The organism is Aquimarina ulvae, assembly GCF_053613295.3.
On sequence record NZ_JBSIBP030000016.1, the window covers coordinates 1 to 57,671 of the forward strand.

51 protein-coding genes and 1 tRNA gene (1 of these 52 running past the window's edge) are annotated in these 57,671 nt (G+C 33.5%); 19 read left to right on the forward strand and 33 right to left on the reverse strand.

Annotated elements, in window-relative coordinates; genetic code table 11:
* The coding region (locus ACWGOQ_RS22105; protein ID WP_458202871.1) for a phage tail-like protein at positions 1-884 on the reverse strand (884 nt) is incomplete at its 3' end.
* Positions 885-1,222: 338 nt separating this feature from the next.
* Here ACWGOQ_RS22105 and ACWGOQ_RS22110 point away from each other — a divergent pair.
* Positions 1,223-1,295, forward strand: a tRNA-Gly gene (locus ACWGOQ_RS22110).
* A gap of 544 nt (positions 1,296-1,839) precedes the next feature.
* On the opposite strand, the gene ACWGOQ_RS22115 is transcribed toward ACWGOQ_RS22110, so the two are convergent.
* The 5 genes from ACWGOQ_RS22115 to pepE form a co-directional block, all read right to left on the reverse strand.
* The gene (locus ACWGOQ_RS22115; protein ID WP_452059918.1) at positions 1,840-2,469 is read right to left on the reverse strand and encodes a class I SAM-dependent methyltransferase; all 630 of its coding nucleotides are present in this window, start codon (positions 2,467-2,469) and stop codon (positions 1,840-1,842) included.
* Between the two features lie 27 nt (positions 2,470-2,496).
* Complete coding sequence (locus tag ACWGOQ_RS22120; RefSeq protein ID WP_452059919.1) at positions 2,497-3,600, reverse strand: glycosyltransferase family 2 protein; 1,104 nt, start codon at positions 3,598-3,600, stop codon at positions 2,497-2,499.
* Positions 3,601-3,621: 21 nt separating this feature from the next.
* Complete coding sequence (locus ACWGOQ_RS22125) at positions 3,622-5,586, reverse strand: tetratricopeptide repeat protein (protein WP_452059920.1); 1,965 nt, start codon at positions 5,584-5,586, stop codon at positions 3,622-3,624.
* Between the two features lie 129 nt (positions 5,587-5,715).
* Entirely contained in the window at positions 5,716-6,630 is a 915-nt protein-coding gene (locus ACWGOQ_RS22130) for a glutaminase (protein ID WP_452059921.1), read from the reverse strand.
* A gap of 7 nt (positions 6,631-6,637) precedes the next feature.
* Positions 6,638-7,345, reverse strand: coding sequence for a dipeptidase PepE (gene pepE, locus ACWGOQ_RS22135; protein WP_452059922.1), 708 nt, complete (start codon positions 7,343-7,345; stop codon positions 6,638-6,640).
* A 113-nt stretch (positions 7,346-7,458) separates the two neighbouring features.
* On the opposite strand from pepE, the gene ACWGOQ_RS22140 reads away from it, so the two are divergent.
* The 6 genes from ACWGOQ_RS22140 (at position 7,459) to ACWGOQ_RS22165 (ending at position 14,327) form a co-directional block, all read left to right on the forward strand.
* The gene (locus tag ACWGOQ_RS22140) at positions 7,459-8,247 is read left to right on the forward strand and encodes a BamP family beta-assembly machinery protein (RefSeq protein ID WP_452059923.1); all 789 of its coding nucleotides are present in this window, start codon (positions 7,459-7,461) and stop codon (positions 8,245-8,247) included.
* A gap of 142 nt (positions 8,248-8,389) precedes the next feature.
* Entirely contained in the window at positions 8,390-9,148 is a 759-nt protein-coding gene (locus tag ACWGOQ_RS22145) for a BamP family beta-assembly machinery protein (protein ID WP_452059924.1), read from the forward strand.
* Positions 9,149-9,234: 86 nt separating this feature from the next.
* The gene (locus tag ACWGOQ_RS22150; RefSeq protein WP_452059925.1) at positions 9,235-9,741 is read left to right on the forward strand and encodes a DUF6702 family protein; all 507 of its coding nucleotides are present in this window, start codon (positions 9,235-9,237) and stop codon (positions 9,739-9,741) included.
* A gap of 61 nt (positions 9,742-9,802) precedes the next feature.
* Positions 9,803-12,109: a M1 family metallopeptidase gene (locus ACWGOQ_RS22155; RefSeq protein WP_452059926.1), complete on the forward strand. Its 2,307-nt coding sequence runs from the start codon at positions 9,803-9,805 to the stop codon at positions 12,107-12,109.
* A 90-nt stretch (positions 12,110-12,199) separates the two neighbouring features.
* Entirely contained in the window at positions 12,200-12,493 is a 294-nt protein-coding gene (locus ACWGOQ_RS22160) for a Sec-independent protein translocase subunit TatA/TatB (protein WP_452059927.1), read from the forward strand.
* 340 nt (positions 12,494-12,833) lie between these two features.
* Complete coding sequence (locus ACWGOQ_RS22165) at positions 12,834-14,327, forward strand: S8 family peptidase (RefSeq protein ID WP_452059928.1); 1,494 nt, start codon at positions 12,834-12,836, stop codon at positions 14,325-14,327.
* Positions 14,328-14,394: 67 nt separating this feature from the next.
* On the opposite strand, the gene ACWGOQ_RS22170 is transcribed toward ACWGOQ_RS22165, so the two are convergent.
* A complete protein-coding gene (locus tag ACWGOQ_RS22170) occupies positions 14,395-15,036 on the reverse strand; it encodes an O-methyltransferase (protein ID WP_452059929.1) in 642 nt (213 codons plus the stop codon).
* 1,945 nt (positions 15,037-16,981) lie between these two features.
* Between ACWGOQ_RS22170 and kynU the strand changes: the two genes are divergently transcribed.
* Positions 16,982-18,268, forward strand: coding sequence for a kynureninase (gene kynU / locus ACWGOQ_RS22175; RefSeq protein WP_452059930.1), 1,287 nt, complete (start codon positions 16,982-16,984; stop codon positions 18,266-18,268).
* Positions 18,269-18,272: 4 nt separating this feature from the next.
* Here kynU and ACWGOQ_RS22180 read toward each other — a convergent pair whose 3' ends face one another.
* On the reverse strand, positions 18,273-19,124 hold the full coding sequence (locus ACWGOQ_RS22180; protein WP_452059931.1) for an AraC family transcriptional regulator: 852 nt from the start codon (positions 19,122-19,124) through the stop codon (positions 18,273-18,275).
* 137 nt (positions 19,125-19,261) lie between these two features.
* Between ACWGOQ_RS22180 and ACWGOQ_RS22185 the strand changes: the two genes are divergently transcribed.
* On the forward strand, positions 19,262-20,425 hold the full coding sequence (locus ACWGOQ_RS22185) for an MFS transporter (RefSeq protein ID WP_452059932.1): 1,164 nt from the start codon (positions 19,262-19,264) through the stop codon (positions 20,423-20,425).
* Between the two features lie 20 nt (positions 20,426-20,445).
* Here ACWGOQ_RS22185 and ACWGOQ_RS22190 read toward each other — a convergent pair whose 3' ends face one another.
* From ACWGOQ_RS22190 to ACWGOQ_RS22230, 9 genes are all read right to left on the reverse strand, one after another.
* Positions 20,446-21,162, reverse strand: coding sequence for a hypothetical protein (locus ACWGOQ_RS22190; protein WP_452059933.1), 717 nt, complete (start codon positions 21,160-21,162; stop codon positions 20,446-20,448).
* A 150-nt stretch (positions 21,163-21,312) separates the two neighbouring features.
* A complete protein-coding gene (locus ACWGOQ_RS22195) occupies positions 21,313-21,681 on the reverse strand; it encodes a cupredoxin domain-containing protein (RefSeq protein WP_452059934.1) in 369 nt (122 codons plus the stop codon).
* 110 nt (positions 21,682-21,791) lie between these two features.
* On the reverse strand, positions 21,792-22,340 hold the full coding sequence (locus tag ACWGOQ_RS22200; RefSeq protein WP_452059935.1) for a carboxymuconolactone decarboxylase family protein: 549 nt from the start codon (positions 22,338-22,340) through the stop codon (positions 21,792-21,794).
* 465 nt (positions 22,341-22,805) lie between these two features.
* Entirely contained in the window at positions 22,806-23,177 is a 372-nt protein-coding gene (locus ACWGOQ_RS22205) for a DoxX family membrane protein (RefSeq protein ID WP_452059936.1), read from the reverse strand.
* Positions 23,178-23,193: 16 nt separating this feature from the next.
* Positions 23,194-23,667, reverse strand: coding sequence for a hypothetical protein (locus ACWGOQ_RS22210; RefSeq protein WP_452059937.1), 474 nt, complete (start codon positions 23,665-23,667; stop codon positions 23,194-23,196).
* 382 nt (positions 23,668-24,049) lie between these two features.
* On the reverse strand, positions 24,050-24,340 hold the full coding sequence (locus ACWGOQ_RS22215; protein ID WP_452059938.1) for a UBP-type zinc finger domain-containing protein: 291 nt from the start codon (positions 24,338-24,340) through the stop codon (positions 24,050-24,052).
* 1 nt (position 24,341) lies between these two features.
* Positions 24,342-26,006, reverse strand: coding sequence for an FAD-dependent oxidoreductase (locus ACWGOQ_RS22220; protein WP_452059939.1), 1,665 nt, complete (start codon positions 26,004-26,006; stop codon positions 24,342-24,344).
* Positions 26,007-26,022: 16 nt separating this feature from the next.
* Positions 26,023-26,859 (reverse strand): aldo/keto reductase, encoded by an 837-nt coding sequence (locus ACWGOQ_RS22225; protein WP_452059940.1) that lies wholly within the window; start codon positions 26,857-26,859, stop codon positions 26,023-26,025.
* Between the two features lie 4 nt (positions 26,860-26,863).
* A complete protein-coding gene (locus ACWGOQ_RS22230; RefSeq protein ID WP_452059941.1) occupies positions 26,864-28,255 on the reverse strand; it encodes an ATP-binding protein in 1,392 nt (463 codons plus the stop codon).
* A 185-nt stretch (positions 28,256-28,440) separates the two neighbouring features.
* Here ACWGOQ_RS22230 and ACWGOQ_RS22235 point away from each other — a divergent pair, with 185 nt between their 5' ends.
* Positions 28,441-29,244 carry a methyltransferase domain-containing protein gene (locus ACWGOQ_RS22235; protein ID WP_452059942.1) on the forward strand — a complete coding sequence of 268 codons (804 nt, stop codon included), beginning with the start codon at positions 28,441-28,443 and terminating at the stop codon, positions 29,242-29,244.
* Between the two features lie 151 nt (positions 29,245-29,395).
* Complete coding sequence (locus tag ACWGOQ_RS22240) at positions 29,396-30,769, forward strand: FAD-dependent oxidoreductase (RefSeq protein ID WP_452059943.1); 1,374 nt, start codon at positions 29,396-29,398, stop codon at positions 30,767-30,769.
* Here the strand turns inward: ACWGOQ_RS22240 and ACWGOQ_RS22245 are convergent.
* The 8 genes from ACWGOQ_RS22245 to ACWGOQ_RS22280 form a co-directional block, all read right to left on the reverse strand.
* The gene (locus tag ACWGOQ_RS22245) at positions 30,747-32,123 is read right to left on the reverse strand and encodes an aldehyde dehydrogenase (protein ID WP_452059944.1); all 1,377 of its coding nucleotides are present in this window, start codon (positions 32,121-32,123) and stop codon (positions 30,747-30,749) included. The genes ACWGOQ_RS22240 and ACWGOQ_RS22245 overlap by 23 nt on opposite strands.
* 28 nt (positions 32,124-32,151) lie before the next feature.
* The gene (locus ACWGOQ_RS22250) at positions 32,152-33,090 is read right to left on the reverse strand and encodes a sterol desaturase family protein (RefSeq protein WP_452059945.1); all 939 of its coding nucleotides are present in this window, start codon (positions 33,088-33,090) and stop codon (positions 32,152-32,154) included.
* Between the two features lie 154 nt (positions 33,091-33,244).
* The gene (locus ACWGOQ_RS22255) at positions 33,245-33,670 is read right to left on the reverse strand and encodes a VOC family protein (protein WP_452059946.1); all 426 of its coding nucleotides are present in this window, start codon (positions 33,668-33,670) and stop codon (positions 33,245-33,247) included.
* Positions 33,671-33,719: 49 nt separating this feature from the next.
* Positions 33,720-34,586 (reverse strand): 23S rRNA pseudouridine(2604) synthase RluF, encoded by an 867-nt coding sequence (gene rluF, locus ACWGOQ_RS22260; RefSeq protein WP_452059947.1) that lies wholly within the window; start codon positions 34,584-34,586, stop codon positions 33,720-33,722.
* Between the two features lie 22 nt (positions 34,587-34,608).
* Positions 34,609-35,448 (reverse strand): alpha/beta hydrolase, encoded by an 840-nt coding sequence (locus ACWGOQ_RS22265; RefSeq protein WP_452059948.1) that lies wholly within the window; start codon positions 35,446-35,448, stop codon positions 34,609-34,611.
* Positions 35,445-35,813, reverse strand: a complete 369-nt coding sequence (locus ACWGOQ_RS22270; protein WP_452059949.1) for a cupin domain-containing protein — start codon at positions 35,811-35,813, stop codon at positions 35,445-35,447. Before ACWGOQ_RS22270 ends, ACWGOQ_RS22265 begins: the two co-directional genes overlap by 4 nt.
* A gap of 17 nt (positions 35,814-35,830) precedes the next feature.
* Positions 35,831-36,397 carry a hypothetical protein gene (locus ACWGOQ_RS22275; protein ID WP_452059950.1) on the reverse strand — a complete coding sequence of 189 codons (567 nt, stop codon included), beginning with the start codon at positions 36,395-36,397 and terminating at the stop codon, positions 35,831-35,833.
* A gap of 44 nt (positions 36,398-36,441) precedes the next feature.
* Positions 36,442-37,977, reverse strand: coding sequence for a helicase HerA-like domain-containing protein (locus ACWGOQ_RS22280; protein ID WP_452059951.1), 1,536 nt, complete (start codon positions 37,975-37,977; stop codon positions 36,442-36,444).
* 156 nt (positions 37,978-38,133) lie between these two features.
* On the opposite strand from ACWGOQ_RS22280, the gene ACWGOQ_RS22285 reads away from it, so the two are divergent.
* A complete protein-coding gene (locus ACWGOQ_RS22285) occupies positions 38,134-38,586 on the forward strand; it encodes a RidA family protein (protein ID WP_452059952.1) in 453 nt (150 codons plus the stop codon).
* A 123-nt stretch (positions 38,587-38,709) separates the two neighbouring features.
* The gene (locus ACWGOQ_RS22290) at positions 38,710-39,339 is read left to right on the forward strand and encodes a 7-carboxy-7-deazaguanine synthase QueE (protein ID WP_452059953.1); all 630 of its coding nucleotides are present in this window, start codon (positions 38,710-38,712) and stop codon (positions 39,337-39,339) included.
* Between the two features lie 1,446 nt (positions 39,340-40,785).
* Here the strand turns inward: ACWGOQ_RS22290 and ACWGOQ_RS22295 are convergent.
* Positions 40,786-41,319, reverse strand: a complete 534-nt coding sequence (locus tag ACWGOQ_RS22295; protein ID WP_452059954.1) for a DUF2911 domain-containing protein — start codon at positions 41,317-41,319, stop codon at positions 40,786-40,788.
* Positions 41,320-41,577: 258 nt separating this feature from the next.
* Here ACWGOQ_RS22295 and asnB point away from each other — a divergent pair, with 258 nt between their 5' ends.
* Positions 41,578-43,263: an asparagine synthase B gene (asnB, locus tag ACWGOQ_RS22300; protein WP_452059955.1), complete on the forward strand. Its 1,686-nt coding sequence runs from the start codon at positions 41,578-41,580 to the stop codon at positions 43,261-43,263.
* Between the two features lie 124 nt (positions 43,264-43,387).
* On the opposite strand, the gene ACWGOQ_RS22305 is transcribed toward asnB, so the two are convergent.
* Positions 43,388-44,560: a M12 family metallopeptidase gene (locus ACWGOQ_RS22305; protein WP_452059956.1), complete on the reverse strand. Its 1,173-nt coding sequence runs from the start codon at positions 44,558-44,560 to the stop codon at positions 43,388-43,390.
* 495 nt (positions 44,561-45,055) lie between these two features.
* Between ACWGOQ_RS22305 and gyrB the strand changes: the two genes are divergently transcribed.
* The 5 genes from gyrB to secDF all read left to right on the forward strand — a co-directional run bounded on the left by gyrB (position 45,056) and on the right by secDF (position 53,287).
* Positions 45,056-46,996 (forward strand): DNA topoisomerase (ATP-hydrolyzing) subunit B, encoded by a 1,941-nt coding sequence (gene gyrB / locus ACWGOQ_RS22310; RefSeq protein ID WP_452059957.1) that lies wholly within the window; start codon positions 45,056-45,058, stop codon positions 46,994-46,996.
* 202 nt (positions 46,997-47,198) lie between these two features.
* The gene (locus ACWGOQ_RS22315) at positions 47,199-48,200 is read left to right on the forward strand and encodes a DUF6588 family protein (protein WP_452059958.1); all 1,002 of its coding nucleotides are present in this window, start codon (positions 47,199-47,201) and stop codon (positions 48,198-48,200) included.
* Positions 48,201-48,308: 108 nt separating this feature from the next.
* Positions 48,309-49,235 (forward strand): malate dehydrogenase, encoded by a 927-nt coding sequence (gene mdh, locus ACWGOQ_RS22320; RefSeq protein ID WP_452059959.1) that lies wholly within the window; start codon positions 48,309-48,311, stop codon positions 49,233-49,235.
* 183 nt (positions 49,236-49,418) lie between these two features.
* Positions 49,419-50,036 (forward strand): hypothetical protein, encoded by a 618-nt coding sequence (locus tag ACWGOQ_RS22325; RefSeq protein ID WP_452059960.1) that lies wholly within the window; start codon positions 49,419-49,421, stop codon positions 50,034-50,036.
* A 227-nt stretch (positions 50,037-50,263) separates the two neighbouring features.
* Complete coding sequence (secDF, locus tag ACWGOQ_RS22330; protein WP_452059961.1) at positions 50,264-53,287, forward strand: protein translocase subunit SecDF; 3,024 nt, start codon at positions 50,264-50,266, stop codon at positions 53,285-53,287.
* A 79-nt stretch (positions 53,288-53,366) separates the two neighbouring features.
* Here the strand turns inward: secDF and ACWGOQ_RS22335 are convergent, their stop codons facing one another.
* From ACWGOQ_RS22335 to ACWGOQ_RS22360, 6 genes are all read right to left on the reverse strand, one after another.
* A complete protein-coding gene (locus ACWGOQ_RS22335; protein WP_452059962.1) occupies positions 53,367-54,140 on the reverse strand; it encodes a DUF1206 domain-containing protein in 774 nt (257 codons plus the stop codon).
* Between the two features lie 246 nt (positions 54,141-54,386).
* A complete protein-coding gene (locus tag ACWGOQ_RS22340) occupies positions 54,387-54,881 on the reverse strand; it encodes a DUF192 domain-containing protein (RefSeq protein WP_452059963.1) in 495 nt (164 codons plus the stop codon).
* Between the two features lie 351 nt (positions 54,882-55,232).
* Positions 55,233-56,588, reverse strand: a complete 1,356-nt coding sequence (gene creD, locus ACWGOQ_RS22345) for a cell envelope integrity protein CreD (protein WP_452059964.1) — start codon at positions 56,586-56,588, stop codon at positions 55,233-55,235.
* 27 nt (positions 56,589-56,615) lie between these two features.
* Positions 56,616-57,269 carry a DUF1361 domain-containing protein gene (locus ACWGOQ_RS22350; RefSeq protein WP_452059965.1) on the reverse strand — a complete coding sequence of 218 codons (654 nt, stop codon included), beginning with the start codon at positions 57,267-57,269 and terminating at the stop codon, positions 56,616-56,618.
* A complete protein-coding gene (locus tag ACWGOQ_RS22355; protein ID WP_452059966.1) occupies positions 57,266-57,583 on the reverse strand; it encodes a hypothetical protein in 318 nt (105 codons plus the stop codon). The genes ACWGOQ_RS22350 and ACWGOQ_RS22355 overlap by 4 nt, the downstream gene beginning before the upstream one ends.
* Positions 57,574-57,671: the 3' end of a hypothetical protein gene (locus ACWGOQ_RS22360; RefSeq protein WP_452059967.1), read on the reverse strand. Its footprint extends 370 nt past the window's final position; the window shows 98 of its 468 coding nt (coding positions 371-468); its start codon lies beyond the right edge, outside the window; its stop codon occupies positions 57,574-57,576. Before ACWGOQ_RS22360 ends, ACWGOQ_RS22355 begins: the two co-directional genes overlap by 10 nt.

A 57,671-nucleotide genomic window follows, 5' to 3' on the forward strand; every position in this document is an offset into this window, starting at 1 on the left:
GTAGGTCCTTGTGCTCCAGTAGCTCCCGTTGCACCTGTGTTTCCTGTAGGTCCTTGTGCTCCGGTTGCTCCAGTTGCACCAGTTTGTCCTGTCGGACCTTGTGCTCCGGTTGCTCCCGTAGCTCCCGTTTGTCCTGTCGGTCCTTGTGCTCCGGTTGCTCCCGTAGCTCCTGTTGGTCCTTGTGCTCCGGTTGCTCCAGTTGCTCCCGTAGCTCCAGTTTGTCCTGTTGGTCCTTGTGCTCCAGTTGCTCCCGTTTGTCCTGTCGGCCCTTGTGCTCCGGTTGTTCCCGTAGCTCCCGTTTGTCCTGTCGGTCCTTGTGCTCCGGTTGCTCCGGTTGGTCCTTGTGGTCCAACTGCTCCTATTATGGTTGATGAACCATCTTCCGCGGTATAAGTGAAGGTACCATTTCCATTATCAAGCAATGTAGATATTGTTTCAGTAACACTTCCTCCTCCGTTGGACAGAGTTATTGTATTTCCAGTTTGACTTAATATTTGTATTTCGTTGGTTGGATCAGGATCAGGATCATCAATTAAAGAAGTTAAATCAACTTGACCTCCATCTTGAAGGGTAAGAATATTTGTAGTTGTATCAAAGCTTAATTGTTGATTATCATTTCCAGTACATAAGCTAATCCAATTATTATTACTGTATTGAAAAACACAATTATTATCTAAATTATATACCAATGCTCCATTAAGTGGAATGATAGCATTCATTTGAGAAGTCGTTACTCTTGTAAGTACAAAAGCTTTATCGATACTTTCTAATTCCAGTATAGAGGAACTATTTATCTGATTAGGATTATCTCCAACCTTAACCTGAGCTTGCAGTGAGGTTGCTGATATAAGTATGAATATAATTGAAAGTAATTTTATCTTCATATTAAGTAGGGAATTTCTTTTAATAATGTTTTACCTTAAAACAAATATGGTTTTTCTGTAAAAGATTATTTTTCAATATTAGGGCACTATTAATTATCACAATTAAATTATTTGCTAAGATATTAATATAATGTTAACAACAAAAATATGTATTTTATTCGACAAAACACATTTTTGTTCGATAAAAAACATATTTTAAGTGTTTTTAAGGCATTTTAATTTGGATTGGAAGCATTTTTTTTATTCTTAGATGTGATGGTTTTGTCGGCATAGTAAAAATAATTTTGTTTAATTCTTTTATTTATTTGAAAAAACAGATAATTTTATCCCATAAATTAGCGGGAGTAGCTCAGTTGGTAGAGCGTCAGCCTTCCAAGCTGAATGTCGCCGGTTCGAACCCGGTCTCCCGCTCAAAAGCTTTGTCATAATTGATAAGGCTTTTCGATTCAATCAATAAGCATGTGGTTCCCCAGTTTTTTTACACATCATTGACTATTCAGTTCTAGCGAATGAATAAGCTGTTCTAGTTAATCTTTAAAAACAATTAATTTTGAAGCTATTATTCTAAGCGGCATTAAGACAATTACCGTTAGAGCGGTAGAAATCAAATAGTTTATCTCCAGTTTTAACCCAATATTGTACATAATATTTGCTAATAGGTAGAAGAATAGTATGAAACCAATAAAACGAATCAATTTATACTTATTATGATTCGTCTTGAACAGATATTTTAGTTGGACAACATAAAGGAATATGTAATTAACACCATAAACTATTATGAATGATTTGGTTTTGTTTATTTTAAAAAAATCTACTAAAAGTATTAAACCTGAAAAAACAAAACCATAACTTACTATACTTATAATGATATATCGTATGATTAATTTTCTATTTTCTTTATTTAATATTTTCTCAATCTTAAACATCTAGATGCATAATTCTGAAATATTTTTTGTTAGTTAGATTTTTCTACTAAAACGATGGTCCAGGGTATTGGAGATTCAACAGCGATGACTTTTCCAAATTCCTTTTCGACTAATTTGACAATAGATTTTTTTGACCAATGATTCAAATGTCCCGGAGTGTTTCCGAAATCTTTCAAATATTTAAATCTACACATATTTAAAAAACGCCATAGAGGTTCTCTAGGGACTCCCAGAATCAAATATTTTTTAGATATTCTTTTTATTTCTTCAATCGCAGTTTCAGGATAATCTAAATGTTCTAAGACCTCTAATAAAAAAACCAAATCAATACTAGCCGTATCATATTTTAGTTCATAGACACTTTCTTGAAATATATTTAGATTAGGATTATTACTTTTTGCTTTGACAACCAAACCTTCTACATACTCTGATGCTGTAAGGTTTGAAATCATTTTACTTAATCTTACTGTTGATCTACCTTCTCCACAACCAATCTCGTGGGCAGAATTAACATTGTTAATCTTACCTAGAAGTTTTTGAACTGATTTGAAATAACTATCTACTAAATATTTAGATATGAAATTTTCGTCTTTATATTTACCAGAAAAATCTTCAGTTTCTGGTGTAGCTTTTAACTTTGAATGATCGATCTGTTTCAATTGTTTTCTTTTATGAGAATGCGGTTGTTATTTAGATAAACGTTCATTATCTTGAATATCCATCCACATCGCAAATAAAAATGATTGGAATCCAGATATTGTAAGAAAAATAAAAATAATCAAATAATCAGTTGGTGTTTTTGAGTTTGGGACAAAGAAGTTAAGTAATAAATGATAGAGGAAATAAGAATTAATTATTCCTATAATAATTGCAATCCAATACAATAAAAATAGTGGATGAAAACTTCTATACAAATATTTTATAGTTAGTCTTTTAAAGAAACATCTTATCAGTAAAAATAGAATAGGGAAAGTAACTTTTATCACACTAAGTTTTGATTGTTCGCCTACTCCGTATACTGGTTTTATTTTAACCTCCCTTATAGTGCAAAAAGCTATATTAAGTTTAACCAAGACGTCATTCGGCATTCCGTATCTTTTGTATATTTTGTAAAGTGGAATCGAGTTCAAAGCATTGTTCGACATAGCAGTATATCCACTTTGTGTGTCCGAGATGCCCCAATATCCAGAAACAATTTTAGTAAGTATACTTAGAATTGAATTTCCAAAAAAGCGTATTCTAGGAATAATTACCCAGGCGCTTTTATGAATTAGTCTGTTTCCTTTTACATAATCAATTTCTTCATTAATCACAGGGTTGCAGATAGATTGAAGTTCATTCGGATCCATTTGGCCATCCCCATTCATGACAACAGCACAATCAATATCGTGATCTTTACACCATTTATACCCTGTAGCTACAGATGCCCCAACACCCCCGTTTCTTTTGTGTTTTATTAGGATAATTTTTTCTTCATCGGGATTTTTGTTTAAAATTTCAATTGGAGTGAATTTTTTTACCTCTTCAATATTTTTTTGATGTACTTCTATATCAGCTTGATTATAGATTGTTGGGGTGATATTCTTTTTTAAGTTTGATGTCAATTTTAGCAAAGAAGTATTATCTTTTTTTAAATATTCTAAAACAACATCAACCGTATTATCTTTAGAAACATCATCAATGACTATTATTCGATCTACAAAATCGGGCATACTATCAATTACCATTGATATTTGTGTACCTTCATTATAGCAGGGAATTACTACTGCAATGGTTTTGTTATTTAGCATTTTTCATTCATTTTCTATTGGTTAGTTAATATTATCCAAGGACCACTTTAAATTATTTTTAGCTAATTGATAATTAGGTTTTATTTCTAAAGCTTTTTTACAAGCTTCTGCACCAAGCTTCCATTGTTTTAATTGATTGTATGAAGAGCAAATGTTATTATAAGCTAGGGCATTATTTGGATCTATCTTGAGCAGCTCTTTGCAGGTGTTAATAACTAGAGCATACTTTTGTTGTTCATAATATTTTAAACTTAAATTTAAATAATTTTCTGGGTTTGGGTTTGTTTTTATTCTTTCTGTCAATATTTTTATTTCTTCCTCTGGATTAATCATCTTACCAGAAATTTTTTCAAGCAATTGTTTGGATAATATATGATTTGGACTTTTTGCTAAAGCCTTTCTTAAAAATCTTTCTGATTCTTTGTATTTTCTTTGTCCCGAAAGATAGCGAGCATAGTAATATTCGGGAGATGGAGAGGAAGATTTCAGGGCTATTGCAGATTCAAAATATTGTTTTGCTTTAATATGGTCATTTAGAGCACCATAAAGGATACCAAAATTTATATGTAAAACGACATAATTTGGAACCAACTTAAATGCTTTCTTGAAATATTCTTCAGCAACATTATAATTTCCTTTTGACATTTGAGTTTCCCCGTAATTCATTAACCCTCTTCCGTTTTTAGGACTCTTAATAGTTACGTCTTTCCATAGTGACTCTTTAGAACCCCATACTTCAATGCGTTGATACGTTCCGAAAGCATGTGCGATTAGTAGCATAAGAACTGATAGAGTCACTATATAATGATAATTTTTAATTCTTTTATTTAACCGAAGTCGACTAGAAAGTATGGTAAATGTCCAAGGTACAGCTATAAATAATCCAATAAACGGAAAAAATACTCTGTGATCATTTGCAATCTGAAACAAAGGATTCAAAGTTGTAGGTAATAACGCAATAAAAAACCACGCAATCCCAAAAGAAATAGGCCTTAACTCTTTCTTAAAAGAAGTTTTAACCATGATAAAAACCATAAGAACGATCACCATAAAACCTGTAATAATTCGAATATCATACCAGGGTTTTATAATGCTTATGTCTGGATCGGCACTTAGGTTTATTGGTAAAATAAAATTCCCTAAATAATGCATTATCACAAAGAATTGTGTGCTAATATATTCAAATCTGGTGATGGTGTAGTTTGTAGAAACCGTTGCTTCGGGTGTAAGATAATATTGATTGAAAAGAAATAGGGACACTACAATAATAGCCGTTGGAGCAATTTTTCTAGAAAATCGGAATATTTTTTCTTTGGTGTTGGTTCTAAAATTATCTAGTATTGAATACTCTTCAAAAAGCAAGATATATATAAACAAAATGGGCAAAAACATGACTCCTGTTTGTTTTGTCCAAATACCAATAATTGCAGTAATTAAATACAGATAGAATTTTTTTCCAATAGGATTTCTATATAAAAGTAGTGACCCTACTATACAGAGAGTTGAAAAAGAATCAGATCTCGCACATATATAGTTTATAGTTTCTGCGTTTGCAGTATGAAGAGCAAACCAAACTGCAGAAAATAATGCGATAATAGTAATATAAGAATTTGTTGGTTGGGATAATTGATATAATCGTTTTGAGAGTATAAAGACTAAAACGATTAGTAGTAGGAACCAGAAAAATATATGGTAGTGAAAGATCTTAGCATCTAAACCCCCACCAATTTTGTAATCTATCGCATTCTTTAATGTAACCATAGGTCTATACGATCGATTAGCAGGGAGGGAACTAAAAGTGTCTGCATCGGTAAAAAAAGTAGTCCAATTATCTAAACTTCTAATAGATTCGTTATTGGAAATGGTATGAGTGTCATCAAAAAAAAACGGATTGTCAAAATGATTAAGGTACACCAGTACTGTCAAGACTAGAATTAGTGGTACTCCTAAATATTTTAGTATATAGTTTGTATTTTTTTTTACCATAGTTACTATTGTAGAGACTGAATAATGTTATTCTTTTAGGATTTTTATTATAAATATCAATGATCCAAATATAGTTTTTTTGAATCAAAAATCTTTTTTGTAACTAAAAAACGATGCTCCTGAAAACTGTCAAAATATCGAAAACCCTGTTAATGTAGTCAGACGTTCTAATGCATACATCCCCAACTCCGAATTTCCTTTTGGATTCAGCGGTGGGCTCCATACAGTTACCGCATAATATTCCGGATGAATTGCAGCTATTCCTCCGCCCACGCCACTTTTGCCGGGTAAGCCTACTCTAAAACTAAATTCTCCAGCTTCATCATAAAATCCACAAGTTTGCATAATAGCATTAATACGTTTTGTTTTTCTTGAGGAAATTATTTGAATATTATCGGACAGTGTTTTTCCGGAGTTAGCATATATCATAAAGGCAGTAGCAAGTTCTTGGCAAGACATTTCTATAGAACATTGATAAATGTATACGTCCAATACTTTCTCAATATCATTTTTTATATTACCAAAAGATTTCATCAGATTTAATAAAGAAGCGTTCCTATAGCTTGATTTTTTTTCAGATTCATAAACCTTGGGGTTCATAGCGATGGTAGTGCTACCAGTAATTTTATGTATAAATTCCAAAAGTTTTTGTTTAGGATTTTCCAAAATTGAAACTAATATATCAGCGATCACTAGGGCACCAGCATTTATAAAAGGATTTCTAGGAATTCCATTTTCATATTCTAACTGAATTAAAGAGTTGAAAGGATCTCCTGATGGTTCCACATCCACCCGTTTGAATAATTCTTCGTCCAATAATGACATAGCTAAGGATAAGGAGAAGACTTTAGAAATACTTTGTATTGAAAAGCGTTCTTGTGCATTGCCAAAACCATAATGACCTGAGTTAATACAATATAAGTGCATGCCAAATTTAGTAGGATCAATCTTTGCTAATTCAGGAATATACGTAGCAACTTTTCCGGTACCTGGCCTGTTTAATGTTTCGGCCTTAATGGTATTAAGGATTTTCTGGTAATCCATATATTGTTTATTTTAAGTAAGATAGAGAACTACCTGGTGTTGTTTCATATGGATTTTTGTTTTGTTCAAAAACCCTTGCAGATAAATTGCCCTTTAATATAACACTATTGTGTAGTATTCTTAGCCAACTTCCTTCTCTAAGACCAATTACAGGTTGCGGGTTTAAGGTGTGAAACTCCTTGATACGTGTTTCTCTGGTTTCACCTTTATGTGTAGAATTTGGATCGGGATCGAGGTAATGTGCATTAATGTTAAAAGGAATGATACCTAATGTTTTATAGCTAGGTGGATGGACAATAGGCATATCATTAGTAGTTTGCATAGTAAGTCCACATATATTACTTCCGGCACTGGTTCCCAAATATGGTACTCCAGAGTCTATAGCAGTTTTAAGAGGATTAAGAACCTTGTTTCGGTATAGTTGATCTACCAATAGGAACGTGTTTCCTCCTCCAGTGAAAATTCCTTCAGTATTTTTCAATGCTTCTGTTATATCTGAAAACATATGAATGCCAAGGATCTTTTTATTGATTTTTTTAAATATATTATTAATTCCAATAGTATATGCATCTAAAGAAATTCCTCCTGGGCGGGCGTACGGAATAAATAGTATTTCATTAGCGTCATTATAAAGCTCAATCAATGCGTCAAATAAATATTCTAAAGGATTACTACCATAAATGGTGGAAGTGCTAGCGATTATACAGTTTTGCATGTAAAGTTGTTTTTTTTAGTAAAGGTAGTTTAACGTTTTCTTATAAAGAAATCTTCTTAGCATATTGAAAAAATGTAGTATCTTCAATAAAATCAAATTTAATCGAGCTTGCTATGAAAATAAAATTATCCTTTCTCTTTATATGCTTTATTATTAGTTTTTCTTTCGCGCAGATTACTTCAAGGGTGATGATTGATGGACGTATCAGTGCACCGATTGGTGATGATGTCGAGGGAGTGGTGGTGTATAATCTTACCACTAAAAAAGGAACGATTACAGATAATAAAGGCACTTTTAGAATTAGCGTAGGGATCAATGATAAGCTCGAGGTGATTGCAATGCAATATCAAAAATTTATAGTGTTAATTGATAAAGGAGTGTTGGATAATAAAAGGCTGAATATCTTTTTGAATGAATCTGTCAACCTATTGGAGGAGGTTATCGTTACTCCATATGATTTATTAGGAAATGTCTCTATTGATGTCAAAAAAATTGATGTTTCCAAAAGTGGTATTGATGAAGTAGCACGGCTAACATCAGACAGAATTAATGATACAGATTATGACTGGACACCAGATGAACTTTCTGAGTTAGAAAACAAAGTGTTTTTGGAAGATAGGATGATTTATGGTCTCAATTTTGTCAATCTTTTTAAAGTCGTATTCCAAAATAAAGATGTAAGTAAAAGCAAAACTCCCACTGATATTGATGTAAAGGTGAGAAAAATGTATAATGACGAGTTTTTTAAAACAAATCTAGCGCTGGATATGGATCAAATTAACGATTTCATCTTTTTTGCAGAAGAGAATGGACTTAATAAATCGTATCTAGAAGAGGGAAACGAGTTAAATTTGATAGAATTTCTAGTGATACAAAGTAAAGCCTATAAAAAGCGACAATAATACATCAGTAAAATTTCTTCGCAACACTTTTGGTCAACTTTCGTCTTTTTTCTTGAAACGATATGACAAAGTTGAAGGATATTGTATTACAACGCTAATAAGTTCATTCCTTTTGGTCATAGTCGTAAAACCAATTTAAAATATGGCTAAAGGTTTACCTTTTATATTTTTTCTTTTCGTTTTTGCCAATGGCTTTAGTCAATCTCAAAGATTAAAAGGAAAGATCATCGCTGATTCTTTAGAAGGTTTTGCGATTAATATTGTAAATTATACAAAGAAAATCGGAACCACCAATGATCAAAAAGGTTATTTTGAAATCCCTGCCGCAATTAATGATTCGATCATTTTTTCTTCTGTTCAGTATGAGATAGTTTCCCTAATAGTTTTTGAAGCTGATATTGAAAATAAAAATTTTCAAATTAAATTAACTCCGATCGTTCGAAAATTAGATCAAGTCCGTGTTAGTGATATCAACCTTTCTGGGAATATAGATAAAGATAGTAAGGATATTGAAATTAAACCTTTTGTAAACAATAAAAGTCTAGGACTTCCATTCAGAGACATAAAACAACCTACCCAAATCGAAAGAAAAATTTACACAGCAAAATCCGGAATTATAGATCGGCCTATTAATTACTTGAATGGCACTCTAAAAAAACTAAAGCGAATAAAGGCTATTCAGGACCTTAATACATTAATCCAAAAAGGAGAAAATTCGTTTGATACAATATTTTTTACAAATCATTTAGGATTGCCAGAGAATCTAATTTCTGATTTTATGTACTATTGCGCAGAAGATGACTATTTCGAAAATTTGTTAGAGAACACAAAAAAACTTTCATTATTAGAGTTTTTTCAAGTAAAAGCAAAGTTGTATAAAGCAATTAAAGAAATTGATTAATGATTCTATTTTTATTTAATAAGATACTTTTGGCATAGTTTTTATATCAAAATAGTAAATTTACCATCTTATAAATAATCTACACATTGAAAAAATTACTTATCATTTTATCAGGAGTCTTGATGTTCCTAAGTTCGTTTACAGTACTACATAAATTTTATGTTAGTGTTACCCAAATAGAGTATGTTGAAGAACAGAATTCATTACAGATTATCTCCAGAATATTCATTGACGATATAGAGAAGGTATTGCGACAACGGTATGATCAAAATATAGAGTTGGTTTCAGAAAAAAATGAAGCCAAAATAGATAAGTATTTGCATACGTATTTAAACCAGAAATTAACGATCAAGGTTAATGGAAAACAGGTAGTTTTTAATTTTATTGGTAAGGAATACGATAACGACCTTGTATTGTGTTATCTTGAAGTAGAAAATGTAGGTTCATTAAGTACAATAACCGTTGCTAATCAGACTTTGATGGATTTCTTTGAAGAACAGCAAAATATTATACACGTAAAAAAAGGGAAAAAACGTAAAAGTTTAATTCTAGAAAAAGAAAACGATATGGGCATGTTAAAGTTTAGTGAATAAATCATTAAAATTTTAAAAAACAACTATTTTGCAAATTATTACTTAACACAATTACACTCTAATGAAAAAAACATTTTTTATCCTTTCAATTACTTTTTTTGTTTCTGGGTTGCATGCACAAAACGAAAACCAAAACGAAGAAACTCGTGAGTTAGGGCATACAAATCAAAACAAGTTTAAGCAGATGTACGATGAGTTTGCAACTCCTAATATGTACAGAACTGCTTCTGGAGCTCCAGGAGCTGCCTATTATCAGCAACAGGCAGATTATAAAATGGATATAGAACTTGATGATAAAAACAAAAAGCTTACAGGAAAAGAAACTATTACATATACAAATAACTCTCCTGATAACTTAGAGTTTCTCTGGGTACAATTAGACCAGAATGTGCGCTCCAAAACGTCCAAAACTCCATTGATCCAGCCAACAGGAGTCGATGCAGCAGATCCCCCAAACACATTTGTTGGAAAATATCTTGGAGAACCTTTTGATGGTGGATTTAATATTATGGCAGTAAAAGACGCTGTGGGTAAACCATTACAATACACAATCAATGGAACTATGATGCGTGTGGAAATGCCAAAGCATTTAGCATCTGGAGGGAAATTTGAATTCTCGATAGATTGGTGGTACAATATTAATAATCACGTTAACGGTAGAGGAAGATCTGGTTATGAAGAGTTTGAAGATGGTAACAGAGCCTATGTAATTGCTCAGTTTTACCCAAGAATGGCAGTTTATAATGATGTAGAAGGTTGGCAGAATCATCAATTTTGGGGCCGAGGAGAATTTGCGTTACCTTTTGGAAATTTTGATGTTAATATCACCGTACCAGCAGATCATATTTTGGATGGAACCGGAGTGTTAACGAATAGGAAAGAGGTATTTAGCAAAGAAATGATGAATCGTTATGAAAAGGCTAAAAAATCATATGATACACCAGTCGTTATAGTTACCCAAAAAGAAGCTGAAGCAAAAGAAAAATCATTTTCGGATAGCAAAAAAACCTGGAAATTAAGTGCAAAAAATGTACGAGATTTTGGATTTGCAACTTCAAGAAGGTTTATCTGGGATATGATGGCTGTTAAAATAGGAGGAAAAGACGTAATGGCGGTTTCTATGTATCCAAAAGAAGGAAACCCGTTGTGGGAAGATTGGTCAACTAAAGTTGTGGCAAGTACACTTAAATCCTACAGTAGAATGACTTTTGATTATCCTTATCACAAGGCAATTTCGGTTCATGCAAAAAATCAAGGTATGGAATATCCTATGATTTGTTGGAATTATGGGAGACCAGACAAAAAAGGAAAGTTTAGTGACCGCACAAAATTTGGAATGATGAGTGTTATCATACACGAGGTAGGTCATAACTTTTTTCCTATGATTGTGAATAGTGATGAGCGTCAATGGACTTGGATGGATGAAGGACTTAATACATTTGTTCAATATGTAGCAGAGCAAGATTTTGGAGAATGGTATCCAGATGCTGTTGCTCCATTAAAGGCATATCCTTCCAGAAGAGGACCAGCTGCTAAGATCGTACCCTATATGAGCGGGGATCAAAGTTTTATTTCTCCAATTATGTCACAATCTAATAATATTTATCAGTTTGGCTCTAATGCATATTCCAAACCAGCAACCGGATTAAATATCCTTAGAGAAACTGTTATGGGGAGAGAGCTGTTTGATTATTCGTTTAGAACATATTCTCAACGTTGGATGTTCAAACATCCAACACCTGAAGATTTTTTTAGAACTATGGAGGATGCCTCTGCTTTTGATTTAGATTGGTTTTGGAGAGGATGGTTCTACACTACGGATTATACAGATATCGGTGTAAAGGACGTAAAGAAGTTTGTAGTTTCTAAAGAACCAAATCAAAGAGCTAAAGATTTTGCAGCTGCAAGAGGAGCAAAGGTTGAAGATTTTGGTCCGTTGGTTTTTATGGTAGAAGAAGGTAGTGAGGAGTATGAAACGATTAAGAAGAATGGCAATATAATTGAAGATGCAAAAACTCTGAAAGAATATCTATTGGATAATTTTTCGGTTGAAGAAAGAAGTGTTTTAAAAGAGCCAAAGTATTTCTATGAAGTAACTTTCGAAAAACCCGGAGGACTAGTAATGCCATTGATAGTAGAGTATACCTATGAAGATGGAACTTCAGAAACCGTAACGTATCCCGCAGAGATTTGGAGAAAAAATGATGATGTAGTAAAAAGAGCGATAGCATCAGAAAAAGCAATTACTAAAATTGTAGTGGACCCTAATCAGGAGACAGCGGATATAGATACATCAAATAATAGTTGGCCTCAGAATAACAAACTTGGTAAGTTTGATAAATTTAAAAACAAAGTGAAGGGCCAATAAGTTAAAAAACACCTTAAATTATAAGTTAAAGCCGTTCCTACGTATGAACGGCTTTTTTGTGTACATTATTGTAGTTATATTTGCATCGTTATGACAGCATTACCATTATTCATTAGCGGAACTGAAATTGCCTTTATAGTATTTATACTGGTTATGGTTTTTGGTGCGGATAAAATACCTGAAATCGCAAGAGGATTAGGTAAAGGGATGCGAATCGTAAAGGATGCTACGAATGATATCAAATCAGAAATCACAAAAAGTGCAGAAAAACACGGTATTGATACTGATATACCTTCTTCTATTTCCACAGATATTAAAAAAGAAATAGATCAGGTAAAAGATGATATCGAAGAAATCACCGGTCCTGTAAAACGCAAACTCTAATATACTTTCCATTAATTTTGTGATTTTAACAGAATAAATTTAATTTTTTACTTATTTGTCAAAAAAGCATTCTTTTTTTTGAACTAATTATACTCTGTATTCCTTTTCTGTAAAACCCTTGTAAACATTAGTATTTACGAAGGTTTTTTGCTAAAATTTCAATGTTATGCAAGCATAGCAATGCTATTTTTTTTATGTTTTCCTCAGTTTAATATGCTAATATTTAGATTTTATTTAATAAATTAGTAGAGAAATTATGTAAATGATAATTATTTGATATTTTAAGAAATAGTATTTCTTAAAAATCAAAAACACACAAACTCATTAATCTTATACTAAAATGAAAAAAATTATTCTCTTTTTTTTAGGACTATTTCTTGTCCTTTCCTGTTCTCAAGAAGATCCAACCGAAATTGTCGACGACAGTTCAGTATCCCAAAAAATTCTATCCATAGAAGAAATTAATTCTTTTATAGAAACACAACTAAAGCAAAAAGGAGATTTGGATTGGACTAATGATGCTTCTGCACAGATGTTATACAGTGCTGTGATGCACGGAGGTGAATTATTAACTATCGGTTTTGGTGAAAAAGGAGAAAGTTTTATTGAAGGAACCCAGCGATCGTCGAGATTAAACAACATCATAGAAAGTATATATAGTACAATTCAGAATAGTGAAGGAGTTACACGTTCTAGTGTTCAGGTAGTTGAAGATGAACTTTTAAACGTTTTGGATGTTCGGGTGACGAATATGGAGACTATTATGGAGCTAAAGGCAATGGAAAATATTCGTTATCTAGAACCAAATGGTTATGGGTTTTATTTGCAAGAAAAGGTACAACAAAAATCCGCTGGATGCAGTCAAAGTGGTCAATCTATAAATAGTGGTGATTTTAGTGTGATCTCACCTAATGCGAGATTACCATGGAACTTCAAAAAACATAATATTGATGATGCGTGGAGTCTTAGTACAGGAGCAGGAATTACGGTTGGACTAATTGATACAGGATTATCGGCAAATCAAAATCTTCTAGGAAATGGATTTAATGATGGGGCCTCTAATGGAAGATCTGTACAACGTTACGGCACTTATATCGATTCTCCCTGGTGGTGGTCTAATAACGTAGATGGACCTAATGACAGATGTGGTCACGGTACACAGATGGCATCTGCTATAGCATCACCCCGTAATAATGATTTTATGCCAGTTGGTGTTGCATATAATTCTAATTTAGTTGCGTATAGAGGAACAGCAGATGTGGTATTAAACGATTATCACGAACGTAAGGGAGTAAGTAATGCATTAAAAGCACTAGGAAATAGAAGTGATGTTAAAATCATTTCAATGTCGGTAGGATATCCTTGGTCCATTGGAAATGTAAAGGATGCGGTAAAGTACGCATATGGTAAAGGTAAAATGATTATGGCAGCAGGTGGAACCTCTACTACCTTTACAAATTGGTACGGTGTTATATTTCCGGCAAGTATGAGTGAAACAGTTGCAGTAACTGGGTTGAAAGATAATGGATACAATCGTTGTGATATTTGCCACGATGGTAATAAAATTGATTTTACTATTATTATGCAGCGAGCTAGTAACACCAGTAGAACAGTACCGGTATTAGGATTTAATAATGGTGCACAATCTTATGTTGGTGGATCTTCTGTAGCAACTGCTATGACAGCAGGTATCGCTGCTTTAGTATGGTCGCGTAACCCAAATATGTCTAGAGCTCAAGTATTAGATAAGTTAAAAAGAGCTGGAGAATTTTATCCGAATCGCAACAGCAAGTTTGGTTATGGGAATATCGATGCGCTCAAAGCTGTACAATAATAAATGAATTAGCAATTGTAGTTACTAATACATGTAAGAAGTGGAATCGATTAAGATTCCACTTTTTTTATAAAACTCTGCTAATAGTTAATCCATCTCTAATCGGTAATAAAACGGTTTCAACCCGACTGTCTTCTACTAGTAGTTTATTATAGGTTAGCAGTGCTTTAGTAGAAAGATCATCTTCAGTAACTTCTTCAATCACTTTTCCGCTCCAGAGAACGTTATCAGATAAAATCACACCTCCAGAATTCATTTTATCAACTACAAGTGTAAAATATCGTGAATAATTTGGCTTGTCCGCATCAATAAAAACCAAATCAAATTTTATCTCCAAATCAGGAATGATTTCAGTAGCATTCCCAATATGCTGGTATATTTGATTACCATAAGTAGAAAGATCAAAATATTTCCGTTGAAAATCTTCTAGTTCCTCATTGATATCTATGGTGTGCAAGACACCATCTTTTTGCATTCCTTCTGCCAGACATAAAGCTGAATATCCAGTATACGTACCTATTTCCAAAATGTTTTTAGGATTGATTAATTTAGACAACATGCTTAAAACGCGACCCTGATAAGGCCCGCTTAGCATACGTGGTTGCAATATCTTTTGATAGGTTTCTCTAGTTAGTCGCTGTAGCAACTCCGGTTCTTTTTCGGTATGATTTACTACGTAGGTATCTAATGCTTCTGGTATGAAGTGCATGGTTTTTTCTTTTTAACAAAGCTACTAGTTTTATTCTTTTTAAGTTAAAAAAGCATCCTTCATCTTTAAAGATAAGGATGCTGTATCATAGAGTATCTGTAACTTTATGTCCAAAAACCTTTAAAATCTAGATTATATCATTACAAGAAATCTATTCTAACAGTCAGTTACGGAAGTATGTATTATTAAGGTAGCATTTTTTAAAAATGTTTTTGAAATATATTTATAAATTTTGAGTAACAGAAAAATAGAAAACTACCTACTAGACAAATCAAATATGACTTTAAAACAATTTATGAAAATCTCTAGATTCCTATTTTTAAATTTACAACTTAACTAGCTTTTTTAAAAATTAGGAGTATTTATTGACAGGTTTGTTGGTTTTTAAAAAATAATAGATTTTTTTGGGTAAAAAAATGATGATTGTTGTCACAGAACAGTGATCATTATTAAATAAAGCGAGAATTACGTGGCATGTTTTATTAAAATAAAACGAAATATCTGTGTCTCGAGTTGCTTTTTTGACCAAAATAGACTCACAAAATTATTTATAAATAGAATTTCATAATAAAAGAGGTAACCGAAAAGCTTATTAAAATATAGTAGGAAATTAAAAAATAAGAGTAAAATGAAGAACAAAACCAAAATTAACCTATCCTTTAAGAAAGATGTAATATCAAAATTAGAGAGCAGTACTATTGATGGAGGGAGCGCACAGTTTTGTTCAGAGGAGGTCACATGCGACAATCGATGCCAAAAGCACTATAAGAGTTGTGTTAATTATATTCATAGGTAATATGAATTTATCTTGGATTGCTCATAAGTAAAAGAGTAATTCTCTGTAGATAGTTAAAATGAATTTGTATACCATTTGTTCATAAAAGAAGGTTCTAAATAAACGGTTTCTATAAGCAATCATTTCATGGAAATAAAAAGATATGGGAATCGAAAATTAGCCGAAACCCTTATCTTTTTTTGATAAAACACTTTAAAAAAGGTATCTATTTCACATATGTAATCAGGATGTTCATTAAGAATATATCTCCAATATTCTATACCTGTGTTCTTAGGGTCAGTGGCATTGCTATTTTCAAAACAAAAGAAAAATTCTCCCCTTTTACCAGCATCAGATCTGAAAACGTAGAATACAAAGAGTTTTTAATTACGCCCTCTGATTCTTATTTACTTTTTCCAAGTAAAAAATAAAATTATATAATACTTCTACCAAGTAAGGGATACGATAGTCGTACAGGAATAGTAGCTGTTCAAATGAACCAAACTCGCAATATCACTTTGCGAATGGTAAACAATTTAACCTGCAAAAAAATGTATTTTTATGTGCATGAGAAAAGTAATAGTATAGGTATGCTTTTGTTCCATATTGAAGGATAGAATTCTATTACCAAAGACCTCTTTTTTATAATAGATTAATCAATAGATCAAGAATCTGAAAAGCATAAAGATGCAGACCCAGAGGATATAATACAAGAAAAATTTATGGTAACGATCTAAATTATTATTTATCAGAATTAGAGAAAGTGCGAAATCGAACGTTAGAAAATCTTAAGAACTATAATGATGATTGGATATTTATGAGAAATCAGCATATACCGTTACTTAACAACTACGATAAAATAAAACATTTTGTAGATGATGAGATTAATCATCAAAGGCACATAAAATGAATTATGAAAAGATTTCTGATATGATCTAAGCTGTAGACGTACTTTTTTTTATAATAATTATAATCGATTATTTTATTTTTAGGCTATCGACAGATCAATTAGCTAACGTATACACTTATTTCTAAAGTTTTTATTATATAATGTAGTTTTATGGGTATATCAAAATTTGTAATTCTATAATTTACAAGATGAAAGCTAAATTTTCTTTAATATATGGATAAGTATTGTACTAATCTGTATTTTTGAATCAAAACTCAAAAATGCAATTCGAAAATAGTAGAGAATTTGCTAAGAAATTAGACGAACAAGACCCTTTAAAATCGTATAGAGATCATTTTATTTTTCCGAAGGTTAACGAGAAGCAGGTCATTTATTTTACAGGAAATTCCTTAGGACTTCAACCCAAAAACACAAAGAAATATGTAGATGACGTAATGAAAGATTGGGCAGAACTTGCTGTAGAAGGACATTTTTATGCTGATAAACCCTGGTGGGATTATCACGAACGGATGGCTAACCCGTTAAGTAAAATAGTGGGTGCTAAGCCTTCAGAAATTACGGTAATGAATACACTAACGGTAAATCTTCACTTGTTAATGATTTCATTCTACAGGCCACAAGGAAAACGATATAAAATAATTTGCGAAGACAAAGCTTTTCCTAGTGATCAATATATGTTACAAAGCCAGGCTAGGTTTCACGGATATGATCCTGCAGATGCTATTGTAGAAGTCAAAAAACGAAAAGGAGAACACAATTTCAGAATAGAAGACATCCTGTCTACGATCCAATCAGTAGGAGAGGAGTGTGCACTAGTTTTAATAGGAGGTGTTAATTATTATACCGGGCAGGTTTTTGATATGAAAACAATCACCAAAGCAGGCCATGATATAGGTGCTTTTGTAGGTTGGGATCTGGCACACGGAGCAGGTAATATTGAATTAAAGCTGCACGATTGGGGTGTAGATTTTGCTTCTTGGTGTAGTTATAAATATATGAATAGCGGTCCAGGAAATGCCTCAGGGTGTTTTGTTCATGAACGATTCCATGACAAAACAGATATTCCTCGTTTCGAAGGATGGTGGGGAACAAAAAAAGCATCTAGATTTTTGATGAAACCAGAGTTCGAGCCCATGCCGAACGCTGATGCCTGGCAATTGAGTAATGCTCCTATTTTATCTTTGGCTCCCTATCTAGCTTCGTTAGAGTTGTTTGATGAGGTAGGAATGGAAGCGTTGATAAAAAAACGAAATCTGATTGTCGCATACCTAGAGTTTGTATTAGAAGAGATTGATGCTGAGGTGGAAAGCACTTTTGAGATTATTACACCATCAAATCAGGCAGAACGCGGAACGCAATTGTCAGTTTTTCTTCATGGAGAAGGAAGAAAACTATTTGATTATTTGATGAAAAACGGAGTGATTACGGATTGGAGAGAACCTAACGTAATTAGATTAGCACCTGCTCCTTTTTATTGTTCTTATCAGGATATGTACGAATTTGGTCAGATTCTAAAAAAAGGAATTTTGGAAAAGAGTACGAACTGATATACTATCTTAATTGCCGTATGTATGTTGATGGTGAAACACCCGTATGTTTTTTAAACTGACGACAAAAATAGGATGGATCGTTAAACCCACATTGGTATAAAACTTCTGATATAGAGTTGTTTTTATTTTCGAAATGCTCCTGAGCTTTTTTAATTCTGAATTCATTTAAAAAGCTAATAAAATTTCTGTTAGTAGAGGATTTAAATATCCTACAAAATGAATTGGTTGTCAACCCTAATCGTTTAGCAATCGTTTTTGATTCAATTTTTTTTGAATAATTCCTGTTTACATAATCAAAAACTTTAGATATTCTTGGCAAAGAGGTTTTATCAATTTCCAGATCCAAGTTTGGTTTTACAATTGGTCTCTTATCCTTCGACAGCGAAAGATGGTGTAGGATATGTATAAAATTTAATAATTTTTCTGTATTATCTTGGTTAGAAAATTTTAGAAAAGAATTGGATAATTTATCCATGGTTATTTTGGAAAATATGCAACCTCTAGAAAACTTTTGAATGAATTCCAGAATAAGCAAAAATTCTGGAAAATGTGTTAGTTTTTCGGTAATAAAATGTTCGTTAAATTGAATAACAACCTCTACATTATCCCGCATATCTTTGTTTCCAAAGGGCATATGTGGCATATTTGGTCCTAAAAAAATGAGGAGGCCATTTTGGTAGTTCTCAATACTTGATTCTACGTGAATGGTGCCATTACCGTTTCTTATGAATACGATCTCATACTCGGGATGTAGATGCCAATTTATTTCATGACACAAAGAATCTTTCGTGTAACTCTCTATTTTTAGTGATTTGGACCGCTCCAAGTAAATATTCTCATAAGATATTTTCATAAAACAAAATATTCATAAATATGAAAGATAATGGATCTGAATGAATAGATTGTTTTATAATTGGAATATTTTGTTTTATTATTAATCTTGTTTTGTAGTTAATTTTGATGTGTACTTAATTGATAAAAAAACACGAATTGAATTCATTATACTTAATTGTTACAAGATTGCGATACTTCGGTCCAGCCTGGGTCTTTGCTTCACTGAATATAATGACGGGTACTTGGGTACTTTATATTCCAAACGTAAAGGAAAGATTGTCAATTGATGATGCGCAATTAGGGATTGCACTTTTTTGTTTTGCATTGGGTACATTAGTCATGATCGCTTTATCTTCTTTGATCATTAGAAGATTTGGAGTAGGAAAGGTAACCATTATTGGTATTACATTATTTTCTTTATTATTTCTTATGCCTATTGTTGCTGCTAGTTATCTGTTGCTTTGTCTGACCCTGTTTATGGTTGGTTTATTAGCTTGTTTAACTGATATAGCGATGAATGCATTGGTATCAGAAATTGAGCAAGACGATGATGTTCATATCATGTCTGCTTCTCATGGTTTTTTTAGTTTAGGAGGTGTTATTGGAGCAGGTATTGGAAGTCTTTTGATTACATATTTTCAGGTACCATTTACACATATGGCATGTGCTACTATATTTGTAATTATCACAAACCTACTAGTTTGTAAGGAATATATTTCTATAAAAGCTAACGAAGAGGAACGTTCTGGTAATTCATTAGATTTGTCACTTATAAAACCACTTTTAGGACTTACTGTTATTGCATTTTTGGTGATGGGAAGCGAGGGTGCTATAGAACACTGGAGTAAACTCTATTTGCAGGATATCGTAAACATAGCTTCAGAAAAGATTTCAGGTTTTGGTTTTGTTACTTTTTCGGTTATGATGACGTTGGGTCGTTTTTTTGGTGATAGTGTGAGCAAATATTTTGGGTCCTTGGTAATAATTATTGGTGGATGTATTGTAAGTGCTTTTGGTTTTTTTGCGGTATTAGGTGCTACATTAATAGTAAGCATAATTGGATTTGGTTTCGTTGGTTTGGGGTTTTCCGTAATTATCCCCGAGTTATTTAGATTGGCGGGAAAAACCAAAGGTGTTTCTTCTGCAGAAGGAATATCATTCGTAGCCGGGTTTGGTTATCTTGGTTTTTTAATAAGCCCTCCAGTTCTGGGGTTGTTGTCCAAAATAGATAGTTTAAAGCTTAGTTTTACGGCTCTATTAGTGGCCACATTAATCGCATTAATAGTTGCTTTCTTGATTTCGAAAAGAACCCCTAAATGATGTTGTGTTTTGGGAGTAAACTATTCGGTACTAACCTCAATATTTGTAAAATAGAGTTTCCAGTTCCCTTCTTTACGTTTATGGGTTTTAGCAATCGTCAACCCATTGAAGTTTTCATAATCTTCCCACGAAGTAATTAAAGAAGGTTCTTTCTTGTTTTTTTCTCTAAAAACCCATTCTTTAATCTTAAAATCACCTTCAAAATAAAAATCGTAGGCATCACCAGGAGTATAACCACCTTCGTTTTTATATACGATAGTTAATTTTTGCATTTCTTTTTCGCTTATTGGGGCAACTGCTATAGCCTGATGTTCGGATGTAAAACTGTCTTCGTCCCATACAAGGTTAAATGGTGCTAATAACCAATACTTGTCATTGACAAACCCTTGATCAGTTTTTAACGAAGTACTGTCTATTTTGGTCCTATCATAAGAAATGGTATCCTCTGCGGTAAGCAGAGTAACTTGTTTTTTTTGGGGTTTCCAAGTCCAGGAACGCTCATAATGACTGCTGTCTCGATCCACATTAAAAGTAAATTTAAGTTCTTTTACGTTTTTCCAATGCTCAAAACCATTGGCATTTGCAATAGCTTCAGCGGTCTTTGGAATTTCACTGTTAGTTTCTTCAATGTCTTTCACTTCTTCTGTATCATCGTCATACTTATATTCTTTTTTTGACTCTTGTTTACAAGCTATGATGAACAAAGAAAATATGGATAGTAGCAGGATGTTTTTCATTTCGAGTTAGTTTTTAGCTAAAATATGGAAAACAAAAACCTTGCTAAATTGAATTAACAAGGTTTTAGGCTTTGATGCTATCTACGTTATATATTACTACAAAAAAGGTTTATCATATCGGGAACCTTATTAGAAAGTACTTAGATATAATTACTCTACAATTAATTTATATTGCGGAGTTTTATTTAATGGACAAAAATAATTATACTCACCTTTTTGTAATGTTACAGTTTTAGAGCTTTCTGTTTTTCCTTCTGCCACAACTTTAGTTACATATGCTTCCTGAATATGATTTTTAGGATTCGAAGCATCTTTTCCTACTGGCACTAATACAAAACCTACATCTGTTCCTGAATTGTTGTTAGATATATTAAAAACATAACTTCCTTCTGATAGAGTTACTTGTTTTTGGGTAAATTCTCCTTTGGTTTGCTCCAAAGAAACGGTTTTAACTTCTTGAGCTGAGGAGCTTAATGTAATTGCAAAAATAAAAGTGAATACTGTGATTAATTTTTTCATGATTTTGATAATTATAATTGTTATTGAAATGATTATTTAAAGTTACATGAGAAGAAAGGTTTATTGATTGTGAATACTTTCTCCTAAGAAATTGTAAATAGTTATTTAGTTTATACCGGTGTAGTTTCTAGTGGTTGTACTAATGGAAAATCAACAGGAATCTGTGTCGTACTATGGATATAATTTGAAATAGTTTTATCTCCTACCAGTACTATAGTATCGATTAAGTTTCCTTTGTCATATCCGGCAGCAAAGAAATTTTCGACTACATCCTGATCCGCATGACCTCTATTTTCTGTGATATGCTTAGCGACTTTAGCCAATGCATCTAGTTTACCATCAAAAGAAGCGTATCCAGCTCTTAATTCTAGGATTTGTTCATCAGTAAAACCATTCATTTTTGCTATAGCAGTGTGTGCTGATAGACAGTAAGTACAGTTATTTACTTGACTAACGGCTAAGTTTACGACTTCTTTTTCTTTAGCTCTTAAAGAAGTTTTGGCATTCGATAAGTTAAGATAGTTTTCCAATGCAGTTTCACTATGAGCATAGGTTGCAAATAAATTAGGCACAAAACCTAGTGCATTGGTAAGGTTATCAAAAATTGCTTGATTTGTAGCATTTACTTCTTCTTTTGTTGGCACGTTAAATGTTGTCATGATTTCTGTATGTGTTATATCCTAAATTTGTTTTAAGGATGGGTTTATATGTTATTTTATTTGTCTTTTAATTTGATAAGGCAAAGATGCGATGGGAATCTTTGTCTTAAAATGTTACTTTTTCCCAAGTGCTTGTCAATTTTTCCCTTTCTTTATTTTTGAGTATTTATGAAGGGCCTTTCTGCATCACAATAAAAATCATGATGACTTCTTTGATCACAGTGTGCTTTTGCATTCAGGTTACGTACGATTTGTCTCTTTCCCTGACTGAAAATTTCTATTAAATTGAATATTGATTTATTATGTAGTGTCATTTTTATATCGTTTTAGATGAACAGTACAAAGATGATTCAATGGTATGATTCTTGGAATGTGTGTTCTTCCCGAAGACTTGTCGATTTTTCCCGGCACATAAAAAAACCTCCATAATAGGAGGTTTTAGCGATTCAGTTTTTGTTTTTCTAGTTAGAAAAACTTGATTTCTTTTCTTTTTAGCCATAATATGATAGCACTTAGTACAAAAGTTACTGAAGCTGTAATAAACAGAATCCCTCCATCATTATTAACTTCGATCCCTAATTTTGTAAGATGCATAAAAATAGCACCACCAATAACTCCGAGAGTTAATGTGGCTCCTATCCAAACTGTTTTAGGAATGAGTAACAAAATACCTGCAATAAGTTCTACTATCCCAACCGCTATTCTTCCATATGGCTCAAGACCAACTGTAGAAAAAATATAAACACTATCGGGATGTGCGGTAAATTTAAATCTGAGGGTTTGTATTAAGATAATGGACACAGCAATTCTTAATACAAGAGATAAGGAATTCTTCATTTTAGTTTGTTAAGCATTATAGAATACTGGGTAAAGCGTCTATTTTACCATTAAAAGTATCTTTTCTAGAAATATAATACAATTCATCAAGATTGTTATCTGTAGAGAACAGAAGACTTAATTGCGGTAAATTGTTTGTTAAAAAAGCCTGAAAATCTTCTGGGTTTCTGCTCCTGTTTGCTGCTTTTCTTATAATTTTTAGATAAGAAGCTGCAATTAATTTTATACTATTCTTATTAGAAACAAATAGTAAAGTGTTGTTTGCTTTATTTAAACTTTTTATTTCTTTTTTGAAATTAATTTTTTTTAAAGCAATCAAGTTGGTGTTGTAATCGCTAAAAGTATTTTTATAAACTACATCAATAGTGTTTTTAAGGTATACTGGTTCCAATTGAGTTTTGTAAAGATTCTTTTGCGTATAACCATTAAAAGCAGAAGCCATCAATACTACTAATAGTATTGTTCTGATGTTGTTGCGTAAAGTTCTCATGCCTATATGTTTTTCGAAAATTTTTTCGTGTTTATAATGATTTTAATTCTACAAAGTGGGGCTAAAATTGCTAGAAAAAAAGTCTGTTTTCCTACTTTATTGTCCATAATTCCTTTCCTCCCAAAATGTAATACACGTTACATACGTAATCAGGAAAAAAATATTTGTACAGTAATATTGTTTAAGTCGTAATGAGTTCTCAGAACTTACTAATAGGAGTTTATTAAAAAGGAGGAAAAGATATATTAGGTGTGTTTATATCTTCTTTATTCTTAAATAAAAACGCTATAAATTAGTGGTTAGTTATTTCAAAGTGTGTTATATAAAATCATTCATTGAATATAACTTTATTTACACATTAAGAAAAGGGCGTAGCATTAATTTATGTGTTTTCGTGTGTTATAAAAGATCTATGTTCGTAACACCACACCCAGTTTCCATTGGGTTCTGCGGATGTTATTACTGGATGTTTGTAATCTGTAAAATGCTTACTCGCGTGTTGATTTGGAGAAGAATCACAGCATAATTTGATTCCACATTCCTGGCACGTTCTAAGATGAACCCAACTATCTCCTGTTTGTATACCTGGTGAGCATTCATAACCATTGCTCTTTTTGATACTTGATATATCAAAATTCTTAAGATGCTCGCGGGATTTGGTTTTAAATTTCATATCAGTTTTCTGCTAAATACTCATGTACAAATTTGATAGCCATAGCACCTTCGCCTACTGCAGAGGCTACTCTATTCATTGCTCCAGCTCTAACATCGCCAGATGCAAAGATACCAGGACTACAGGTTTCTAATAAAAAGGGTTCACGATCTTTTTTCCAAATCTTTTTAAAATTCTCATGTCGATTCAGATCCCTGCCGGTTTCAATAAAGCCTCTTTCGTTTTTAATAATGTCTAGGGCTATCCAATCTGTATATGGTTTTGCACCTATAAAAATAAATAGAGCATCAGCATCCACCTGTTTAATACCTGAAGTATTACTGTCAGTAAGTTCTAAAGAAGTAAGCCTTTCATTTTCCCCAATAGCTTTTGTTACATTAGTGTAGCCTAATAGTGTAATGTTTTTAATGGCATCAATTTGATCAATAAGGTAACTAGACATGCTACTGGTCAGATCTTTTTTACGAACTGTGATATACACGTTTTTTGCAAACTTAGAGAGATAAACTGCGGATTGCCCGGCAGAATTCCCTCCACCTACAATATATACTTCTTTGTTTGCACACGCTTGTGCTTCGGTCATCGAAGAACCATAATAAATACCTGCTCCTGTATAATTTTCTATACCTTCTGCCTCTAATTTTCTGTAGTTTACACCAGTAGTAATGACTACACTTTTTGCACTAATACATTCACCATTGCCGAGTGAAATACTCTTATATCCATCTTTTTCAGTTATAGAGGTAACTTCTTGTGGCGATAAGAACTCTATTCCAAATCGTTTGGCTTGGGTAATCGCTCTATGGGTTAATTCCTGACCGCTTAACCCGTTCGGGAATCCAAGGTAATTCTCTATTCTGGAACTAGTTCCTGCCTGACCGCCGGGAGCGTGTTTTTCAATCAATAAAGTTTTTAGACCCTCAGAGCCCCCATACACAGCAGCAGCTAGTCCTGTTGGACCAGCTCCGATAATGACCACGTCGTATAAATTGTCTTGCGGATGTGCATTTAAACCAAGTGCCGTTGCCAACTCGATAATATCAGGATTTTTAAAACAACTGCCGTCTTGGAACGAAATTACTGGTAGATCAGTAGGTGTTAGCGCATGAAGCGCAATAATCTCTTTAGCTTTTTCGCTGGTTTCAGCATCAAGCCATTGGAATGGGAATAAATTGCCAGATAAAAAATCTTTAATATCGTGCGATTTTGGAGAATATTGATAGCCTATTACTCGAATACCGTCAAATTCTGGCTGGTAAGTTATTTGCCAGGTGCCTAACAAATCATTCAACGTAGGATACAGTTTTTCTTCTGGTGGATTCCAAGGTTTTGTAAGGTAATAATCGAGCTGTACATCATTAATTGCTTTGATTGCTGCATCTGTGTCTGAGTATGCAGTGAGTAAAACTTTTTTTGCTTCAGGAAAAAAAGTGACTGCTTTTTTAAGAAATTCTACCCCCAACATCTCTGGCATTCTCTGATCCACTAAGAATAAAGCGATAATTTCATTTTTCTTTTTTAGATCTTCTAAGGCTTCTAGGGCATCTTTTGCAGATTCTGTGCTCATGATCCGATACTCTTTTTGATACTCGGATTTCAAATCCCGAGTTACAGCACGTAATACCTGTGTGTCATCATCTAGAGCAAATATGATAGGTTTTTTCATTTTAATGTAATACTAACTAAAAATTAAAATTATCAGGATCTGGTCCTGTTCTCTCATTTTTGTCTAGAGTATCTATATAATTGACGTCTTCTTTAGATAACTCAAAGTCAAATAAATCTGAATTGGCAATAATTCTATGTTGTTTTGATGATTTTGGTATGGTGACTACACCTTTTTGTAAATTCCATCTCAACACTATCTGTGCTACTGTCTTATTATACTTTTTTGCTAAATCATCCAGAATGGATAGCTCAAAAATCTTTCCTTGCATCATTGGAGACCAAGCCTCATATTGGATGCTATTCGCAGTGCAGAAATCGATTAAATCTTGTTGAACCAAAAACGGGTGAAACTCCATTTGATTAACCATCGGTTTTATTTCCGAATTATTCATAAGATTTTCCAGATGGTGTTTCATAAAATTGCTAACCCCAATCGCTCTTATTTTTTTTTCTCGATACAGTTTTTCCAGAGCCTTCCAGGTTTCGATATACGTGTCTTTTACAGGCCAATGGATAAGATATAAATCCAAATAATCCATTTGTAATCTTTGAAGACTCTCGTCAAAGGCTTTTAGTGTGGATTCATATCCCTGATCAGAATTCCACACTTTACTAACTACAAAAATATCTTCTCTGGGTATGCTGCTATGATGGATAGCCTTACCGACACCCTCTTCGTTTTTATATATGCTAGCGGTGTCTATATGGCGATATCCTGCATCCAGTGCCCATTGGATAGCATCAACCACCTCTCGACCATTTTTGGATAAGTATACTCCCAATCCAAAATATGGCATTTCCACACCATTATGTAATGTAAATGTTCCTTTTATATCAGTAATTTTTTTCATTGATTTATGATGTTGTAGGTAAATATACGGTGAATATTGTTTCTCCTTTTTTAGACTTTACTGTAATTTTACCAGTATGTTGATTAATAATTCTTTGAACCACCTCTAATCCCATACCAGTTCCTTCTCCAATTGCTTTTGTAGTAAAAAAGGGATCAAAAATAGCATCAATTTGTTCTTCTGGAATCCCTTCTCCATTATCAATGATTGCTACTTTTATGAATTTTTGATCCGCGGAAGTCTTTATTTTCAAAATTCCAGAATGACTCATAGCATCAATTGCATTATCAATCAGGTTGGTCCATACCTGATTAATTTCACTTACAAAAACGTAAGCCTTAGGAAGCTGCTTTTCAAAATCCTTTTCCAAGGATATATTCTTCTTTTTTAATTTATGAGCAAGCATGGTAAGTGTGCTTTTTAAACCTACATGGATATTGGTAGCGGTTTTTTCGGGAGCACGATCCATGTGTGTATAACTTTTAATGGAGCTTACCAAGTTGGATATTCTGTCTGATGCTTCACTGATTTCATCAACCATTTTCTCTGTTGTCAAAACGTTTTCGATCCATTCGATAGCATGAGGAAAATTTTTCTGACCCGTTGCTTCTCGAATTTCTTCCATTGCAGGGATACCCATACAAAAATCTAGCAACGTTTCGGTAAATTCATATGCGTTATCCACATTGTGCTCTTCTAACCACGCTTCTAATTCATCTTCTTTCTCGTTACGCTCTGTTAACTTCATGGTGTTTTCTGGTGGGTTATTTAACTTATCAAATAGAATGTTATTAATTACATCTATTTCCTGATCTGTAGCCCGAATAGAAACTACTCTTTTAAATTTTTCTGGAACATTGGCTAAGTGTTTTTTTAGTGCTTTGGCACTACGAACTATTGCCGAAGCCGGATTGTTTAATTCGTGAGCTAATCCAGCAGATAATTTTCCTAGAGACATCATCTTTTCTGCCTGTACGTTATCCTTCGTAAATTCTCTTACTCTAGTGGTCATTTTATGAACCAGGCTTTCGGTAAGTTCATAATGATTAGAAATCATTTCTTTAAAATAAGATTTTTCGAGTATTAAAATTTTACTAGGTTCTATTACCTCGCCGAAACCAAGTGCGGAACTCGCTCTGGAAAACGGAAGCAGTCCACCAATTTGATTTGTATCTAAAAGAGCCACATGTTTGTAACTTCCATTTTGTTCGATCTTGATTTCAATTTTTCCTTCCAGAATAATAAAAAGTTGATCTATCGGATCACCTTTCTGGAAAAGATATTCTCCTTGTTTTAAAACTTTTATAGTAGACTCATCAAGTAGCCATTGTAGTTGGTCATTTGGAACTTGAATAAAATCTGGAATTTTCTGAAGGTTTTGTGTGATCCATTTCATTAGCTTAAAATTAGGTAATATAAAACCTCTTTCCAATACGTGTGAAGCACTAAAGTCTTAAGGTTTTGATAAAATTTAGTCTAAATAGATATGAACTTTTTTCAAAATGAGGGTATTCTTGCGTTTGATTCATATATTTTGATTTATAATGTTTTATTATATTTAAGCACTATAAAATAGTATAGATGAGGTCTAGTAAATTTCAAAAATATTTTCAAACAAACGCTGAGACGTGGGATCAGAAAGTTGAGGTTCACGCATCAAGTAATTTCTATGATTTAGAATCTTTTAAAAAAGGACAAAATTCTTTAAAAAAGTTTGAGATGGAAGCTTTAGGGGATGTGGCAGGAAAATCTTTATTACACCTACAGTGTCACTTTGGTCAGGACACATTAAGTTGGAGTAGGATGGGAGCTAAATGTACGGGTGTAGACCTTTCTGAAAAAGGAATTAATCTAGCCGCACAACTAAATAGAGAACTGCAGTTAGATGCAACCTTTGTATGCTGCAATGTTTTGGATACTTCGAATTATATAAAAGACCAATTTGATATTGTATTCACTAGCTATGGTGTAATTGGATGGTTACCTGATTTGAAACCTTGGGGTAAAATGATTGCAGAAAGGTTAAAAACCGGAGGAACTTTTTATATAGTAGAGTTTCACCCGATCGTTTGGATGTTTGATTATCTTAAAGGGACTCCTACAATTACATACGGGTACCATCAGAAAGATGTAATTTATGAAGAATACAAGGGTACTTATGCTGATGTGAATTCTACAATGATGAGCAAAGAATATGGTTGGAATCATGGATTAGGTGAAGTAATTTCGTCACTATCTGAAGCAGGATTAACTATTGAATATCTGCGAGAATATAATGAATCTCCGTATGATATTTTCCCGAATTTGATAAAAAATAAAAACGAAATGTACGAGAGTTCTGATAAATTATTTCCCTTACTATTCGCTATTAAAGCTTTTAAGTAACAATTCTTTGATAATTTTTTTACATTTGTTAAAGGTTTTAATGTTTGTGTAAGCTCTTATATATAGAGCTGGTTTGTCTAGGACATTAAGACTCGGATCTTACAAATAAGTTCCTTTTCGCACTTTGACAAACCAGAATCACAATAAACATATGCAATCAAAAAACATAGCTATTGTAGGGAGTGGCTTAGCAGGTTCACTACTAGCAATCTATCTAAAAAAACGAGGTCATCATATTACCGTTTTCGATAGAAGACCCGATATTAGAAAAGTAGAGTTTAGTGGACGTTCTATTAATCTTGCCATGTCTGTTCGTGGATGGAAAGCTTTAGATAGGATAGGGATTGGCGATGAAATCAGAACACTTGCAATACCTATGGATAAAAGAGCGATGCATGTAAACGGTCAACCCGAGTATTATCAATATTATGGTAAAGAAGGAGAAGCGATTTATTCGATATCAAGAGGTGTATTAAATCGTAAAATGATTACCCTCGCAGAAGTATCTGGGGCTGTGTTTAGATTTAATGAGAAGGTATGGGATGTCAATTTACCAGAAGCTAAAATATATACCGGAGAAACGGAAAAAGGAGAATGGAAAGAATATCAATACGATATGATTTTTGGGTGTGACGGTGCTTTCTCTAGAGTCCGACATAAAATGCAAAGAAGGAGTAGGTTTGATTATTCTCAGGATTTTCTGGATGCTGGATATAAGGAACTTAGTATTCCTGCTAATGATGATGGTACGCACAAATTAGATAAGAATTCACTTCATATATGGCCAAGAGGTAAGTTTATGTTGATTGCGCTACCAAATCTGGACGGAAGTTTTACCTGTACTTTGTTTATGCCACATGAAGGTGAAAATTCTTTTAAAAGCTTAGCTAAAGAAAATGAGTTGTTAGGTTTTTGGAAGAAACATTTTAAGGATACTATAGCACTGATGCCTACACTGCTCAGAGATTTTGAAAACAATCCTACCAGCGCATTGGTGACTATGAAATGTTATCCCTGGACGTATTGGGATAAAGTAGCGTTGGTTGGAGATTCTGCTCACGCAATTGTACCGTTTTATGGACAAGGCATTAACGCCGGTTTTGAAGATATATCAATACTTGATGACATTATCGAAGAATATAAAGGCGAGAACTGGCAAGAAATTTTTGAAAAGTATCAGGAAACAAGAAAGCCTAGTACAGATGCGATAGCAGAGCTTTCGTATCGTAATTTTGTAGAAATGAGCAGTAAAACGGCTAATCCGAATTTTCTATTAAGAAAGAAAATTGAAAAAAGATTCTCTGAAAAATATCCTGATAAATGGATTCCTCTATATACGCGAGTAACATTTACTCATAGGCCTTATGCCGAAGCTCTGAAAATTGGTGATCAGCAAGCAAAAATTATGAGTGAAATAATGCAGATAGAGAATATTGAAGAAAAATGGGATAGTGATGAGGTGGAAAAGCATATGATGCATCTTTTAGAAGCGCATCAGATCACTACCAAAAGTAGCATCCCATAAGTCTTTTCAACCATTTTAATTTTGACTTTGTATATGGAGAATACTTAAGATTAAGTTCTATCCAAAACGTTTTTTGAAGGACACTTTTGTAATGAGAAAAGGTATCAAAACCAGCTTTGCCATGATAATTGCCAATACCACTATCACCCACACCACCAAAAGGTAGATTCTGTTCCATAAAATGCATGATAGCATCATTTATTGCCCCGCCACCAAATGATATTTCACGAAGAATTTTATTTTTTATGGTTTTATTTTTTGTGAAAACATAACACGATAAGGGTTTTGACAATGTTTTAATAGCTGCAATAGCCTGGTCAATATCATCAAAAGATAGAACAGGCAGAATGGGACCAAAGATTTCTTCTTGCATTACTGTATCATCAAAAGAAACTTTGGTCATTACTGTAGGAGATATCATTCTTTTATCTGGATCGCAATTGCCTCCTAGGTGTACTTTGTCTTTTTCGATAAGACTTTGTAACCTTTCGAAGTTTTTTTGATTGATAATTTGAGTATAATTCTGATTTTCTATTTTATAATCTGCTTTTTCAATATGCTTTTTGATAGCGGATAGAAAATCTTCCTGTATCGTAGATGCAACCATAACATAATCTGGTGCTATACATGTTTGACCTGCATTTAGAAATTTTGCCCAGACCAGGCGTTTTGCGGTCATGTCAATATTGACATCCTCGGTAACGATGGCAGGACTCTTGCCTCCCAATTCTAAGGTAACCGGAGTTAAGTGTTTTGCAGCAGCTTGATAGACAATTTTACCTACGGGTATACTTCCTGTAAAGAATATTTTATCAAATTTTACTTTTAATAACTCTGTAGTTTCTTCTACGCCACCTTCAATCACCCTAAAAAACTCCTCACTGAAATTTTCATTGATAATTTTGGCCATGATTACCGAAGAGTTCGAGGGGATCTCACTAGGTTTAACGATTACGGTGCATCCGGCTACAATTGCAGCAATTGCTGGAACAATTGATAGTTGGTAAGGGTAATTCCAAGCACCGATGACTAAAACAGTTCCCAAGGGTTCTGGAACGCTGTAGCTCTTGCCAGGAAGATTTGCTAACCCAGTAGATACGCGTTTTCTTTTATCCCACTTTTTTATTTTTCTCAAAGCAGTATCAATCTCGTGATAGATTACGGCTAATTCTGTAGTGTATGTTTCGTAGTTGGATTTTTTAAAATCACTATAAATAGCTTTATAAAGTAGCTCCTCGTTTTCTTTTATTACGTCTTTTAGGCGTTTGAGCTCTTTCGTTCTAAACGAAATATCTTTAGTCGCATTCGTGTCAAAAAAAGCTTTTTGCTTATGGATAATTTCCTGATAATTCATATCAAGAAATATAAATATAAAAAACGAATTACGCCTGTGCGCTCATACGTTTTTTCAATTCAAGTTCTTTTTGCATTTGTTTTACAGTCAGGGTACTGCCATCGTGGCTCCATCCCGGAGGTCCGAAAATATACATAAATTTATGATACCAGTTTTTTGATTTTTTGGTATCGTTCCAGATATCTTTATACTCATGAGTAAGAATAACCCAAGGGTTATAAGAATCAGGCGCATGTGTTACACCGTATTGTACTTCAATTTCTTCGTCAAGCTCTTTCCAGGTCCCGAATATCTTATCAAAGATGTTTAAGAATCCTCCGTGGTTTTTGTCCATATACTCAACATTCTTAGCATGATGAACCTGATGCATCGTATGTGTATTGAAAATCTTTTCTATAAAACCCATTTTAGGAATGTATTGCGAATGTAATTGAAATTGCCATAAGGCTTCAATTCCTAAACAAACAATCACCATATTAGGATCAAATCCAATAGCTGGCAACCACATATAAAAAAATGGCTTATATAAAAGGGTAAACCATCCATTACGAACGGCTGTTCCTAAATTGAAATTGTCAGAAGAATGGTGTACGATATGTGCGGCCCATAATGCCCTAACCATATGATTCTGTCTATGAAACCAATAATAGGTAAAATCATCTCCGAGTTGGCATAATATCCATACATACCAAGCGAAACCAAAAGATTCCCAACCCATAATATTAGTTCTGACACCATCTATTTCAGGGTTAAAAAGATTATAAACAAAATGGAAAAGAATAATAGAAAAAATCGTTTTAATCAGAGGTCCTAAGATCGCTGATCCTACTCCCATCGTGAGACTTGCTCTTAAGTCTTTCCAATTGTATAAATCCTTGTGATCGTGAGTCTTGCTGTAGGTTAATTCAACTAAAATTAATGCTAAAAAACACGGTACACCATATTTTAGGGGCTCAATAAAATCCATTCCTTTTTTGTTGTAGTCTAATTGGGGCAGAATATAATAAGAATTTGTAGTATAACTTTAACATTTCATCTATTTAAATCAAAAAAAGGGTGTTTTTAACGATTGTTTATTTAAATCAGATCTAATTTTGAAAAGTAATAGCTTTTGATAAAGTTTATTTAGCAAATATCTGAGTAGGATCTTTAAAAGCTTTAAATTCAAGAGCATTACCGCAAGGATCATAAAAGAACATAGTAGCCTGTTCTCCTACTTCCCCTTCAAATCTAATATATGGCTCAATTACAAATTGAATCTTTTTTTCGGAGAGCATATCTGCAAATTTCTGCCAGATATCCCATTCCAAAATGATACCAAAATGTGGTACAGGAACTTCTTTTCCGTCTACACTATTGTGGTGGCTGGCATGTGTTTCAGATGTTGGTTTATGATGAATTACTAGTTGATGTCCAAAAAAATTAAAATCTACCCAATGGTCACTGCTGCGACCTTCTTCTAATGCTAATGTATTATTGTAAAAATCTCTGGCCAGATCCAAATTATCAACCGGGATTGCCAAATGAAATGGGGATAGTGTGTTCATAATTTGGTGTTATATTTTTATTGAATTAAAGGTTAAGTAAGAGTAAATATTATCGCTTTCGGTCGCTTCGTTTTCTTTTTCTCGACGGAGAAGTTTTTTTATGTTTGGAATCTCGCTTGACTTGATTTTTAGAATAAGAACGTTTAGTGGTATTCTCTTGGTTTTTGGATGTATGTTCAATTATGGAAGCTTCTTCAGTTTTGCTCGAATCTCCTACATCAGAATTAATAATTTGCAATTCTTTTTCTGTTAAATAACGCCATTCACCCACAGGCGTATCCAAATCAACATTCATAATACGAATTCGTTTTAACCGTATTACTTCATATCCCAGAAATTCACACATTCTTCGGATTTGTCTGTTTAAACCTTGGGTAAGTACAATCCTAAAATCATATTTATTAATCTGTTCTACTTGGCATTTACGGGTTACGGTGTCCAAAATAGGTATACCATTGCTCATTCTCTTTATAAACTGAGAGCTAATAAGTTTGTTAACCGTAACTATATATTCTTTTTCGTGATTATTTCGTGCTCTAAGTATTTTATTAACGATATCACCATCGCTGGTTAGTAGTATCAGGCCTTCACTGGGTTTATCCAATCGGCCAATAGGGAAAATACGTTTTGGGTAATTGATAAAATCAATGATATTGTCTTTTTCGTTTTGTGCGGTAGTACAGACAACTCCTACTGGTTTGTGAAAAGCAAGGTATACGTGTTTCTCTTTTGGCTTGCTAATTACTTCGCCATCAACACGTACTTCATCTCCAGGGGCTACTTTTGTACCCATTTCAGGTACTTTGCTATTTAAAGTTACCCGACCTTGGTCAATTAATTTATCTGCTTCACGGCGAGAGCAGTATCCTACTTCGCTAAGGAATTTATTGAGTCTTGTAAGATTAGATTTTTCCACAATACAAAGGTGATCATAAAATTTATTCTTTCAAAAAATGAATGATCATATCATCGACTTCATCAAAAAATAAGGAATGTCCAAAATTTTCAGTGGCTATAAATTTAGCCTTAGACCAGTTTTTATGAATTTTCTCAGCTCCCGAAAAGGGAGCGATATCATCATACTTATCATGAATTAATAGCCCCTGATGTGTTAGATTTTTTGCGAATTCGGCTACAGAAAATTCTTCAAAATGAAAACCAAATGTGTCCTTAAAGTATTGGCTTAAGGCGCTCATGAATTTATTAGATAGTTTTAGGGTATTTTGGTAATCCTTCATAATTACTGATAATTCGGTAGGTGGTGCAAGGACGACTAATTTTTGTATTTCGGGGTTGGGAAACTTAAATTGATGAAATATAGTTGTCATACCGCCTACAGAATGACCTACAATGTAATTGGGTCTGTAGAGTTCTACCATTTTTTGAAGACATTCTGTATACAAAGGTACGTTAAATGTTTTTCCGGATGAATTACCATGAGCAGGGGCGTCAAATGCAATGACATTATAATTTTGTTGATGTAATTTCTCTATAAATGTTTTCCATCGATGACTATTACTTTCCCATCCATGAACCATCAAAACCGTTTCTCCCATATTAGCCCAGCGATATGTTTGCAGATAGCTTTCATTTACAGTCACTACTTCATCTTCTGCCTCTTCCAGAAAATATTCCTGATCCAGAAGCACACGCCCTTTGAGTGGTGTAGAGAACAAGATAAAAGCTTTATGTAATGCCTTTTTTTTATGAAAAAAAAACAGCAACGTAAGTCGTTTTCCGATAAGTATTGGAAGGTACTTTGTTAAAGTCTCTTTCATAGTTCTTCTCTGTGTACAGTATCGATCGAAAAAGCAGGAAGGCATATGGCTAAGTACTCGCATTCTTCTTCAAAGGGGTTAGCATACTGTATTCTTGTGTGTTTTTCGATTTTAATAGATTGCCCTGATTCTAAAACTACTTTTTCTTCATCGATAATAAATTGTTTTTTTCCTCTGATTATAAAGGTATATTCATCAAATTCTGGGGTTTGAAAGGGCTCACTCCAACCTGGTGGTGCGATCATATGGGCGATACTAATTGCAGTATTACCATTTGTAGCTTTTCCGAAATGTTCTTTTATTAATTTTCCGTCTGTTGTGGGTACCACAAAGGGTGATTTCTGAATTTGATATTTTTTACGCATAAGACTACATTCACAATTTAATTATCATTCCAGTTAATTATCAAATATTTAATTTTTGCGGAATCAGGTATTTGTGAAGCTTCAATTTTTTTATCCGTATTAAATTTTAGTTCACTTGGCAACTCTTTTTTGTCAATTGTTATAGAGGCCTGTATGCTGTCCACAAATATTACGGCAGTGCTTAACATATTATTAATTTTGGAGATAGAGTAGTTGTCTTTAACATCTTTGAAAACCCCATCAACTGATAATCCGGAGAGGGTTTTAAATCTGGGGTCTATGATCTGAACGCTTTCGATCAGAGATGTTGGATTATTTTCCTCTTTAGGCTCTAGCGTTAATAATTTCGAACCACCTTTTTCATAGATTTCAATAGCATTAGAGACATTTACGAATTGATCTGTTTTAGAAAGTTTTACAATCGAATCATTTGCATAAATTGAGTCTAATTGGTTTACTTTTGTTGTATTGGTCAAGTTTCCTATTCTGTTGTAAGAAATTTCGAAGGGGTCTTGTTTTTTATCTTTTTGACAACTTACTATACTCAAGCAAACAATTAAAATAGAGCTAATTTTTTTAAACATAATTGGTTAATTATCCAAAGGTTAAACAAATATTTATTTTGTGTTTAGCGCAATAATTTATTCAGCACTCCTAATGCACCCCTGATAAAAGTAGCGCTTGTGAGTACCTTTACAATAGCTTTTTCTGTAGTGCTGGATTTTCTACTTCCGGAACGGGAACTTGAAGATTTTCGATTCAATCGTTCTCGTTCCTTTTTTGCAGCTGCTTTGGCTTCTTGAGCCTCAGCTTTTTCAATTTTTTCGTTTAGGATTTCATAGGCACTTTCTCTGTCAATATCTTCATTATACTTTTTTGAAAGTGTAGATTTCTTTAACAAATTATTTAATTCATTATCCGAAAGAATATCCATTCTGCTCATTGGTGCTCTTAACATGGTTGCTGCTAGTGGGGTAGGTCTACCTTTTTCGTCGAGAGCAGATACTAAAGCTTCTCCAATTCCTAACGATGTTAATACTTCTTTAGTATCATAGTACTCAGAAATTGGATAATTTTCTGCTGTAAGTTTTATTGCTTTTCGATCTTTTGCAGTAAAAGCACGGAGTGCGTGTTGAACTTTTAAGCCTAATTGGCCAAGTACACCATCAGGTACATCAGTAGGGTTTTGAGTTACAAAATACAATCCAACACCTTTAGAACGTATAAGTTTTACAATACTTTCTATTTGATCCATTAGTGCATTGGATGCTTGTTTAAAGATCAAATGAGCTTCGTCTAAGAAAATAATCAATTCGGGCCTCCCACTATCTCCTTGCTCAGGAAATGTACTATAAACCTCCGCAAGTAGACTAAGCATAAAGGTAGAAAATAATTTTGGTTTGTCCTGAATATCCGTTAATCGTATGATGTTTATAAATCCTCTTCCATCATCATCTACTCTGCATAAATCCTGAACATCAAACGATCTTTCTCCAAAAAATAAATCAGCATCTTGCTGTTCCAGCGCTACTATTTTGCGTAGAATAGCACCTGTAGAAGCGGTAGAAATCCTACCATAATCCTTCTCTAATTCTTCTTTCCCTTCTCGAGTGGCAAACTGTAATACCTTTTTGAGATCTTTTAAGTCTAATAAAGGAAGTTTATTGTCATCACAGTATTTGAAAATAATAGCAATGATACCGGCTTGTGTCTCTGTTACATCTAGTATTCTGGAAAATAAAACCGGGCCAAACTCACTTACAGTTGCTTTAAGCCGAACTCCATCCTGTTCTGATAAAGAAAGAATTTCTACAGGAAACTCTTTCGCCTCAAAAGGGATGCCTATTTTCTCATGTCTTTCATCAATCTTAGGATGACCTGGACTTGCAGCTGCTAAGCCACTAAGATCTCCTTTAATATCCATAAGAAGTACTGGTATTCCTTGATCGCTTAGGTTTTCTGCCAGAATTTGCAGTGTTTTGGTTTTACCTGTTCCAGTGGCACCAGCGATAAGACCGTGTCTATTTAATGTTTTTAATGGAATCTTTACGTGTGCATTTGTAACTGTTTCTCCATTATGCATTGCCGCCCCCAAGGTAAGAAAATCACCCTTGGTCGTATATCCTTTATGTATATGATCAAAGAATTCCTGATTACTACTCATAGTTCATGTAAATTTTGATAAAAATAGCAATCTTACCTATTCTATCGAAATGAATGTGATTTTGTTTTATGGTAAATTTATAATTTTTAAGTCAATAAGATGATCTACAAAATATAGTTTACTTTTATAAATCAAACATCGTAATTCTTTATTATAATGAAATTTTTTTTATTTATTCTAGTAACCTTTTTATTACTGGGCTGTTCGAACACCTCCGAATCAAGTACGTCGGTTATTTTTCACAAAACTCATGAGCTTAAAAAGGCAAATGCTCCATTTTCTGATATGGTTCAGGTAGGGGATTTATATTTTCTTTCTGGTCAGATTGGAATGGACCATAAGAGTCGTACTTTGATGACTGGTGGAATAAAAAAAGAGACAGCGCAGGCAATAGAGAATATTAAGGCGGTATTGCAACAGCACGATATGGATCTGAATAATGTGGTAAAATGCACCGTTATATTAGCAGATATTAATGAGTTTTCTTCGTTTAACGAAGTGTATAAGACTTACTTTCCTCAAAAGCCAGCAAGAACTACCTTTGCAGCCAAAGGTTTAGCAGTAGGAGCAAAAATTGAAATAGAGTGTGTCGCTGTAAAATCTGAATAAGATGTAATTGAGATTTTGCCAAAAAGAAAATTGTTTAGAGAAACTTCAGAGCGATTCATCATACCTTAAGATTTGTATTTCGTAATGTATCATTCGTAATTAATTATCTACCTTTGCAGCCTTATGCAAGAAAGTACAGAAAGATTAGTGAATGAAGGTAAGTTGCTTCCGCTTATGGAGGAGTTTTATACCATACAAGGAGAAGGGTATCACAAAGGTACTGCGGCTTATTTTATTAGAATCGGGGGATGTGATGTAGGGTGTCACTGGTGTGATGTTAAAGAAAGCTGGAATGCAGATATACACCCGCCAACAGCCACAGATATTATTATTAAAAATGCCATAAAGTATAGTGATGTTGTCGTTGTGACAGGAGGAGAACCACTAACCTGGGATATGACAGCACTTACCGAAGGATTAAAAAGTCAGGGTGCTAAAACTCATATAGAGACTTCTGGAGCTTATCCGCTTACAGGGCAATGGGATTGGATTTGCCTTTCACCCAAAAAAATAAAACTTCCGAAGAAAGAAATTTATAGTAAAGCCCACGAATTAAAATGTATTGTCTATAACAAAAGTGATTTCGATTTTGCAGAGCAACAGGCCGCTCAGGTTTCAAAAAATTGTGTACTATATTTACAACCAGAGTGGAGTGTGAGAGATAAAGTAGTTCCTCTAATAGTAGACTACGTAATGGAGAACCCTAAGTGGAAAGTGTCATTACAAACACATAAGTACCTGAATATTCCATAAATAACATATCTGAGTTACGGTTTTTGACGTTTTTTGGAAGATTAAGATATTTTGATATATAAATTTGAGGTTTACCCGTAAATATATAAGAATATTCCCCTTTGTGAAAATGTAATTTCGTAAGAAAAAACTTTCTATTCTCAAAATATAATCGCCTTAACTCATGTTTTTTGACTTATAAAATAATAATTTTAACTAATAATTAGATGATAGTTTGTTGTTTTTTTGATTTTACTGATAGTAGTTGTTAATTTTATATAAGTAATTTAAAAACAATATTTTATGAAAAACTTATACTCTATTTTTGGTCTTAATTTTAAAGTTTTGATGAACTTTATGAAAGATCTTCCTGGTGCATCGCGATACGCAATGCGTAGATAACATAACATCTCACATTTTTGATTTAAATTATAAGTAAAAGATTACATCTGTCTGTAGTCTTTTACTTATTTAAGACGCTTTTGTTATTTAAAAGATAACAACTATAGATAGTTTATGTCAGTGTACTAGACGAAACCGGTACATACTTTTTACAAATTACTTAGAGTTAATAAAACAGCTACATGTATCGAAATTGAAAATTGTAAGTAGTTGGTTTTTATAATATTATAGTTTATTAGGAAATTTTTAAACGGAAAAATCGATTCATTGACCTCCATCAAATGGTCAAGAGTTTACGCATCCACAAAATAAGGGGGATAAGCCCCTGAAAAACAGTTTTTTTTTGTAAGTTAATTCTTGGGTGTTGTAATGTTAATGAAGTTTTTTTGATCTTTTAACGGTAGTAAATGGTTTTATGTCTAAAATTTAATTTTCTTCATGTTAAAATTTTTACATAATACAGTTTGAGGTTTATATTTGCATAACAAATTAAAAATCAAACTATTATGAAGTTTTTTTACGGTATAATTACAATTGACATAAAAGGATTGAAAAGTTTTCTAAGAACATTGCCTTCTGCTTGTAGTAATGCAATCCATAGGTAATACAATTTTACATTGGGTAATAAATGCGACTATTTATAACTGTAGGAAATGGATTAATAATCTGATACATTTTCTTTGTAATTCAATAGGATATGTAGGAATGTATTTTACTAGTATAAATTAAATTCAAGTAGTTGATCGATAAATTTTACTTTATATCTAAAAGTTCTTACATTTTTTGTTAAAACTGTTGATTAGTAGACTTTTAGGTATTATCTTAGGAATAAATAAATTGGAAATATTATGGGGCTATTTTACACTAAATTCAGATTAACTTTTAGGATTGTCATGGACTTTCTTAAAGAACTTCCGGGAGCGTCAAGTCACGCTATCCATAGATAGTAATTGTTTCAGTGAGATAATTACTTATACCTTTCGGTTAAAAGGTAAATTTGAAGAAAATAAAATAAAAAGCGATGTTATTTAAATAACATCGCTTTTTATTTTATGACATTCCCTTCTACATATAAAAAGGGACTTCTACTCTGGTAGTCTCCCATCCTAATACCATATGATAGCCTTTGTCTACTTTTTTGAAAGCAATAGAGAATGCTTCTAATTCATCTCCTTTTTCTGCTGGTACTTTTATTTTTGCTACATCATTTTTTTCATTATACGAATAAGCTCCCCAAACATCAAGATCAGAACTTAGTATTATAGTCCATTCTTTTTCACCAGGTATTGTAAATAAAGAGTATGTTCCAGCTTTTACACTTTGATCACCTAATTTCATGTCCTTAAAAAGTTTAATTTCTGTAGCTTCATCGGCTCCAGTTCTCCAAACTTTACCATAAGCTACTTTATCTCCAAGCATCGTTCTTCCTTTTTTCTGTGGTCTGCTATAGATTACCTTAATATCCGGTTTTGCGTTTCTATCTGTTCTTGCATAAGAAATATCGGTTGGACTTTTTTGTAGTCCTGCAAATTTTTGAGCATTAATAGTGCTGATTGTTCCTAAAAACATAACAACAGCAAAGAAGAGTGATTTTTTCATAATTCGTGATTTTATTTTTTTAATTGTCGTAAAGATATGTAGGAACATACATGGGAAATGTTAATCCTCTCATTAAATTCTGTTAAAAGGCTTATATGACAACTTGATACTTTCATGTAATTTTTTAATATAAAAAATTTAATTCAGTAAGAAAATATGTGGTTATTGTTTTTTATTGTAATCAATAATAGGTTTAATGTTTAAATAATGTAATCATAATACCATCTTTGACTTCTCAATTAATAGAAAAAGAAGAATATGTGTGGAATAGTTTGCGCTTTTGAATTAAAAGAAAAAGCAGAGGTCTTAAGACCACAGTTACTAGAAATGTCAAAAAAACTTAGACATAGAGGTCCGGATTGGAGTGGGATTTATTCAGATGAAAAAGCAATTTTAGCTCACGAACGATTAGCTATTGTGGATCCCGTATCAGGAAAACAGCCTTTGTTAAGCGAAGATAAAAAATTGGTGTTAGCTGCTAATGGCGAAATTTATAACCATGCTGAAATCCGTAAACAGTTTGAAGGTACTTATAATTTTCAAACAGAATCGGATTGTGAAGTTATCTTGGCTTTATATCAGGAAAGAGGAGCAGATTTTTTAGATGATCTTAATGGAATTTTTGCTTTTGCGTTATATGATGTGGAAAAAGATGTATATCTAATTGCAAGAGATCATATGGGGATTATTCCTTTATATATGGGTTGGGATCAGAATGGAACCTTTTATGTGGCTTCAGAATTAAAGGCCTTAGAAGGTGTTTGTTCTAAAATAGAATTGTTTCCCCCAGGACATTATTTAGATAGTAAGAAAGGTGAGTTAACACGATGGTACGTTAGAGATTGGTCAGATTTTGATGCAGTAAAAAACAATCAAACAAGTATTGATGAAGTGCGTCAGGCATTAGAAGATGCGGTACACAGACAACTAATGTCTGATGTTCCGTACGGTGTATTACTGTCTGGGGGTTTAGATTCATCAGTGACTTCTGCGATAGCAAAAAAATACTCAGAGAAAAGAATAGAATCCGGAGATACAAAAGAAGCTTGGTGGCCTCAATTACATTCCTTTTCTGTCGGTTTAGAAGGTTCGCCTGATTTAGCTGCAGCACAAAAAGTAGCAGACCACATAGGTACAATACATCATGAGATTAAGTTTACTATACAAGAAGGTTTGGATGCGATAAAAGATGTTGTATACAATTTAGAGACATATGATATAACTACCATTAGGGCTTCCACACCTATGTATTTAATGGCAAGAGTTATTAAATCTATGGGAGTAAAAATGGTGCTTTCTGGAGAAGGAGCAGATGAGATATTTGGAGGATACCTGTATTTCCATAAAGCACCAAATGCGCAAGAGTTTCATGAAGAAACAGTACGTAAGTTAGATAAGTTACATATGTATGATTGTCTTCGGGCTAACAAGTCATTAGCAGCTTGGGGAATTGAAGGAAGAGTGCCTTTTCTTGATAAAGAGTTTATGGATGTAGCAATGCGTATCAACCCACAGGATAAGATGATAAATGGAGAGAGAATGGAGAAGTGGGTAATTCGAAAAGCTTTTGAGTCTTACTTGCCAGAAAGTGTAGTTTGGAGGCAAAAAGAACAGTTTTCAGATGGTGTTGGGTATAGCTGGATAGACACACTTAAAAGAGTTGTAGAGACAGAGGTGACGGATGACCAAATGGCAAATGCACATTTTAGATTCCCAATACAAACACCACAAAACAAAGAAGAGTTTTATTACAGATCTATATTCGAAGGACATTTCCCTAGTGATGCTGCTGCTTTAAGTGTGCCACAAGAGCCTTCGGTGGCTTGTAGTACAAAAATAGCATTAGAATGGGACGAGGCTTTCAAAAACATGAACGATCCAAGTGGACGGGCAGTTGCCAATGTCCATGATGATGCATATTTACTAAATGAAATAGTACAATAGAATATCAAAGAATTTAAAAGTTTCAGCTTGAGTCGCTGAAAGTTGAGTTAATTGAGATGTAAAACCCCGGGAATTTGATTCCCGGGGTTTTTGTTTTAGCGGTATTGAGATGATATGGGTTTGGTTAGTTATCTTGGCATCTTCCTTGATTAGACCATCCACCGCTTGTTAATTTTTTATATAAATAACCATTGTAAGTTACCAGATCTCCTGTACTATAGTTTCTATTTCCGCTGTAGGCTTCTACACCATCACAAATATCTGAGGCTTGAGTATCACCACATTCTCCTAATCGATTCCATCGGTAATAGTCTCTTTCATATAAAGAGCCCTGATAGGTAACTCTATCTCCTACACGATACTGGATGTTTCCGGACCACTCGTCTACTCCATCACATATGTCGTTTCCGTCACCGTCACCGTCACCATCACCATCACCATCACCAGCTGGATAGGTCTGATTTGTTCCTGCAATATCGCCAGCAGATAATTCTGGCCTTCTTCTTGGGTGAGTAGTTCCATCTAATTGGACTATTGTAGGTTGTCCATTCTTACTGAAGGTGTAAGCTCCATACATCATGGTAGATTTGATATCAAATTCCCCAATATTTACTGAATTATCATTTTTCCTAAACTGACTTGCAGCACCATCTTGTATGTTGTCGAAAAGAATCCTTACATGGTTATCTCGGTCAGAACGAGTCTGCTCGTGGATATAACCAAGTGTATGGCCTATCTCGTGAATCATAACCACCTCACTGGTTTTAACTCCCATATTAATTCGACCGCGAGTACCATTAACACCTAAATTAGCACTTGCGCAATTACAATTGTTTCCGTTATTTGTTATGGTAACATAATAATTCTCATTCGTTCTTTCTTTGAACTTAATATTCGTTTTGGTAGTCCATTCCTGCATAGAATTTAACGAGACTTGTATTTGGTTGTTACTAAGGTTGTTATCAAATACGTAAATAATCGTGTTATTTGGCCATTTTTGAACACCTCTGTAAAAACCTAATCTTTCATCAAGTTCTTCATTTGGTTCCGGATTAGCATTATATCCGATTCTTTGATCAGTTAACTGTCTCGACTCATAGATAATATCACCTCCTAAATAAGTGCCATCTCCTAAGTCTTTTACAAGTACGATGTCATCGTTAAAGAATTTTTTAATTAATTCAGTTTCTTGATTTCCAGTTGCTTCTTCAAAACTTTCATTTGTACAAGAACTCGCTAAAATTCCTAAGCAGATAACGGCTGCCTTACCAAGATTCATTAAATTGTTAGTTTTCATTTGAAAATAAATTAGTTGATTGTGTGATTTTTTTTCAGCATTGAATGCTTTGCTTTTTAACGCAAAGAATCTGTATTATTATAATTGAAGCACTAAAATTAACTGGCTTCTATTATTCGTAAGCGTTGATTGAGAAAACGTATGTGCTAAACAGTGGATTTATACATTTTATAGGTAGTTGAGTTTTTTATTCATAAAGTTGTTAAAGGTATTTGAATGAAAATCCTCAATTTTAGGTAAAGTACTTTTGTTTTAATACGTTTATTCACAAAATGTTAAGGGAGCTTCTCTCGAATAGAGCAATTATTAAAATAGTCTTAAATTAGATTTAAGACTATTTTTATCGCTTTTAAGAGCTTTTTTTCTTTTTCTGGTGTTATTCTTAACTAATTGTTGATAACTCTTTAAATCATATCTTATAAAACACTTTGAACACTTCACTCTTTTTTTATCTTTGTTTGTTGACCAAAAATTGTAATTAATTAAAGCTGATTTATGAGCGAAGAAGCAAAGAAAAATAATTATTCTGCCGATAGTATTCAGGCATTAGAGGGAATGGAGCATGTGCGCATGCGTCCATCAATGTATATTGGAGATGTAGGAACTAGAGGTTTGCATCATTTGGTATATGAAGTTGTGGATAATTCTATCGATGAAGCACTTGCTGGTCATTGTGATGCTATCGATGTTACAATAAACGAAGATAATTCTATCACTACCAGAGATAATGGTCGTGGTATTCCTGTTGGGATTCACAAGAAAGAGGGAGTTTCGGCGCTAGAAGTCGTAATGACCAAAATTGGAGCTGGAGGTAAATTCGATAAAGATTCTTATAAAGTATCAGGTGGTTTGCACGGTGTAGGGGTTTCTTGTGTAAACGCACTTTCTGATCACTTACATGCTATTGTGCATAAGGATGGAAAAGTTTGGGAGCAGGAATATGAAAAAGGAAAACCATTGTACCCTGTAAAATCAACTGGTGATACTGATTTTAATGGTACAGTTGTTACTTTTAGACCAGATCCTACCATTTTTCAGCAGACATTAGAATATAACTATGATACGTTGGCAAGCCGTATGCGTGAGTTATCCTACCTTAATAAAGGTATCACAATTATCTTAACTGATAAGCGTCATACGGATGATGAAGGTAATTTTGTAGCAGAAACATTTCATTCTGAAGAAGGACTAAAAGAATTTATAAAATTCTTGGACACTAGTCGTAATGCAATTATTGGAGATGTAATTTCTATGGAAGGAGAGAAAAATGATATCCCTGTAGAAGTTGCTATGATTTATAATGATTCATACGCAGAGAATTTACATTCTTATGTAAATAACATTAATACACATGAAGGAGGAACACATCTTTCTGGATTTAGAAGAGGGCTTACATCAACATTAAAGAAGTATGCAGATGCTTCAGGAATGTTGGATAAGTTGAAGTTTGAAGTAGCAGGTGATGATTTTAGAGAAGGATTAACTGCTATTGTTTCGGTTAAAGTGGCAGAACCTCAATTTGAAGGACAGACAAAAACTAAATTAGGAAACAGAGAAGTAACATCTGCAGTTTCTCAGGCAGTTTCAGAAATGTTGGAAAACTATCTTGAAGAAAATCCTAATGACGCCAAAATCATAGTGCAGAAAGTGATTCTTGCTGCACAAGCACGACACGCGGCCAAGAAAGCCCGTGAAATGGTGCAACGTAAAACCGTAATGAGCATCGGAGGACTTCCTGGTAAATTATCAGATTGCTCTGAGCAAGACCCAGCTTTATGTGAAGTGTTTCTGGTAGAGGGTGACTCTGCAGGAGGAACAGCTAAACAAGGTCGTGATCGAATGTTTCAGGCTATTTTACCATTACGAGGTAAAATTCTGAATGTTGAAAAAGCAATGCACCACAAGGTTTTTGAGAACGAAGAAATCAAAAATATTTTTACAGCTCTTGGAGTTACTATTGGTACAGAAGAAGATAGTAAAGCTTTAAACCTTTCTAAATTGCGTTACCATAAAATAGTAATTATGTGTGATGCAGATGTGGATGGTAGCCATATTTCTACCTTAATCCTAACGTTCTTCTTCCGTTATATGAAAGAGTTGATAGAAGCAGGTCATATTTATATCGCTGCTCCACCATTATACTTAGTTAAAAAAGGAGCAAAGAAACGATATGCCTGGAATGATGATCAACGGGATATAATCGTTAAGGAATTTGGAGAAAACTCGAAAATACAACGATATAAGGGTCTTGGAGAGATGAATGCTGAACAATTGTGGGATACCACAATGAACCCAGAATTCAGGACGATGCGTCAGGTAACTATTGATAATTTAACAGAAGCTGATAGAATTTTCTCAATGCTGATGGGAGATGAGGTGCCACCTCGTAGAGAGTTTATTGAGAAAAATGCTGTATATGCAAATATTGATGTTTAATATCAGCATTGCTAAATAATTTAGAATGAAATCCGTTGTACGATGTATAACGGATTTTTTTATATATTGTTCCGCCTTTAAATCCTGAATCTCATGGAATACGCGTGTAAAGAATTTTGAAGCCTTATTAATATTTAAGAACGCGAATTCCTTTAATCTGCCAATAATGGCAGGTTTGATTATTGAAAAATGAAGCATACAGATGAAAAAAAATATCCTACTTATAATGATACTATTATTTAAAGTGTCATATGCTCAAACCAATGTAGATCAATTGTTAGAATTAGGTATAGAAAATGCAGAGCGTTTTAGTACTGATTATTTTGCTCCTGCGGGAGAAGCATTGGTAAATAGCATGTCTAATGGTTGGTATAAAACTGCTTCAGTAAAAAAAACGTGGCGGTTTGAAGTTGGTTTTGTTGGAAACTTATCCTTTGTAAGAGAAGAAAAACAATCATTTATTTTGAATACAGCAGAGTATGATGGTGTTGAATTTAGAGAAGGGCCATCAAGTCAACTTGTGGCTAATGCATTTGGTGGAGATAGAGGGGATATTGTGGTGGTGTTAAACCAAGGTCAACTGGCTCAGGTGGAAGTTACGTTGCCTGATGGGATAGGCAATAAGGAAGTAAATATTGCACCCACCGGATTTCTTCAGGGATCTATGGGGATATCCAGAAGCACAGAAATTAAAGCAAGGTTTTTACCAAAAATAGCCATCAGAGAAAATACAGAAGTTTTCCTATACGGATTGGCATTACAACACGAACTAACGGATTGGATTTTTTCCTGGAAAAGGCTTCCTTTTAGAGTTTCTGGATTAATAGGATATACTAATGTACAAGGATTTTATGATTTTACCGCAGATAGTGAGATCGATGGAGCAGATCAGGAAATCCGGTTAAAATCAAATTCCTGGTTGGTTAGTGGTATTATTTCTACAAAGCTTTCAAAGCTCAATTTTTATGGAGGATTAGGTTATTATGCCGGGAATAGTACAGCAGATGTATTAGGTACCTATGAAGTAGAAAATGGTCCATTAGCTTCACAAACGGTAGAAGACCCGATTTCAGTAGATAATAAAACCTCAGGTCTCAAATCAACTATTGGAGCCAATGTTACATTAGGATTCTTTAGAGCGAATATAGATTATACACTTCAGAACTATCAAAATCTATCTATTGGATTAAATTTTGGTTGGTAATTTAACTAAGAATTCACAGACAAAATCGTTAAAGAATTTGTATTTTCGCGCTATTATTGAAGATATTCAATAAGTCAAGATAATATTAATCAAAATTAGATATAGATAATGAAAGTTACAGTAGTAGGTGCTGGTGCAGTAGGTGCGAGTTGCGCCGAATACATCGCCATAAAGGATTTTGCTTCAGAAGTAGTATTGTTAGATATCAAAGAGGGATATGCAGAAGGGAAAGCAATGGACTTGATGCAAACAGCTTCTTTAAACGCGTTTGATACTAAAATAACAGGAACAACTAATGATTACTCTAAAACTGCAGGAAGTGATATTGCTGTAATTACATCAGGTATTCCTCGTAAACCAGGAATGACTCGTGAAGAATTGATAGGTATCAACGCAGGGATTGTAAAAACAGTTTCTTCTAATTTGATTAAACATTCTCCAAATGCCATTATTATAGTGGTTAGTAATCCTATGGATACGATGACATATCTTGTCCATAAAACAACGGATCTTCCTAAAAATAGAATCATCGGTATGGGCGGTGCATTGGATAGTGCACGTTTTAAATACAGACTTGCTGAAGCGTTAGAAGCTCCGATTTCTGATGTGGATGGTATGGTGATTGGAGGACACAGTGATAAAGGAATGGTGCCATTAACTAGATTGGCAACCAGAAATAGTGTGCCGGTCTCAGAATTTATTTCTGAGGAACGTTTAGAACAGGTTGCTGCTGATACTAAAGTAGGTGGAGCTACACTTACTGGTCTGTTAGGGACTTCTGCTTGGTATGCACCAGGAGCTGCAGTTTCTGGATTGGTTCAGGCGATTGCTTGCGATCAGAAAAAGATATTTCCGTGTTCTACATTACTAGAGGGAGAGTACGGCTTAAATGATCTATGTATTGGAGCACCTGTTGTACTGGGTAGAAATGGTATTGAAAAGATTGTAGAAATTGAGCTTAGTGATGCTGAAAAATCAAAATTGGCCGAAAGCGCAGAAGGTGTTAAGAAAACAAATGGACTATTAGAATTGTAATTCATTCTAATTAATTAGAATATATCAAAAGAGCTGCCTTTTAAAAGGCAGCTCTTTGTTTTTAAGGAACTTTCAATAGTTAAAATAAAATAAAAATTAAACTGCTGAGTTTATCAGTATGTCTAAAAAGATATTTATTTGAAGACTTTAGAAATGAAGTTTTAATTTTTCTATATTTGCGGCATGAAGAAAGAATGGTACTTCAAGATTCTAATTAGTGTTTTTGCATTGCTCATAATAATGCAGCAGCAAACTGTGGTGCCTAATCAAGAAATAGTTCTGGAGTTTACAGATGTCAGTGTAACTCCTTTAGAGGCCCAAAATGCAATCACCGTTGTAAAAAAACAACTGGAGTCCATTGGGGTTAAGAATACTCGGATATCAAAAGAACTCTATAATGGCAAACTAACAATAGCTTATTATAGTGACGCCGATATAGAGAGTATAAAGAAAATACTTTCTGTAGAGCATCAAATAGTGCTAGATCACGTTTTATTTGATCAGCAGGATACAGATAAAAAATCACCTCTTGATAGCGATTCTTCGCATTACAATGTAGACGTTTATAAAATCCAGAAACATACTGATACAGATGCTGACTTTAATGGAATTTATGTTTTAGAAATAAAACAAAAGCAGGATAGAGCTTCAGGTTTTTATGGATATAGTTCTATAACAGTTAATACTAATCATTTAGATAGCTTAACGAAGCTATCCCAAAAAGTTAATGGAGCAATAGCAATTGCCATTGACAATACTTCCTATAAAATTCCAGAGGTGAGAGCTGGACCAATTAGCTAACAGCAGGAATTAATTTTTTAAATTCCTCCGATGACCGATACCTTCTTAAAAGTTAAAAAACAAGTAGTGATAATAAACTATTTGGATAGCTTTGGCTTTTAGATAAATTTTATGTCAAAATTAAGGCATAATTATCCAATTTACAGAATATTATAAACTAATAATTGTTGAATCTTATATGATTTTAAAAATCGTTTATAGGTAAGATTTGACCAAAATAAATAACAATGCAAAATAAAGGACTTGTTAGAGTATTTGCGATTTTATTTGGACTGGTATGTATTTACCAATTGTCGTTTACGTACTTAACATACACAAAAGAAAAAGAAGCTGAAGCTTATGCTGAGAATAAATTTCCTGAAACTGTAGAAAATTATTCTAAGAAAAGAGAAACAGCAGAACGTGATTATCTGGATTCAATAGGTAAAGATCCAATCTTCGCAAATTTTAGCTATAATGATGCTAAAGCTAAAGAACTTAATAAAGGACTCGACCTTAAAGGAGGAATCAATGTGATACTTCAGATTTCGGTTAGGGACATATTAGAAGGATTAGCTAATAACTCTAAAAATCCTGCTTTCGTACAAGCATTAGATGCAGCAGATCAAACACAGAAAAATAGTCAGAACACCTATGTTGAAGACTTTTTTATAGAATTCGAAAAAATACCGGATGCACAGTTAGCATCTCCGGATATTTTTGCAAATAAGAACTTAAGTGATGATATCACTTTTGATATGTCGAATGATGTAGTTAAACCTGTTCTTAAAAGAAAAATCGATGAATCTGTAGTTTCTGCTTTTGAAGTATTGCGTAAGCGTATTGACAAGTTTGGGGTTACACAACCAAATATCCAACGTTTAGGAGAATCAGGACGTATTTTGGTAGAATTACCAGGTGCAAAAGATGTAGATCGTGTAAAGAAGCTTTTACAAAGTACAGCACAGTTAGAGTTTTGGGATGTTGAAAATTCTCAGGAGCTTGGACTTTTCATAAGTAGAATGAATGAAAAGCTTAAAAAAGAATTAGAAGCTAAAGAAGGTAAAGATGTAAAAGAAGAAGTTACTGAAGAAGTTGAAACTTCAGAAAAAGTACAAGATACTGCACAGGTTGATACAACAAAAACCGATGCGGATGCAGAAATCGAAAAGTTATTGGCGGATTCAGAGGATTCCACTGATGCTGAAGCACAGGTAAATCCTATCAATGATTTAATAGGTGCTCCTTCGGTTTCTGGAGCTTTAGTATCTGTGGCACTTAAAGATGTTGAACAGTTTGATGAATACCTAAACAGAAAAGATATTCGTGCATTGTTGCCACAGTCTTTACGGTACACGAAATTTGCCTGGAGCAAGCCGGAGAAAGAAGGAACGAGAGTAGATTTATATGCATTAAAAGGTAACCGAGATAATACACCAGAACTAAGTGGAGGTGTAATTACAGATGCAGCTCAGTCATATGACCAGATTAATAATGTGGTGGTTACTATGCAGATGGACGGGAAAGGTGCTAAGAAATGGGCTGAAATGACTGGTAGAGCTTCTCAAACCAGAGGTCAGATAGCCATTGTTTTAGATAATATAGTGTATTCTGCACCCGGGGTTTCTAAAGGGGCTATTACAGGAGGTAGAAGTGAAATTTCTGGAGATTTTACCGTAGAAGAAGGACAGGATTTAGCAAATGTTTTAAGAGCTGGTAAATTACCTGCTTCTGCTGATATTATTCAGAGTGAGGTAGTAGGACCATCTTTAGGACAAGAAGCAATCGATAGCGGTGTTATGTCTTTTGGGATTGCCTTAGTGTTGATTCTAATCTGGATGATTTTTTACTACGGTAAAGCAGGAGCATTTGCTGATGTTGCATTGGTAGTAAACATTTTGTTTATTTTTGGAGTGTTGGCCGGATTAAAAGCGGTACTAACTTTACCTGGTATCGCCGGTATTGTATTAACTATTGGTATGTCGGTAGATGCGAATGTACTGATCTTTGAAAGAATTAAAGAAGAATTGGCTAAAGGGAAATCTCAGGTAGATGCTATAAAAGACGGTTTCAAAAATGCATTATCATCTATATTAGATGCAAATATTACAACAGGGCTAACAGGTTTGATTCTTTTATTCTTTGGTACTGGTCCAATTAAAGGATTTGCAACTACCTTATTAATTGGTATTCTTACCTCTTTATTTACAGCAATTTTTATCACTAGATTGTTTATCGATGGATATGGTAAGAATGGTAAAGAACTAGCGTTCTCTACAGCTGCAACCAAAAACTTGTTTAAGAACGTAAATATCGATTTCTTAAGAAAAAGAAAGATTGCTTATGGTATTTCTGCAGCCATTGTATTGGCAGGTTTAGCGTCTTTATTTACACAAGGTCTAGATCAAGGTGTAGATTTTGTAGGAGGTAGAACCTATACGGTTCGTTTTGCAAAAGATGTTGTACCATCAAATGTAGAAAAGGATTTGGTAGCGGTATTTGGTAGTGCGCAAGCAAAGACTTTGGGAGCTGATAATCAATTAAAGATTACGACAAAGTATAAGGTTGATGAAACAGGAGAAGAGGTTGATTCTGAAATCTCGAATTCTTTATTTACAGCATTAAAACCTTACCTAACGGATGGAATGACGTATGAAGAATTCTCTAATGGAGATGAAGATAAGCAAGTAGGAATTATGTCTTCTATGAAAGTTGGGCCAACAATAGCAGATGATATTCAACAAGCAGCTTATATATCTGTAATCGGGTCGTTGATCGTGGTATTCTTGTATATCTTATTCCGATTTAGAAGATGGCAGTTTAGTTTAGGTGCGGTAGCGGCAGTGTTCCATGATGTATTGGTGGTATTAGGTGTATTCTCATTAACATGGAAGTTTATGCCGTTTAATATGGAAATAGATCAGGCCTTTATTGCAGCTATATTAACAGTTATCGGTTACTCACTGAATGATACAGTGGTTGTATTTGATAGAATCCGTGAGTATTTTGCAGAACATACTACCTGGCCGTTAGATAAGAATATTAACGGAGCTTTAAATAGTACCTTAAGTCGTACGTTAAATACCTCATTAACTACATTATTAGTATTGATCGCAATCTTTATTTTTGCGGAACCATTAAGAGGGTTTATGTTTTCTCTAATAATTGGTGTACTAGTGGGTACATATTCTTCATTGTTCATTGCAACTCCTGTAATGTATGATACTGTGAAGAAAGTAGGTTTAAAAGAAAAGAAAAAAATTGAAGAGTAGTATATTCTTCAAGCTTTGACAGCAAAAAACCCGTACACTTTTTAGTGTACGGGTTTTTTATTTTTCACATTCGGTTGCTTCAGTCATCAAAAGACCTATATTTTGCCATTGCAAACATATAAATACCATAACAGATAAGTCCTAAAGCAATCAGACCAAAGATCCACGGTCCGGATGTGTTCTGTTGTATAAAAGAAAATGCCTCGCTAGTTCCTTTCATTTCCTCAGAAGAAGACGAAGCATTTATTCCTCCTTTGATGAAAAAATACGCAATAATTCCAACAACGATTCCACGAGAAATTAAGCCTGCGTAGCCAATCCGTTTTAAAAACTTTTTTCTCGCTACGTTTGATATTTCAGAAATCTTAAATTTCTTAAGAAAATCACCTTTAATAGCTTTTATAAATTGATATATACTTTTGATAGCTAATGCAATCCCAATTGTTATAAAAACAAACGTAGCGAAACCCCCTAAGCTTGAAGAATTACCTCCATTACTAGATTCCTTAAAAATTTCAATAATCGAATAAATTCCCAGAGCTAAGTATACCGCACCGCTTATAAAAAAGCTAATTCTTTTTACAATTCCTTTGCCGTCAGATCCAATTCCTTCTGGATCAGAAATACTTTGCATACATCTCCAGATTGCATAGCAAATAAGACCAATCCCCAAAATTGCTAGAATTATCTTGCCAAAAGATTGCTCTTCTAAAAATTGAATTACCTGTAATTTTCCTGCTTTTTGACCTCCAAGGTTAAATGCGGTCATAAAGGCTAATATTCCGGTTATTGCATAGACTACTCCTTTTGCACCATAACCCACTCGTGCAACAGTTTTTATTTTTTGATCCATAGTATAATTTGATGTTCGGTATTCAGAAAGTTATACTTGGAAAATTAGCGATATTTTGATTATAATCTGTGCTGTAAACAAATCAAGGTTACCGCATTCGGTTTGGAAAATGTCTAAAAGATATTAGTTATGGTTTTTATTATAATATTTTAAATCATATCGCTTCTTAAAATGTCTACACTTTGGGATTTTAATTAGGCACTATTTATAAGCGGTCAAAAACCTGCAGGTTTTAAATATAGAATTTTATATTTTTTTAAAAGAAATAGAATCACCAACTTTTAGATTCCATTCATCAGACAGCCCAGCGTTTATTTCTAATATATATTTTGAAGGTTTTCCCGAGGGAAGGGAGGTCTCATCTAATGGTTTTGCATTTTTCTGAAAACTCACGATTTTAAATTGATCGTCTATGTAAATAATATCGAGTGGTATCAACGTATTTTTCATGTAAAAACTTTGAGGTCTAAAGTTTTCCTGGACGAATAACATGCCTCTTTTTTCTTCCATAGCTTTGCGGTACATCAAACCAGTCTCTCTTTCATAGTCGTTATCCGCAATTTCGATATCCAGATCAATAACGTGGCTGGGAATAGAATCTTGTAGGTTGAAAACAGAAAGTTCTCCTTCTTTAGTAAATTTTATTTCTTCGGTTACTATTTTCTTATCGGTTGCTTCTTTACAAGAGAAGATAGATATGACAGAAACAGCTATAAGGGTTGTAAAAATATTCTTTTTCATGGATATTTTTTCTATTTGTTATTTCAGTATTAATTTAAATGTATTTAGAATCGAAAAGTAGTGGTTTTATTTTTGAAACACAATAAGTAAAACTTGTAAATCATAAATTTAAAAAAGCCGTGCATCTTATTTTTGACACACGACTTTTCTTAACTAAACAGCCAAAGCTTGTTTTAATTACGATTTTGGATTACTTGATAAGCGGATTCACTATTGCAATTAAATAGGAAACTGCTCTGTAGAGTAGATATTTAATAAACGTTTATAGAAAATACCTTCTCGACCTCGCTCAAGGAGATAGAAAAAGATAATAATTCTAACTCACATCTCAATACTCATCACTCACAAACCTTAGTCATTTCCCCAGTCAATCTTTCTGGATACCATCATAACAGTACCTAGAATTATGAACAATCCGATACTTCCAACCAATAATGCATAATTCTCTAATTGTATGATAACAAAAATGAAGGTGTATAATGCGATAAGTGATGCCGCAACTAATCCCATAAATTTAAAACTTTTCAGGATTGCTTTAGAGTAAATAGAAATTAATAAGACTACGGCAATTCCTGCTACTCCATATGCGTAAAGAAAGCTAGAATGTTCGGAAATAGAAATTAGTAGCGTATAAAACATAGTAAGCGCTAATCCTATCATTAAATATTGAAACGGATGAATCTGTACCTTACTCACTGTTTGGATCAGGAAAAAAACTAAAAATGTCAGTGCTATTACTAAATATCCATACTTAGTTGCACGTTCACTTTTTTGATATTCGTCCACCGGTATTAGTAACTTTACTCCAAAAGCAGAAGAATTAATATGAGGCAGTTCTCCAAAAAATTCCTGCTCAAATTCTCTATTAATTTGTAATACCTTCCAGTTAGCTTTAAAACCACTCTCTGTAATTTCTTTTGTTTTCGTATCAGGGAGGTAGTTACCGTTAAAACTTGGAGAAGCCCAATTAGAACTCATAGCTACACTGGTTTCTCTTCCTACGGGTATAAAACGTAATTGCTCACTGCCATTTACTTTTACTTCCATTTCAAAATCAACTTGATTATCTTTAGGCAATGATATTTCCTTTAGAAATTTGGTTTCAAATCTATTTGTATTAGAGTTTTGAGTATATCTGGATTGTAATGGATAATTTTCGGTACCTATCTTTAATTCAAGGTTACTTCGGATTCCTTTAGAATTAGTGGAGTTTAAAATCACAGTTGCTTTATCCCATAAAATATCCTCGGGTTTGATGTCCTGAATTTCAAAATTCGGAGTGGTAAACGAGCCTTTGATTTTCATATCCGCAGTATATACAACGGATTCATAAATACTTCTCCCTAAGTTTTCAGACTCTACATTAGTATTGATGTCTAAAGTATTCGGAAAGAAAAAAGCTTGATGAACAGCAATTATATCCTCCTGAAGATAGGATTTGGTTTTTTCGTCCCATACTTTTTTAAGTATATGCGTTTGGTATGGAATTTTAAGGATAGGACCGTATAACAATACTTCATTTCCCCATTTTTGGTTGATCTCTCTAACGACTTCTTCCTGTCTGTAAGCACGCTCCTGAATGAGGTTTTTAATATAAGATAGTGGAATTAATAACACCAGTATGAGTATTCCAACCATAAGCATACGAACGGTAACGGACGTTTTTATCCATTGAGCAAAGGATTTTTTTTGTTTTTGATTTTCCATAGTTTCTGAAATTTATATTGATTTTTTTTATGTATTTTCTTTTTGATAGTACCGAATCAGGTGGTAGTTAATAATTAAAAATCCACCAAAACCTATGGTAAAAGCCCAGGTATTTATGTGTGCTGTGGGGGAAATGATCCGTTGAAATATATCTTCAAGAATATTCATTGGGTTTTGAAGAAGATCCCAGCTATTCCAACGTAGTATCCTTCCCAGATAAATTCCAAATCCACACGACAATAGGGTCAAGTGTATTATGAAATGGGTAATACTTTGGGAAAAATACTTTCTAAGAAGTTCTTGCATCGTTTGCAAAGAGGCAAACCCTATAATCAATCCATTAATTGCGAAAGATAGAATCAGTAGTACGTCAAACCATACAGCATGTGAATTGCTTAAACGAATGTGTTGTAAATCAGTAAGGATATAAGGAGCATTAGGCAGAAAAGCTAACCAGCAAATGCACCCCAATCCAAAAAGGAATTGATTCTGATGTATTTTCTTTACACTTAATAAAGTTGTGATTCCATATGGAATACAGGCTAAAAAAAGGTTCCAAACTAAAAACAGGAAGAAGCTGGATTCTAGCTTCATAATCCTTATACATAATAGTAGTATGCTAAATGCAACAGCGAGACTAAAACCTTTGATAAAAGGGAGTTGTTTATAAAGTAAATTCATCGTAGAATAGTATTTTGAAATGGGTTATTTATAACGATAAAAAAGTATCCGATAGCAATCGGGATATTGAGTAAGAATATTGAAACAGTGGTAAGGTTTTCTTTATTGTGATGAAGGTTTATGACCGTGTTGACCAGCAATCCAATAAATGTAATACTATTAAGAACGATCGCTATCAAAACATAAAAAAGACCTACAATTATTAGGGTGTCCCAGGCAATGATAAGATGAAGTAATAACAGTAAGGTGCCTAATAAAAAGCTACATGTAGCTATCATAAGGGCGCTTCTATTAACTCTTTGTGTTATTTGCATGTTGTAGAAATTAGAAATGTTGTTTGTATGGTATTTAAGGGTTGATCTAATAATTTTTTGAAATCCAATTGATAAAATGGATACGCCC

Excerpts from the sequence above, each read along its gene's own strand:
- ACWGOQ_RS22325 (WP_452059960.1), top strand. The coding sequence starts at position 49,419 with ATGAAGAAAGAATGGTACTTCAAGATTCTAATTAGTGTTTTTGCATTG.
- ACWGOQ_RS22355 (WP_452059966.1), bottom strand. The coding sequence starts at position 57,583 with ATGCAAATAACACAAAGAGTTAATAGAAGCGCCCTTATGATAGCTACA.
- ACWGOQ_RS22270 (WP_452059949.1), bottom strand. The coding sequence starts at position 35,813 with ATGCGTAAAAAATATCAAATTCAGAAATCACCCTTTGTGGTACCCACA.
- ACWGOQ_RS22165 (WP_452059928.1), top strand. The coding sequence starts at position 12,834 with ATGAAAAAAATTATTCTCTTTTTTTTAGGACTATTTCTTGTCCTTTCC.
- ACWGOQ_RS22190 (WP_452059933.1), bottom strand. The coding sequence starts at position 21,162 with ATGAAAAACATCCTGCTACTATCCATATTTTCTTTGTTCATCATAGCT.
- creD (WP_452059964.1), bottom strand. The coding sequence starts at position 56,588 with ATGGAAAATCAAAAACAAAAAAAATCCTTTGCTCAATGGATAAAAACG.
- ACWGOQ_RS22295 (WP_452059954.1), bottom strand. The coding sequence starts at position 41,319 with ATGAAAAAATCACTCTTCTTTGCTGTTGTTATGTTTTTAGGAACAATC.
- ACWGOQ_RS22290 (WP_452059953.1), top strand. The coding sequence starts at position 38,710 with ATGCAAGAAAGTACAGAAAGATTAGTGAATGAAGGTAAGTTGCTTCCG.
- ACWGOQ_RS22210 (WP_452059937.1), bottom strand. The coding sequence starts at position 23,667 with ATGAGAACTTTACGCAACAACATCAGAACAATACTATTAGTAGTATTG.
- ACWGOQ_RS22245 (WP_452059944.1), bottom strand. The coding sequence starts at position 32,123 with ATGAATTATCAGGAAATTATCCATAAGCAAAAAGCTTTTTTTGACACG.
- ACWGOQ_RS22220 (WP_452059939.1), bottom strand. The coding sequence starts at position 26,006 with ATGAAAAAACCTATCATATTTGCTCTAGATGATGACACACAGGTATTA.
- ACWGOQ_RS22140 (WP_452059923.1), top strand. The coding sequence starts at position 7,459 with ATGAAAATAAAATTATCCTTTCTCTTTATATGCTTTATTATTAGTTTT.
- ACWGOQ_RS22250 (WP_452059945.1), bottom strand. The coding sequence starts at position 33,090 with ATGGATTTTATTGAGCCCCTAAAATATGGTGTACCGTGTTTTTTAGCA.
- ACWGOQ_RS22280 (WP_452059951.1), bottom strand. The coding sequence starts at position 37,977 with ATGAGTAGTAATCAGGAATTCTTTGATCATATACATAAAGGATATACG.
- ACWGOQ_RS22145 (WP_452059924.1), top strand. The coding sequence starts at position 8,390 with ATGGCTAAAGGTTTACCTTTTATATTTTTTCTTTTCGTTTTTGCCAAT.
- ACWGOQ_RS22335 (WP_452059962.1), bottom strand. The coding sequence starts at position 54,140 with ATGGATCAAAAAATAAAAACTGTTGCACGAGTGGGTTATGGTGCAAAA.
- ACWGOQ_RS22180 (WP_452059931.1), bottom strand. The coding sequence starts at position 19,124 with ATGAAAATATCTTATGAGAATATTTACTTGGAGCGGTCCAAATCACTA.
- ACWGOQ_RS22305 (WP_452059956.1), bottom strand. The coding sequence starts at position 44,560 with ATGAAAACTAACAATTTAATGAATCTTGGTAAGGCAGCCGTTATCTGC.
- ACWGOQ_RS22155 (WP_452059926.1), top strand. The coding sequence starts at position 9,803 with ATGAAAAAAACATTTTTTATCCTTTCAATTACTTTTTTTGTTTCTGGG.
- pepE (WP_452059922.1), bottom strand. The coding sequence starts at position 7,345 with ATGCAAAACTGTATAATCGCTAGCACTTCCACCATTTATGGTAGTAAT.
- ACWGOQ_RS22265 (WP_452059948.1), bottom strand. The coding sequence starts at position 35,448 with ATGAAAGAGACTTTAACAAAGTACCTTCCAATACTTATCGGAAAACGA.
- ACWGOQ_RS22315 (WP_452059958.1), top strand. The coding sequence starts at position 47,199 with ATGAAAAAAAATATCCTACTTATAATGATACTATTATTTAAAGTGTCA.
- ACWGOQ_RS22240 (WP_452059943.1), top strand. The coding sequence starts at position 29,396 with ATGCAATCAAAAAACATAGCTATTGTAGGGAGTGGCTTAGCAGGTTCA.
- ACWGOQ_RS22195 (WP_452059934.1), bottom strand. The coding sequence starts at position 21,681 with ATGAAAAAATTAATCACAGTATTCACTTTTATTTTTGCAATTACATTA.
- ACWGOQ_RS22160 (WP_452059927.1), top strand. The coding sequence starts at position 12,200 with ATGACAGCATTACCATTATTCATTAGCGGAACTGAAATTGCCTTTATA.
- asnB (WP_452059955.1), top strand. The coding sequence starts at position 41,578 with ATGTGTGGAATAGTTTGCGCTTTTGAATTAAAAGAAAAAGCAGAGGTC.
- ACWGOQ_RS22125 (WP_452059920.1), bottom strand. The coding sequence starts at position 5,586 with ATGGTAAAAAAAAATACAAACTATATACTAAAATATTTAGGAGTACCA.
- secDF (WP_452059961.1), top strand. The coding sequence starts at position 50,264 with ATGCAAAATAAAGGACTTGTTAGAGTATTTGCGATTTTATTTGGACTG.
- ACWGOQ_RS22285 (WP_452059952.1), top strand. The coding sequence starts at position 38,134 with ATGAAATTTTTTTTATTTATTCTAGTAACCTTTTTATTACTGGGCTGT.
- ACWGOQ_RS22235 (WP_452059942.1), top strand. The coding sequence starts at position 28,441 with ATGAGGTCTAGTAAATTTCAAAAATATTTTCAAACAAACGCTGAGACG.
- ACWGOQ_RS22170 (WP_452059929.1), bottom strand. The coding sequence starts at position 15,036 with ATGCACTTCATACCAGAAGCATTAGATACCTACGTAGTAAATCATACC.
- ACWGOQ_RS22230 (WP_452059941.1), bottom strand. The coding sequence starts at position 28,255 with ATGAAATGGATCACACAAAACCTTCAGAAAATTCCAGATTTTATTCAA.
- ACWGOQ_RS22205 (WP_452059936.1), bottom strand. The coding sequence starts at position 23,177 with ATGAAGAATTCCTTATCTCTTGTATTAAGAATTGCTGTGTCCATTATC.
- ACWGOQ_RS22255 (WP_452059946.1), bottom strand. The coding sequence starts at position 33,670 with ATGAACACACTATCCCCATTTCATTTGGCAATCCCGGTTGATAATTTG.
- kynU (WP_452059930.1), top strand. The coding sequence starts at position 16,982 with ATGCAATTCGAAAATAGTAGAGAATTTGCTAAGAAATTAGACGAACAA.
- gyrB (WP_452059957.1), top strand. The coding sequence starts at position 45,056 with ATGAGCGAAGAAGCAAAGAAAAATAATTATTCTGCCGATAGTATTCAG.
- ACWGOQ_RS22120 (WP_452059919.1), bottom strand. The coding sequence starts at position 3,600 with ATGCTAAATAACAAAACCATTGCAGTAGTAATTCCCTGCTATAATGAA.
- ACWGOQ_RS22275 (WP_452059950.1), bottom strand. The coding sequence starts at position 36,397 with ATGTTTAAAAAAATTAGCTCTATTTTAATTGTTTGCTTGAGTATAGTA.
- ACWGOQ_RS22225 (WP_452059940.1), bottom strand. The coding sequence starts at position 26,859 with ATGAAAAAAATTACTGATATAAAAGGAACATTTACATTACATAATGGT.
- ACWGOQ_RS22340 (WP_452059963.1), bottom strand. The coding sequence starts at position 54,881 with ATGAAAAAGAATATTTTTACAACCCTTATAGCTGTTTCTGTCATATCT.
- ACWGOQ_RS22130 (WP_452059921.1), bottom strand. The coding sequence starts at position 6,630 with ATGGATTACCAGAAAATCCTTAATACCATTAAGGCCGAAACATTAAAC.
- mdh (WP_452059959.1), top strand. The coding sequence starts at position 48,309 with ATGAAAGTTACAGTAGTAGGTGCTGGTGCAGTAGGTGCGAGTTGCGCC.
- ACWGOQ_RS22350 (WP_452059965.1), bottom strand. The coding sequence starts at position 57,269 with ATGAATTTACTTTATAAACAACTCCCTTTTATCAAAGGTTTTAGTCTC.
- ACWGOQ_RS22215 (WP_452059938.1), bottom strand. The coding sequence starts at position 24,340 with ATGAAATTTAAAACCAAATCCCGCGAGCATCTTAAGAATTTTGATATA.
- ACWGOQ_RS22200 (WP_452059935.1), bottom strand. The coding sequence starts at position 22,340 with ATGACAACATTTAACGTGCCAACAAAAGAAGAAGTAAATGCTACAAAT.